43 protein-coding genes and 1 pseudogene are annotated in these 49,374 nt (G+C 69.2%); 29 read left to right on the top strand and 15 right to left on the bottom strand.

Annotated features, from left to right (window positions below; translation table 11 throughout):
- Positions 1-149 precede the first annotated feature (149 nt).
- Positions 150-626 (bottom strand): GNAT family N-acetyltransferase, encoded by a 477-nt coding sequence (locus ED92_RS18695; RefSeq protein ID WP_037340370.1) that lies wholly within the window; start codon positions 624-626, stop codon positions 150-152.
- 100 nt (positions 627-726) lie between these two features.
- Here ED92_RS18695 and ED92_RS18690 point away from each other — a divergent pair, with 100 nt between their 5' ends.
- Complete coding sequence (locus tag ED92_RS18690) at positions 727-1,503, top strand: cyclase family protein (RefSeq protein ID WP_037339697.1); 777 nt, start codon at positions 727-729, stop codon at positions 1,501-1,503.
- Positions 1,500-3,110: a thiamine pyrophosphate-binding protein gene (locus ED92_RS18685; protein ID WP_037339694.1), complete on the top strand. Its 1,611-nt coding sequence runs from the start codon at positions 1,500-1,502 to the stop codon at positions 3,108-3,110. Before ED92_RS18690 ends, ED92_RS18685 begins: the two co-directional genes overlap by 4 nt.
- Positions 3,111-3,115: 5 nt before the next feature.
- Here the strand turns inward: ED92_RS18685 and ED92_RS18680 are convergent, their stop codons facing one another.
- Genes ED92_RS18680 through ED92_RS18670 form a run of 3 tightly spaced genes read right to left on the bottom strand, consistent with a single transcriptional unit; the run spans position 3,116 to position 7,051 of the window.
- Positions 3,116-4,378 (bottom strand): class I SAM-dependent methyltransferase, encoded by a 1,263-nt coding sequence (locus tag ED92_RS18680; protein ID WP_037339692.1) that lies wholly within the window; start codon positions 4,376-4,378, stop codon positions 3,116-3,118.
- A gap of 27 nt (positions 4,379-4,405) precedes the next feature.
- Positions 4,406-5,791, bottom strand: coding sequence for an FAD-binding oxidoreductase (locus ED92_RS18675; RefSeq protein ID WP_037339690.1), 1,386 nt, complete (start codon positions 5,789-5,791; stop codon positions 4,406-4,408).
- A gap of 45 nt (positions 5,792-5,836) precedes the next feature.
- On the bottom strand, positions 5,837-7,051 hold the full coding sequence (locus tag ED92_RS18670; RefSeq protein WP_037339688.1) for an SGNH/GDSL hydrolase family protein: 1,215 nt from the start codon (positions 7,049-7,051) through the stop codon (positions 5,837-5,839).
- Positions 7,052-7,165: 114 nt separating this feature from the next.
- On the opposite strand from ED92_RS18670, the gene ED92_RS18665 reads away from it, so the two are divergent.
- From ED92_RS18665 to ED92_RS18650, 4 genes are all read left to right on the top strand, one after another.
- The gene (locus tag ED92_RS18665) at positions 7,166-7,537 is read left to right on the top strand and encodes an MmcQ/YjbR family DNA-binding protein (protein WP_037339686.1); all 372 of its coding nucleotides are present in this window, start codon (positions 7,166-7,168) and stop codon (positions 7,535-7,537) included.
- 112 nt (positions 7,538-7,649) lie between these two features.
- A complete protein-coding gene (locus ED92_RS18660) occupies positions 7,650-8,816 on the top strand; it encodes a sensor histidine kinase (RefSeq protein WP_037340367.1) in 1,167 nt (388 codons plus the stop codon).
- A complete protein-coding gene (locus ED92_RS18655) occupies positions 8,813-9,475 on the top strand; it encodes a response regulator transcription factor (RefSeq protein WP_037339684.1) in 663 nt (220 codons plus the stop codon). The genes ED92_RS18660 and ED92_RS18655 overlap by 4 nt, the downstream gene beginning before the upstream one ends.
- Positions 9,476-9,495: 20 nt before the next feature.
- Positions 9,496-12,378 carry a BTAD domain-containing putative transcriptional regulator gene (locus tag ED92_RS18650; protein WP_200882714.1) on the top strand — a complete coding sequence of 961 codons (2,883 nt, stop codon included), beginning with the start codon at positions 9,496-9,498 and terminating at the stop codon, positions 12,376-12,378.
- On the opposite strand, the gene ED92_RS18645 is transcribed toward ED92_RS18650, so the two are convergent.
- Positions 12,350-12,790 carry a hypothetical protein gene (locus ED92_RS18645; RefSeq protein ID WP_037339681.1) on the bottom strand — a complete coding sequence of 147 codons (441 nt, stop codon included), beginning with the start codon at positions 12,788-12,790 and terminating at the stop codon, positions 12,350-12,352. The two genes, ED92_RS18650 and ED92_RS18645, sit on opposite strands and share 29 nt — an antisense overlap.
- Before the next feature lie 94 nt (positions 12,791-12,884).
- Positions 12,885-13,622 (bottom strand): carbonic anhydrase family protein, encoded by a 738-nt coding sequence (locus tag ED92_RS41420; protein ID WP_052120678.1) that lies wholly within the window; start codon positions 13,620-13,622, stop codon positions 12,885-12,887.
- 155 nt (positions 13,623-13,777) lie between these two features.
- Here ED92_RS41420 and ED92_RS18635 point away from each other — a divergent pair, with 155 nt between their 5' ends.
- On the top strand, positions 13,778-14,257 hold the full coding sequence (locus ED92_RS18635) for a hypothetical protein (protein WP_037339679.1): 480 nt from the start codon (positions 13,778-13,780) through the stop codon (positions 14,255-14,257).
- A gap of 4 nt (positions 14,258-14,261) precedes the next feature.
- Here ED92_RS18635 and ED92_RS18630 read toward each other — a convergent pair whose 3' ends face one another.
- On the bottom strand, positions 14,262-14,915 hold the full coding sequence (locus ED92_RS18630; RefSeq protein ID WP_037339677.1) for a TetR/AcrR family transcriptional regulator: 654 nt from the start codon (positions 14,913-14,915) through the stop codon (positions 14,262-14,264).
- A 116-nt stretch (positions 14,916-15,031) separates the two neighbouring features.
- On the opposite strand from ED92_RS18630, the gene ED92_RS18625 reads away from it, so the two are divergent.
- The 6 genes from ED92_RS18625 to ED92_RS18600 all read left to right on the top strand — a co-directional run bounded on the left by ED92_RS18625 (position 15,032) and on the right by ED92_RS18600 (position 22,667).
- A complete protein-coding gene (locus ED92_RS18625; protein ID WP_037339675.1) occupies positions 15,032-17,728 on the top strand; it encodes an MMPL family transporter in 2,697 nt (898 codons plus the stop codon).
- The gene (locus tag ED92_RS18620) at positions 17,728-19,800 is read left to right on the top strand and encodes a YhgE/Pip domain-containing protein (protein ID WP_037339673.1); all 2,073 of its coding nucleotides are present in this window, start codon (positions 17,728-17,730) and stop codon (positions 19,798-19,800) included. Before ED92_RS18625 ends, ED92_RS18620 begins: the two co-directional genes overlap by 1 nt.
- Positions 19,801-19,846: 46 nt before the next feature.
- A complete protein-coding gene (locus ED92_RS18615) occupies positions 19,847-20,587 on the top strand; it encodes a DUF748 domain-containing protein (protein WP_235213316.1) in 741 nt (246 codons plus the stop codon).
- Between the two features lie 72 nt (positions 20,588-20,659).
- A complete protein-coding gene (locus tag ED92_RS18610; protein ID WP_037339669.1) occupies positions 20,660-21,493 on the top strand; it encodes a class I SAM-dependent methyltransferase in 834 nt (277 codons plus the stop codon).
- Positions 21,493-22,104: a TetR/AcrR family transcriptional regulator gene (locus ED92_RS18605; protein WP_037339667.1), complete on the top strand. Its 612-nt coding sequence runs from the start codon at positions 21,493-21,495 to the stop codon at positions 22,102-22,104. The genes ED92_RS18610 and ED92_RS18605 overlap by 1 nt, the downstream gene beginning before the upstream one ends.
- Positions 22,105-22,205: 101 nt before the next feature.
- Positions 22,206-22,667, top strand: a complete 462-nt coding sequence (locus ED92_RS18600; protein ID WP_037339664.1) for an ATP-binding protein — start codon at positions 22,206-22,208, stop codon at positions 22,665-22,667.
- Positions 22,668-22,682: 15 nt separating this feature from the next.
- On the opposite strand, the gene ED92_RS18595 is transcribed toward ED92_RS18600, so the two are convergent.
- Positions 22,683-23,285, bottom strand: a complete 603-nt coding sequence (locus ED92_RS18595) for a TetR/AcrR family transcriptional regulator (RefSeq protein ID WP_037339663.1) — start codon at positions 23,283-23,285, stop codon at positions 22,683-22,685.
- A gap of 88 nt (positions 23,286-23,373) precedes the next feature.
- On the opposite strand from ED92_RS18595, the gene ED92_RS18590 reads away from it, so the two are divergent.
- The gene (locus ED92_RS18590) at positions 23,374-24,423 is read left to right on the top strand and encodes an NAD(P)-dependent alcohol dehydrogenase (RefSeq protein WP_037339662.1); all 1,050 of its coding nucleotides are present in this window, start codon (positions 23,374-23,376) and stop codon (positions 24,421-24,423) included.
- A gap of 67 nt (positions 24,424-24,490) precedes the next feature.
- On the opposite strand, the gene ED92_RS18585 is transcribed toward ED92_RS18590, so the two are convergent.
- Positions 24,491-25,372, bottom strand: coding sequence for a CPBP family intramembrane glutamic endopeptidase (locus ED92_RS18585; protein WP_037339660.1), 882 nt, complete (start codon positions 25,370-25,372; stop codon positions 24,491-24,493).
- A 93-nt stretch (positions 25,373-25,465) separates the two neighbouring features.
- Positions 25,466-26,224 (bottom strand): sigma-70 family RNA polymerase sigma factor, encoded by a 759-nt coding sequence (locus tag ED92_RS18580; RefSeq protein WP_037339659.1) that lies wholly within the window; start codon positions 26,222-26,224, stop codon positions 25,466-25,468.
- A 66-nt stretch (positions 26,225-26,290) separates the two neighbouring features.
- Between ED92_RS18580 and ED92_RS18575 the strand changes: the two genes are divergently transcribed.
- From ED92_RS18575 to ED92_RS18550, 6 genes and pseudogenes are all read left to right on the top strand, one after another.
- Entirely contained in the window at positions 26,291-26,974 is a 684-nt protein-coding gene (locus ED92_RS18575) for a TetR/AcrR family transcriptional regulator (RefSeq protein WP_037339657.1), read from the top strand.
- Positions 26,975-27,029: 55 nt separating this feature from the next.
- Entirely contained in the window at positions 27,030-27,710 is a 681-nt protein-coding gene (locus tag ED92_RS18570) for a GNAT family N-acetyltransferase (RefSeq protein ID WP_037339653.1), read from the top strand.
- Positions 27,711-27,780: 70 nt separating this feature from the next.
- Entirely contained in the window at positions 27,781-28,812 is a 1,032-nt protein-coding gene (gene tdh, locus ED92_RS18565) for an L-threonine 3-dehydrogenase (protein WP_037339651.1), read from the top strand.
- Positions 28,812-29,993: a glycine C-acetyltransferase gene (locus tag ED92_RS18560; protein WP_016335261.1), complete on the top strand. Its 1,182-nt coding sequence runs from the start codon at positions 28,812-28,814 to the stop codon at positions 29,991-29,993. The genes tdh and ED92_RS18560 overlap by 1 nt, the downstream gene beginning before the upstream one ends.
- A pseudogene (locus ED92_RS18555) lies at positions 29,990-30,903 on the top strand (LysR family transcriptional regulator). The gene ED92_RS18560 and the pseudogene ED92_RS18555 overlap by 4 nt, the downstream one beginning before the upstream one ends.
- Before the next feature lie 39 nt (positions 30,904-30,942).
- Positions 30,943-31,938 (top strand): TerC/Alx family metal homeostasis membrane protein, encoded by a 996-nt coding sequence (locus ED92_RS18550; protein ID WP_037339647.1) that lies wholly within the window; start codon positions 30,943-30,945, stop codon positions 31,936-31,938.
- On the opposite strand, the gene ED92_RS18545 is transcribed toward ED92_RS18550, so the two are convergent.
- On the bottom strand, positions 31,935-32,498 hold the full coding sequence (locus ED92_RS18545) for a TetR/AcrR family transcriptional regulator (RefSeq protein ID WP_037339645.1): 564 nt from the start codon (positions 32,496-32,498) through the stop codon (positions 31,935-31,937). The two genes, ED92_RS18550 and ED92_RS18545, sit on opposite strands and share 4 nt — an antisense overlap.
- A gap of 81 nt (positions 32,499-32,579) precedes the next feature.
- On the opposite strand from ED92_RS18545, the gene ED92_RS18540 reads away from it, so the two are divergent.
- Together ED92_RS18540 and ED92_RS18535 are read left to right on the top strand one after the other, a co-directional pair.
- Entirely contained in the window at positions 32,580-33,632 is a 1,053-nt protein-coding gene (locus tag ED92_RS18540; protein ID WP_037339644.1) for an NAD(P)/FAD-dependent oxidoreductase, read from the top strand.
- Positions 33,633-33,686: 54 nt separating this feature from the next.
- Positions 33,687-34,922 carry a DUF222 domain-containing protein gene (locus ED92_RS18535; RefSeq protein ID WP_369797414.1) on the top strand — a complete coding sequence of 412 codons (1,236 nt, stop codon included), beginning with the start codon at positions 33,687-33,689 and terminating at the stop codon, positions 34,920-34,922.
- A 532-nt stretch (positions 34,923-35,454) separates the two neighbouring features.
- Here ED92_RS18535 and ED92_RS18530 read toward each other — a convergent pair.
- Complete coding sequence (locus ED92_RS18530) at positions 35,455-36,237, bottom strand: alpha/beta fold hydrolase (RefSeq protein ID WP_037339642.1); 783 nt, start codon at positions 36,235-36,237, stop codon at positions 35,455-35,457.
- A 313-nt stretch (positions 36,238-36,550) separates the two neighbouring features.
- On the opposite strand from ED92_RS18530, the gene ED92_RS18525 reads away from it, so the two are divergent.
- Positions 36,551-37,495 carry an AraC family transcriptional regulator gene (locus tag ED92_RS18525; protein ID WP_037340360.1) on the top strand — a complete coding sequence of 315 codons (945 nt, stop codon included), beginning with the start codon at positions 36,551-36,553 and terminating at the stop codon, positions 37,493-37,495.
- Between the two features lie 99 nt (positions 37,496-37,594).
- On the opposite strand, the gene ED92_RS18520 is transcribed toward ED92_RS18525, so the two are convergent.
- Positions 37,595-38,227: a TetR/AcrR family transcriptional regulator gene (locus ED92_RS18520; RefSeq protein ID WP_037339640.1), complete on the bottom strand. Its 633-nt coding sequence runs from the start codon at positions 38,225-38,227 to the stop codon at positions 37,595-37,597.
- Positions 38,228-38,275: 48 nt separating this feature from the next.
- Between ED92_RS18520 and ED92_RS18515 the strand changes: the two genes are divergently transcribed.
- From ED92_RS18515 to ED92_RS18505, 3 genes are read left to right on the top strand one after another with little or no spacing between them, the layout of a single operon-like run.
- Positions 38,276-39,223: a patatin-like phospholipase family protein gene (locus tag ED92_RS18515; RefSeq protein WP_235213315.1), complete on the top strand. Its 948-nt coding sequence runs from the start codon at positions 38,276-38,278 to the stop codon at positions 39,221-39,223.
- Positions 39,220-40,068: an SDR family oxidoreductase gene (locus ED92_RS18510; protein WP_037339634.1), complete on the top strand. Its 849-nt coding sequence runs from the start codon at positions 39,220-39,222 to the stop codon at positions 40,066-40,068. Before ED92_RS18515 ends, ED92_RS18510 begins: the two co-directional genes overlap by 4 nt.
- On the top strand, positions 40,065-41,546 hold the full coding sequence (locus tag ED92_RS18505) for an NAD(P)/FAD-dependent oxidoreductase (RefSeq protein ID WP_037339631.1): 1,482 nt from the start codon (positions 40,065-40,067) through the stop codon (positions 41,544-41,546). The genes ED92_RS18510 and ED92_RS18505 overlap by 4 nt, the downstream gene beginning before the upstream one ends.
- A 38-nt stretch (positions 41,547-41,584) precedes the next feature.
- Here the strand turns inward: ED92_RS18505 and ED92_RS18500 are convergent, their stop codons facing one another.
- Both ED92_RS18500 and ED92_RS18495 read right to left on the bottom strand, forming a co-directional pair.
- The gene (locus ED92_RS18500; RefSeq protein ID WP_037339628.1) at positions 41,585-42,337 is read right to left on the bottom strand and encodes a hypothetical protein; all 753 of its coding nucleotides are present in this window, start codon (positions 42,335-42,337) and stop codon (positions 41,585-41,587) included.
- A gap of 4 nt (positions 42,338-42,341) precedes the next feature.
- Complete coding sequence (locus ED92_RS18495; RefSeq protein WP_037339625.1) at positions 42,342-42,932, bottom strand: papain-like cysteine protease family protein; 591 nt, start codon at positions 42,930-42,932, stop codon at positions 42,342-42,344.
- 384 nt (positions 42,933-43,316) lie between these two features.
- On the opposite strand from ED92_RS18495, the gene ED92_RS18490 reads away from it, so the two are divergent.
- From ED92_RS18490 to ED92_RS18480, 3 genes are all read left to right on the top strand, one after another.
- A complete protein-coding gene (locus ED92_RS18490) occupies positions 43,317-46,130 on the top strand; it encodes a LuxR C-terminal-related transcriptional regulator (RefSeq protein ID WP_235213314.1) in 2,814 nt (937 codons plus the stop codon).
- A 160-nt stretch (positions 46,131-46,290) separates the two neighbouring features.
- Complete coding sequence (locus ED92_RS18485) at positions 46,291-47,748, top strand: serine protease (protein ID WP_037339619.1); 1,458 nt, start codon at positions 46,291-46,293, stop codon at positions 47,746-47,748.
- A 27-nt stretch (positions 47,749-47,775) separates the two neighbouring features.
- Positions 47,776-49,314 (top strand): S8 family serine peptidase, encoded by a 1,539-nt coding sequence (locus ED92_RS18480; protein ID WP_037339616.1) that lies wholly within the window; start codon positions 47,776-47,778, stop codon positions 49,312-49,314.
- Positions 49,315-49,374: the final 60 nt, after the last annotated feature.

The following is a 49,374-nucleotide window of genomic DNA, read 5'->3' as shown; positions in this document are numbered from 1 at the left end:
CCTGCGGCGGTTCGAGGATACGTTGTCCGGACACCCCACAAGAATACCGCAGATCGAACAAGTGTGCGAATGTGAAAACTTTTATCGAAATCTAATTCAAGAAGTGTTCGTGGGGCAGGTTGCGAAAGCCTCGTCAGACCGTTGACCCCTCAAAGATCAAGGCGCAGAATGGTTTCCTCGATCTCGCCACCCCGAGCGGCCGCGTAGGCGACTTCGGTCCCAACGACAATGAAGCCAGCCTTCTCCAGCACCCGAAGCGACCCGAGATTGTCGCTGGCGGCGCGGGCATACAAAGGCCGGACCTCGATCGTCTCCAGGAACAGAGCGAGGGCTCGGCTCGCGATTCCTTGCCCCCAAACGGCACGGTCGATCCAGTAGGTGATTTCGGCGTCGCCTTCCACGAAGAATCTGCCGATGGTGCCGAGGAAGCGGCCATCACCGGTCACCGCACGCACGATGAGATCCGGAGAAGTCCTCAACTTCGCCATGTGGCGGTCGAACGCTTCGCGATCGTCGGGGTCCCTCGCGACGAACGCGGCCATTCTGACCGATTCGGGGTCACGCATCAGCTCGTACAAGGTGTCCAGGTCGCGGTCCTCGACCGACCGCAGTGCCACCTCGACCATCGATCTCCTCCTCAGCGTATCGGCGACGTCCCAGCCAACCATCAAACCCGAAATCCGCCTAAGGTGGCCGAGACGCCGCAGTCATCCCCGGGAGGCACGCATGTCGTTGTTGGCCCAGCTGAACTCCGCGATCACCACGGGCGCGATCGAGGTCGTCGACCTCACCGCCCCGCTGAGCGCGAGCACCCCGATCCTCCAGTTGCCGGAGCCGTTCGCGAACACGATCCCGTTCGGCCTGGAGGAGATCAGCCGGTACGACGAACGCGGGCCGCGCTGGTACTGGAACAACATCCACACCGGCGAGCACACCGGGACCCACCTCGACGTCCCCGTGCACTGGGTGTCGGGAAAGGACGGCCACGACGTCTCCGAGGTGCCGTTGCGCACGCTGGTCGCCCCGGCCGTGGTGCTCGACGCGTCCGCCCGCGCGGCCGAAGACCCGGACTACCTGCTGTCCATAGAAGACATCCGTGAGTGGGAGCGCGTGAACGGGCCACTGCCCGATGGCGGCTGGCTGCTCTACCGCACGGGCTGGGACGCTCGCTCGCACGATCAGGAAGCCTTCCTCAACAACGACGAGAACGGTCCGCACACCCCGGGTGTTTCGGGGGAGTGCGCTCGCTGGCTCGCGGAGGAGGCGCCGATCACCGGGTTCGGGGTGGAGACAGTCGGCACCGACGCGGGACAGGCTCTCGCGCTCGAACCGGCCTTCCCATGCCATGAACTCCTTCTGGGCGCCGGAAAACACGGCTTGACCCAGTTGCGGAACCTGGCGAGTCTGCCGGCCACCGGCTCGCTGCTGATCGTCAGCCCGCTCCCGATCGTCGGCGGTTCCGGCAGTCCCGCCAGGGTCTACGCGCTGGTCGAGCGGGTATGAACGTCGCCGAGCTGGTCGGCCGCACACTCGCGGAACTCGGTGTGGGTGCCGCGTTCGGGGTGGTGGGCAGCGGCAATTTCGAGGCGACCAACGGATTGCGGGCCGGTGGGGTGCGGTTCGTCGCCGCGCGGCACGAGGGCGGCGCGGCGAGTATGGCCGACGCGTTCGCCCGGATGAGTGGCCAGGTCTCGGTACTGAGTCTCCATCAGGGCTGCGGGCTGACCAACGCGCTCACCGGAATCACCGAGGCTGCCAAGAGCCGGACCCCGATGATCGTCCTGGCTGGGGATACCGCGGCGTCCGCGGTGCTGTCGAACTTCCGGGTCGATCAGGACGCGCTCGCGGCCGCCGTCGGCGCGGTGTCCGAACGTGTACACGGCGCGCGGACCGCGGTCGCCGACACCGTCCGTGCCTATCGGACGGCGGTGCAGCAGCGAAGGACCGTCCTGCTCAACCTTCCGCTCGACGTCCAAGCGCAGGAAGCGCCCGAAGCGGTCACGGTTCCGGAAATCCCCGGCCCGGCGTCGATCCGCCCGAGTGCCGACGCGATCGCCAAACTGGCCGATCTCCTCGTCGAAGCGCGGCGGCCGGTGTTCATCGCCGGCCGCGGCGCACGGGGGAGCGCCACACCTCTGAAAGAGCTCGCAGAGGTCTCCGGCGCGTTGCTGGCGACTTCGGCGGTGGCGCACGGCCTCTTCCGCGACGATCCCTTCTCGATCGGGATCTCGGGCGGCTTTTCGTCGCCGCGCGCGGCGGATCTCATCAGGGACGCCGACCTCGTGATCGGCTGGGGGTGCGCGCTGAACATGTGGACCACCCGGCACGGCACGCTACTCGGTCCGGCCGCCCGGCGGGTCCAGGTCGACGTCGACCAAGCGGCGCTCGGGGCGCACCGGCCGATCGACCTGGGCGTCGTCGGCGACGTCGCCGGCACGGCCGCGGACGTGCACGCCGAACTCGTGAGGCGTGGCCACCACAGGAGCCGCGAAGTTCCCGAAACCACCCGATGGAACGACGTCCCGTATAACGACCTATCCGGCGGCGGGAGGATCGATCCGCGCACGCTCAGCCGCCGTCTCGACGAGATACTGCCCGCCGAACGGGTGGTCTCGATCGACTCCGGCAACTTCATGGGCTACCCGAGCGCGTATCTGTCCGTCCCCGACGAGAACGGCTTCTGCTTCACCCAGGCGTTCCAAAGCATCGGGCTCGGCCTCGGGACGGCGATCGGCGCGGCGCTGGCCAAGCCGGAGCGCCTGCCGGTGCTCGGGGTCGGCGACGGCGGGTTCCACATGGCCCTCTCCGAGCTGGAAACCGCCGTACGACTACGGATCCCGCTCGTCGTCATCGTCTACAACGACGCGGCGTACGGCGCCGAGATCCACCATTTCGGCACCGCGGACATGACGACGGTCCGGTTCCCCGACACCGACATCGCGGCGATCGGACGCGGTTTCGGCTGCACCGGGGTCACCGTGCGGTCGGTCGAGGATCTCGCCGCCGTCGAGGACTGGCTCGACGGCCCACGGGACGCGCCGCTCGTCGTCGACGCCAAGATCTCCGACGACGGCGGCTCGTGGTGGCTCGCCGAAGCCTTCCGGCATTGAGTCCTCTAAACGCCCCAGTCCGGCCGCAGCGGCATGCCCGCGTCGCCGTCCGGGCCGACCTTCACCCCGAGCACTTGGTGCAGTTCGATTTCCCGGCGTTCGAAGGCGAGGCGGCACGCGGCCATGTACAGCGCCCAGACGCGGCTCCGGCCGGCGCCCGCTTCGGCGACGGCCTCGTCCCAGTTCGCGTCGAGGTTGGCGCACCAGGCGCCGAGGGTGGTGGCGTAATGCTCACGGAGATTCTCCGAATGCCGCACCTCCAGCCCGCTGTCGTGCATCGCGGTGGCGATCTCCCCGACGGATTCCAGTTCGCCGTCGGGGAAGACGTACCGGTCGATGAACCCGCGTGACCGGTGCGGGACGGAGGTGTCCGGGTTGGTGATGCAGTGGTTCAGCAGTCGCCCGTGCGGCTTCAGTTTCCCCGCGAGGAAACGGAAGTACGACGGCAGGTTGCGCGCGCCGATGTGTTCGGTGAGCCCGATCGACGACACCGCGTCGAAGCCCGTTTCTGTGACGTCCCGATAGTCGAGATGCCGCACCTCGGCGCGGTCCGCGAGCCCCTTGGTCACGATGTCCTTCTGCGCCCATTGCGCCTGTTCGCGCGAAAGGGTGACGCCCAGCGCCTCGACGCCGTAGTTCGCGACCGCGTGCTCGACCATCCCGCCCCAGCCGCAGCCGACGTCCAGCAGCCGCATGCCGGGCCGGAGCCCGAGTTTCCGGCACACCAGGTCGAATTTGTGCGCCTGCGCCTCTTCCAGCGACGCGCCTTCGGACGGATACGCGGCGCAGGTGTAGGCCATCGACGGGCCGAGTACCAGTTCGTAGAACCGGTTCGAGACGTCGTAGTGGTTCGAGATCGCGTTGCTGTCGCGCGCTTTCGAATGCCGTAGCCCGTCGAAGACGCGCTTGGCGCGGCTCGGCAGTTCTTCGGCGGGCGGGGCGACTCGGCGCAGATGCCTCGGTCCGAGTTCGCGCAGCAGCCACAACCGGTCCGCGGCGCTGAGCTGATCGACCTGGGCCACGAGCGCGCGCAACGCCGAGTAGAGATCGCCGTCCACGTCGAGCGCGCCGGCGACGTAGGCACGGGCGAGCCCGAGATCGCCAGGGGACGACATCAGGTACGTCAGCGCCAACGGCGACCGCACCTGGATCGACACCGGCGCGTCCGCCGGGCCGCTCGTGCTGCCGTCGTAGGCGGTGATGGACACTTCGGCGCTCGGGCCGAGCAACCGCTCGAAGATCTTCCCGACGGTGGTCGTCTCAGCCATGATCGTCTCTCTTCTTCCCTGGCCCGATCACCGCCGCCGCACGCATTTCGCGTACAGGTCGAGCAGGCGGCCGTCGGGGTCGTAGGCCGTCTTCAGTTTCCGGTAGGCGTCGCCGTTGTACAGCCGCCAGAACTCCTCTTCGGCATAGAAACTGTCGGAGTACAGCGATTTCCGCCCGCCGAGCCGGGTCACTTCGGCCTCGATCAGCCGATTGTGCGTATCCGGCGCCTCGCCGGGGTCCAGCGGCACGGCGGACCAGAACCCGAAGTTGACGTACAGCGTCCCGGGGTCCATTTCGTACAGCGGCGAGTTCACGCCGCCCGGCCGCTGCTTCAGCGGGCAGATCCACACCGGGCTGATCGGGATCTCGCGGCGGAAGAAGTCCAGGAACTCCGCGGCCCGCGAGAGCGGTACTTCGATGTCCTGGACGATGGTCTCTTCCGGGGGAAGACGACGGAGCTTGAGCAGTTTCGCGGCGATCCCGAACCGGCGGTCGAGCGCCACGACCTTCCAGTAGACCGACGACCGCAGCAACCGCCTGCCCAGCAACAACCGGGGGAGCCGGTGCTGCACGCCGAACGCCCGCGAGCACCAGAACCAGTCCGTGTCCCAGCGCCACAGGTAGTCCCGGACGCTCAGATGGTCGGTCTCGCGGGAGCGGATCGACTTGTAGTAGATGTCGAGCCAGGTGTAATCGCTGGTCACCGGTGCCGAGGAGGTGAAAGTGCCCAGCGTCAGATACTGCTCGCCCGGCCCGAAGACCGTTCCGTCCACGAAGTCCGCCGACCCGCTCCGGCATGCTTCTCCGAGGGCCGCGAAGTACTCCTCGGTGTCTTCGTACCGCACATGGTCGAGCCGGACGTACGGCTTGACCGGCTCCAGCTCGATCTTCAACCGCAACGCGTAGCCGAGCGTCCCGTACGAGTTCGGGAAGCCGTGGAACAGATCGCTGTGCTCGTTGTCCGGCCTGGCGACGACGATCCTGCCGTCGCCGGTGAGGATCTCCATCTCCAGTATCGACTCGTGCACGAGCCCGTTGCGGAACGAGGACGACTCGATGCCGAGGCCGGTGACCGCGCCACCGAGCGTGATGGTCTTGAGCTGCGGCACGACCAACGGCATCAGCCCGTGCGGCAGGGTCGCGTCCACCAGTTGCTCGTAGGTGACCATGCCTTCGACGTCGGCCGTGCGCGCCAAGGGATCGACGTCGAGCACGTGCGTGAATCCCGAGACGTCCAGCCCCGGTGTGCTGGTCGCCTTCCGTGCCCGGAACAGGTTCGACGTCCGCTTCGCCAGCCGGATGGTCCCGTGGAGATCGGCGAGCCGTGCCCGGAGGATTTCGGCACGTGCCTCGTGTTCGGCGAACCGGACCAGCCGCGCCGTCTCCCGGATCCCGCTGTCGCTGCTCGCCATCAGTTCATCGTGCCCCACCGAACCGCCTGGCGCAGCCCTTGACCGTCAGCGGAGCCCGGGCAGCGGGACCGCATCCGCCATGGCGGTGAAGCCCTTGTCTCCGGGGTGGAGGTGATCACCGGAGTCGTACTCGGGTTTCATCCGCTGCGGGTCGGCGGGATCGCGGATCACCGCGTCGAAGTCGATGTAGCCGTCGAAAAGCCGGCTCGTCCGGATGAACCGGTTCACCGCCTGCCGGGTCTCCTCGAGTTGCGGCGTGTACGAACCCCAGCCCTTCCACGGCGTGATCGTCGCGCCCAGTACGCGCAGACCGCGGTCGTGCGCCCGGCCCGCGATCTGCTTCAACGCCGAGATGATCTTGTTCGGGTCGGCCTGGTGCGGGGTCTGCTGGATGTCGTTGATGCCCTCGAACACGATCGCCGTCCGCACGCCGGACTGGCCGAGCACGTCCCGGTCCAGCCGGGCCAGTGCGTTGACGCCGTAGTTGCCGCCGTCGAGCAGCAGCCGGTTCCCGCTGATCCCGGCGTTGAGCACACCCGTCCGCGCGCTGATCTTGTCGGCGAGCTGATCGGGCCAGCGCAGGTTCGCGCCCCAGGTCGAGTTCGCCCCGTCGGTGATCGAATCGCCGATCGCCACGACACTGCCCCGCAGGCCGCGGCCCCGGACATCCACACCGGACACGTAGTGCCAGACCGCGGTCTTCTCCGGGAACGACGCCGCCGACTCGTCGGCCGCCTTGTCGCCGTTCCGGGTGAAGTACGAGTTCTGCATCGCCAACGGGTGGTAGGTGACCGGACCCGACGGCGTCGGCGTGTACGTGGTGACCAGGAGATCGCCGTCCCTCGGCACCGTCAGCGCCGTACCGTCGCTGAGGACGTCGGCGCCCGGCGGCACGGTGACCTCGCGGTCCCCGCCGAAGGTCAGCGTGCGCATCGTGCCCGGTACGGCCTGCGGGGTGTCCGGGCCGGCGGCGACCGCGACGGTCACCCGGCCGAACAGCACCGGAGTCCGGCCGAAGGCGTTGGACAGCCGCACACGCACCTCGTGCCCGCCGACGCTGGTGTGCACGACGTTGCGGATCGAGAAGTTCGGATAGCCGTTGTCGGTCCCGGCCACCCCGGCCGCGGGAGCCGCCGCCCAGGTGCCCACCCAGCCGCTCGAGGCGGCGCTTTCCACTCCGGACGGCGGGGCCGCCGCTGCGACCCCGGGCACCACACCCAGCACCAGGATTCCCGCTACGGCGAGCTGTTTCACGCGCATGTCGGTTTCGCCTCCACCCAGTCGGCTCCACCCATCGTCAGTGAATCACCGACAGGCGGTCAACGGCCCGGACGGGACAGGTTTCTGTCGGTGGTCGCGATTAGCCTGAACGCCATGAAGTCAGCCGCCCTCCGGAAGATCTGCCTCGGCTTCCCCGGCGCCCGGGAGGAGTTCCCGTTCGGCGAGGACATCAACGTGTTCAAGGTCGTGGGCAAGGTGTTCGCGCTCGGTCCGCTCAAGGCGGAACCGCTGCGGATCAGCCTCAAATGCGAGCCCGACCTCGCCGTCCGGTTGCGTGCCGAGCATCCGGCGATCATCCCCGGCTACCACCTGAACAAACGACACTGGAACACCGTCGAACTGGACGGTTCGCTGACCGACGACTTCGTCCGGGAGCTGATCGAGGACTCGTACGACCTCGTCGTCGCGGGCCTGCCGAAACGAGAACAGGAGAAACTGAACTGGGTCGCGCTCAGCCGGGAATGAGCATCGGAGGTTTCATCGGGATTTCATCGGTCTCTGCCTCCTACCGTGGGCGGAGATGGGTGCCGACCGCCGCACGATGACTCGCCCACCGGGACTTCCTAGGCTGATGTCCGTGCTGGAGATCTTGCGGGACCGGTTGCGGGCACGGGTGCAGGTCAGCCTCGCCCGGGCCGGGCTGACCCTGCCGTGGTGGGTGCCGGTGAGTTCCACCCTGGTGAGCGCGGTGTTCGCGGTGGTCGCCCTGGTTCAGCGAGACGCCCTGCTGCCGCCGGGCCCGGTGGCGCTGGCAGGGCTGGTCGTGATCGTCAGACCGCTGATCTGGGCCACCACCGATTGGGTCGTGCCGTGGGTGCGGATGGCCGCGCTGATCGTCGCGGCCGCGATCCTGCTCATCGAGCCGGTGCTTCCGGATTTCGCGCCGTTGCTGCTTCTGATGGCGGCCACCGAGGCGGGCAGTATCCTGCGGACGCCGCTGGGGATCGCCCTCGTGACCGCCGCGGGTGAACTGGTCCTGGTCGTGGCGGGGATCTGGGGCGGCCTGATCGGCGGGCCCGTGTACATGGTCGCGGTCCTGCTCGGCCTCTGTGGTGGGCTCGTGGTCCGCTGGTACACCCGGGCACTCGACGCCGAACGCGGCGCACGCGACGTCTCCCGCGACAAGGCGCTGCTCGCCGAACGCCAGCGGATCGCGCGTGAGGTGCACGACGTCGTCGGTCATTCGCTCAGCATCACCCTGCTGCACCTGACCGGTGCCCGGCACGCGCTCCAACAGGACCGCGACGTCGACGAGGCGATCGAAGCGCTGACCGAAGCCGAGCAGGTGGGACGGGCGGCGATGGCCGACATCCGCCGTACGGTCGGCCTGCTGGCCGACTCCCCGTCGGGCAGCGCCCCGCTACCGGGCGTGGAAGACATCGCGACGCTGGTGGAACGCACCCGCAGCGCCGGACTGGCGGTGCGCTATACACAGGAAGGCGACCTCGGCCGGGTAGGCGCCTCGGAAGGATTGGGCCTCTACCGGATCGTGCAGGAATCACTTGTCAACGTCGTCAAGCACGCCCCCGGCGCGACCGCGGAGGTCCGGCTGGACGCCGGCCGTTCCGGGCTGAACCTCGTCGTCAGCAACACCCTCCCCGCGACCGTCCGCCGCGCGGCCGAGGACGGTTCGGGGCTGGCCGGGATGGCCGTCCGGGCGGCGCAGCTCGGTGCAGATCTCAGCGCCGGGCCCAGCGGCAGGCAGTGGATCGTGCGCGTCACCGTGCCGGGGGTCAAGCCGTGAGCGCCGCCGAGATCCAGGTGCTGCTGGTCGACGACCAGGAGCTGGTCCGGTCCGGGCTGCGGCGCATCCTGCGCCGGCGCGACGGGTTCGTCATCGCGGGGGAATGCGGTGACGGCGCGGAGGTGCCCGCGGCGCTGGCCGCGCACGAGGTCGACGTCATCGTGATGGACCTGCGGATGAAGAACGTCGGCGGCGTCGAGGCCACGAGGCGGCTGCGGCGGACCGGCGGGCATCCGCCGGTGCTGGCGCTGACCACCTTCGACGACGACAACCTGTTGGCCGACGCGCTGAGGGCGGGCGCGGCGGGTTATGTGCTCAAGGATTCCCCCGCCGAAGACCTGATCCGGGCCGTGCGGGCGGTCGCCGCGGGCGACGCCTGGCTGGACCCCGGCGTCACCGGGCGGGTGCTCGCCGCCTATCGGCAGGCCGCCGGGAACGGCAGCGGCGGGCGTTCGCCGGAACTGCTGACACCGAGGGAACAGGACGTGCTCAGGGCGATCGGCCGGGGGCTGACCAACGCGGAGATCGCCGCGGCTCTCGTGATTTCGGAGGTGACCGTGAAAAGCCATATCGGCCGGATCTTCACCAAACTCGAGTTGCGGGACCGGGCGGCGGCGATCGTGTACGCGTTCGATCACGGGATCGTGGTGCCGGGCTAGTGCGGGACGAAGGGGGGATCATGTCGGAATCGAAACTGCGGTTCGAAGTGCTCGGCCCGTTGCGGGCCTGGCACGGCGAGACCCGGCTGGACCTCGGGCCGGTCCGCCAGCAGGCCGTCCTCGCCGCGCTGCTGCTGCGCCCGGACGTGACCGTCAGCCATTACGAACTCACCGACGGGCTCTGGGAGAAACCGCCGGAGTCGAACGTGCTGCCGGTGTACGTCCGGCGGCTGCGGCAATGCCTGGACACCTCGGGGACGAAGCCGCGGGACTCGGTGATCGTGTCCGACCGCGGTGGCTACCGGTTCGCCGGCAATGGGGTGCGCCTCGACGTGATCCGGCTGGAAGAGGTCGCCGCCGTCGCGGCCGCCGCCGAGGAAGCGGGCGACCTCGTCGCCGCGGTGGACACCTTCGCCGACGCGCTCCGGCTGTTCCACGGCGAGCCGCTGACGGGACTGCCCGGTGCGTTCGTCCAGGGTGAGCGGCGACGGCTGGAGGAACGCAAACTGCTGTTGCTGCGCCGGAAACTGAAGGCCCAGCTGAAACTCGGACGGTTCGACGAGGTGATCGGCGAGCTTTCGGCGCTGGTGTCCGCCGATCCGCCGAGCGAGCCGCTGGCCGCGTTGCTGATGCGGGCGCTCTACGGCGGCGGGCGGCAGGCGGAGGCGCTGGAGGTGTTCACCGACGTCCGCGAGCGGCTGGTGGAGCAGCTCGGTGTCGAGCCGGGTGAGGAGCTGCGGCAGGTACAGGAGGCGGTGCTGCGCGGGGACGAAGCGCTGCTCGGTGTCGCCCCGCGCCGGGAGCCTACTCGCCGGATCCGCAACGAACTGCCCGCCACCAACGGCGAACTCGTAGGCAGGGACCGGGAACTCGCGCTGCTCGTGGCGGACGGCGATCCGGAGTCGGTTTCGGTCGACACCGTCGACGGCGTCCCGGGCGCGGGGAAGACCACGCTCGCGGTGCGCGCGGCCCACGGGCTCCGCGAGTCCTATCCGGACGGTGCGTTGTTCGTGGATCTCCACGGCTACACCGAAGGTCGTGAGCCGGTGACGCCGGAGCGCGCGCTGCGTCGGCTGCTGCGCGCGGTCGGGGTAGACGACGGGCTCATGCCCGACGATCTCGACGAACTCTCCGCGTCGTGGCGGGCGGCGACCGCGCAACTGCGGTTGTTGCTGGTGCTCGACAACGCCGAGTCCGCCGGGCAGGTGCGGCCCTTGCTGCCGTCCGGGCCGGGCAGCCGGGTGCTGGTGACCAGCCGTCGCCGTCTGTCCGGTTTGGACGCCGATCGCCGCGTTTCCCTCGGCGCGCTGGGTATCGAAGCGGCGGAACGGCTGCTCGGCCGGATCGTCGGGGCACCGAGGGCAGAGGGTGAGCGGTTCGCCGTGCGTGCGCTCGCCGGGCTGTGCGGTCGTTTGCCGCTCGCGCTGCGGATCGCGGGCGCCCGCCTGCAGAACCGTCCGATGTGGACGTTCAAGGATCTGGTGGACCGGATGTCGGACGACGAGCGCAGGCTCGGCGAACTGACCGCCGAGGACCGCAGTGTCGAGGTGGCGCTGCGGCTGTCGTACGAACAGCTGCGCCCCGCCGAGCAGGACGCGTTCAGCGTGCTCGGCCTGTCGCCGACCGCCGAGTTCGACCGGCTCTCGGTCTCCGCGCTGCTGGACTGCTCGCCCGCCGAAGCCGAGCGGCGGCTGGAAAGCCTGGTCGACGCGAGCCTCGTGCAGGAGCCGGCGAGCGGCCGTTACCGGCTGCACGATCTGGTGGCGGTCTACGCCCGGCGGCTAGCGGGCGAGATGCCCGAAGAGGCCGCCGAAGCGGCACGAAAACGCGTGTACGGCTTGTATCTCGGCGCCGCTCGACGGGCGAGCGAATGGGGTGTCGCGCGGTTCCCGCTGGAGACGGGTGGTCCTTTCACCGGCCAGCGTGACGCTTCCGCCTGGCTCGACGCCGTCGGCGAACTGCCGGAGGTGGTGTCGCAAGCGGCCGAAGCCGGGCTGGACGACCTCGCGTGCGCGGTCGCCGAGGGACTGGTCGACTATCTCGCGCGCCAGCAGCGGTACCACGAATGCCGGACGGCGTTGCAGATCGCACTCCCGCTGGCGGAACGGGCCGAAGACGAACGCCTCGTCTCGTCGCTGCGGTTCTGCCTCGGCTACGCCTACGCCATGCAAGGGCAGCTGGACCGGGCGCGCGGCTGGTTCGACGACGCACTGCGGGCGGGCCAGGCCTCCGGGGACCGCGGTGTGGAGGCGCGGGCACTGGGCGGGCTGACCATGGTGGATCTGATCGCCGGACGGCACGATCTGGCGATCCCCGGCATGCGGCGGGTGATGGTCCTCGCCGACGAGGTGGGGGACAGGTGGCTCGCCGAGAGATCGCTGTCCGCGCTCGGTTATCTCGCGTACATGCGAGGGGAGCACGAAGAGGCGCTCGGCCACCTCGGCCGCGCCCAGGCGCTGGGGGAGGAGATCGGCAGTCCCGGGATGGTGGCCAGGGTGCTGTGCCACAGCGGCACCGTCCGCCTCGAAATCGGCCGGTTCGCCGAAGCGGCGCTGGACCTCCGACGCTCCGTCGAACTCGCCGAAGAGACCACGGACGGCCTACTGATCGCGTCCAGCCTGGCTCGGCTGGGCGCCGCGGAACTGGAACTGGGGAACCTCGACGCGGCCTTCGAACTCCAGCGGCGCGCGCTGACCGCGGTCACCGAAGAGACCATCGTCGGGATGGAGTCCGAGATCCGTAACCGGCTCGGCCGTACCCACCTCGCGGCGGGTGACCCGGTGGCGGCGAGGGAGCATTTCGAGTGGGTGCTCACCACCATCGGACCCGACGGCGATCCCGCTCAGCGCACTCTCGCGCTGGAGGGGCTGGAGCTCACCAAACAGTCGGTACTCCGGCGTTGACGATCGTGAACCGGTGCCCCGTCATGCTCGTCCGCCAGCGCGCGAAGTAGGTGTCGGCGGCGTCGGCCAGGTGCACGCCGGCGCGGACCTCGTGGACGGCGTAAGCCCACTCCGCGGCGTCGCACAGCACCAATTCCCTTGGTGCGCCGCGTTTGCGGAGCACGGAGGAGCAGAGGGCGCCGCGCCGGCCGACGGCGCCGTCGTCGAGACAACGACGGAGGTCTTCGACGGCGTCGGCGGCGGTGTCGAACAGTGTCCACCGGTATCTCGGCGACGGGCGGCCGTCGGCCCACGGGGTGAAGAACGCCGCCCAGCTCCAGCCCGGTCCGGCGACCCCGTCCCGTTGCCCGGGGCTCGGCGCGTCGTCCCGGGGCGTCACCATGTTGTACGGGGTCCGGCTCGCCGGGCTCATGCACGTCTCCTCGTGGACCACCGGTCCGCGGTCGCGGATCCGTGCCCGGAACCGTAGGGCGGAGCCATGAAATCCCGATGAAACGCCGGTGGCACTAGAACTGCGGCACCACGGTCAGCCGCCGTCCGTTGAGCGGCTGCGGCGCGCGGGCGTTGCCCGCACCGAACAGGCCCTGGAACCGCGCGATCGTCGACGGCGAAACGGTCTGCTCGGACATCAGGAACCACTGCACCCCTTCGGTGAACGGGGCCGTCGTGAGCGAGCCGTCGTACCGCAGCGTGCTCCGGTCGCGGGGCAGGAGCGTGGCGAGGTCGAAGTCCTCCAATGCCACCGTTTCGCCGCATTCCGGGGCGAGCTTCGCCAGGACGCGATCCACCGGCGAGGCGGCGCCCGAGCGCAGCGGCACGCCGATCACCAGCAGTTTCCCGGCGGCACTACGGTGCACGAAATGCATTTCCAGCGGATCGGTGCGGCCGAGGAAACGGTGTTCGGACGGGGTGTGGAAATGGAACTGTTCGAGTTCGTAGCGGACCCCGGCGAGTGTGACGTGCCCGGTGCCCGGCCTGACGATGGCCTCTTCGGTTTCTTCGTGATTCCTCGTACCGCATCCGTTGGCGTCCGACGCGTCCTTTCGGATGTATTCGAGGTCCAGGTGCGAGTGGCCGTAGGAGATGTCCGGTTTCGGCAGGGCCGGGTCGAACCTGATCGCGCCGGGGGAAATGTCGACCGGGCTCTGTGACGGCTGCCGTGAGTGGGCGGTGCCGCCCGCGGTGAGCAGGAATCCGGTGAGGGCGAGGGGAACGACGAATGCGACAAGGCGCCTGCGCGTCACGCTCTGAACCTTTCGAAGAGCCGCACCCGATGGAGTGGTGCGCGCGAGAAGAACACATCTTTTTCCTGTGCCGAAGAATGTGCAAGCGTGGCTCGCGTCTATATCTCGTAAAGATTCACTGTGCGCATCCGGGTGGACACCCTTAGTATTCGAAGATGTCGATCTTGACCGCGCTCCTCAGCTTGGTGGCCCTCTTTCCCGTCGTGGACCCCGTCGCGCGAACGGGTGCCTGCGAGGGAACGGACGGGGTGACCGTCGCGGTCGGCGTGCTCGTGCGGTGCGTGCCCGGCTCGCCCGGTGACGCGCGGACCGCGCTCGAACGCTCCGGGCTCGCGATTCGGCTGGGTGACGGATCGGGGCCATACGGCGATTCCCGCTACGTCTGCCGCGTCGAAGGCCTGCCGGATGGCGATCCGTGCACCGGTCATCGGGACGGAACGTCGTTCTGGAAGGTGTGGCGGGTCGGGCTGGATCCGGTGGCCTGGCGCGAATCCGGGACCCAGGACGGGCCCGGCGCGGTGCGTGTCTGTCCCGGCGGGCTCGTCGGCTTCGTCTTCGGGCCGAAGACCGCGCAGATGCCCGTGGCTCCCGAGCGCGTCGTGACCACGCCCGGATGGCTTCCGCCCCGGTGCTGACGGGTCAGTGCGCCGGGACGATGAGCGACGCCATCACCTTCGGGATCAGTTCGCTGACGAACCGGCCGTCGGCGGGGAGTTCGCCGCCTGCCAGCAGATAGTTCTGCAGTCCTTGTTCGTACAGGGCGACGAGGACGAGCACCGCGTCGTCCGCCGAGATCGTCAGCTTCCGGCCGATCCGGTCCAGGGTGCCGACCAGGATCGCGCCCAGTTCGGTGTGGAAATGCCGGAACGCGGCGCCGATCCGGTCGCGGAGCTCCGGCTGCCGCAGGCCCTGCGTGCGGAATTCCGCGCACAGCAGGTACCAGTCCTTGTCCGCGTTGAGCGCGACCATGAACAGTTCGGCGATCCGCCCGAGCGTGGGGGAGAGGTCTTCGTGCGCGCCGACGACGGTGTCGCCGAGCACGCTCTCGGTGGCCTCGCGGAACCGCTCGAGCCGGATCGCGTTCTCCTCCTGGAACAGGGCGAGGAAGAGGTCTTCCTTCGAGCTGAAGTTCGAGTAGAAGGCGCCGCGGGTGAAGCCGGCGCGTTCGCAGATCAGCTCGACCGGGGTGTCCCGGATGCCGCGTTCGGAGAAGGCCTCGTACGCCGCGTCGATCAGCCGTCGGCGGGTGTCCGCCCGGCGCCTGGTCATGGTGGCGCCCCGCTCCTCGGTCATCTCGCCATTCTTTCGCATCGGCCCGGTTCACCCGGCTGTGGGACAGGATACATCGTGAATCGGATACAGCGTGTATTACGATACGCCATGTATCCAACGAGCGCCGGGAGCCGATCGTGTCGTCATTCCTCTACCGCCTCGGCAGGCTGGCCGCCCGCGGACGCGTACTGGTCACCGCGTTGTGGCTGGTCGTGCTGTGCGTCTCCGGCGGCGCGGCGCTGCTGTTCGGCCAGGGCACCGACGACACGTTCGCGATCCCCGGCTCGGAGTCCCAGGAGGCGCTCGATCACCTCGGGCGCGTCTTCCCGCAAGTGAGCGGGACGTCGGCGCAGCTGGTGGTGCTCGTCCCCGAAGGGCAGAGGGCCGATTCCGCCGCTGTACGCGACTCCGTCTCCGCCGTGGTCCCGGAGCTGACCGGTGCCCCGCAGGTCTCGACGGTGGTCAATCCCTTCGATCCGGCCGTGCACGACGCGGTGTCCAAGGACGGTCGCGCGGCGCTGGTCACCGTCCAGCTCGACGTCGGACTGGCCGACATCCAGCCGTCGACCCGGACCGCGCTCGCCGGGATCGCGCAGGACCTGGAGAACCGGATCGGCCACGGCACCGAGGTGCTCACCGGCGGCGACGCGTTCTCGGACAAGGTGCCGAAGCTCAGCCCCACCGAGGGGATCGGCCTCGTCATCGCGCTCGTCGTGCTGCTGATGGTGTTCGGTTCGTTCATCGCGGCCGGAATGCCTTTGCTGACGGCGATCCTCGGGGTCGGCGTCTCGGTGGCGCTGGTCTACGCGGCGACGTCGGTGGCGACGGTGTCCTCCACGGCGCCGATGCTCGCGGTCATGCTCGGGCTGGCCGTCGGCATCGACTACGCGCTCTTCCTCCTTTCCCGCCACCGGGATCAGCTCGCCGAAGGACTCGAGGTCGAGGAGTCCATCGCCAGGGCGACCGCCACCGCCGGATCCGCGGTCATCTTCGCCGGGCTCACCGTGGTGATCGCGCTGCTGGGCCTGTTCGTCGCCGGGATCCCGTTCCTGACGACGATGGGTATCGCGGCGGCGGGCGGCGTCGCGGTCGCGGTGATCGTGGCCATCACCCTCATCCCCGCACTGCTGGCGTTCGCCGGCGAACGGCTGCGGCCCAAGAAGCCGCGAAAGGCACGGAAGACCAAGAAGAAGACGCGGTTCAGCCTTCGCTGGGTCCGGCTCGCCACGAAGTCCCCGTGGGTCACGATCGCGCTGATCGTCGGGGTGCTCGCGATCGCGTCGGTGCCCGCGCTGGATCTCCGGCTCGCCTTGCCGGACAACGGAACCGACGAGGACGGCACTCCGGCCAGGGTCGCTTACGACGCCGTCGCCGAGCATTTCGGGCCAGGCTTCAACGGCCCGCTCGTCGTCACCGCGGACATCCTGTCGACCACCGACCCGGTCGGGATCACCAACGGCATCGCCGACGACATCCGTAAGGTGCCCGGCGTCGCCGTCGTCCCACTCGCGACGCCGAACCCCAAGGGCGACACCGCGATCATCCAGGTCGTGCCGACGACCGGCGCCTTCGACGAAGCGACCGACGACCTCGTCGAACGGCTGCGGGCCATGGAAGGACAGTTCAAGGACCGGTACGGCGTGCAGACCGCGGTCACCGGGTTCACCGCCGTCGGCATCGACGTGTCCACGCAACTCGGCGACGCGCTGCTGCCGTTCGGCATCCTGGTCGTCGGGCTCTCGCTGGTGCTGCTGGCGATGGTGTTCCGCTCGATCCTCGTGCCGCTCAAAGCCACCTTCGGCTACCTGCTTTCGATCGGTGCGGCGTTCGGCGCGACGTCGTTCGTGTTCGGGCAGGGACATCTGGCGGACGCGCTGGGCGTCACCCGCACCGGCAGCGTGATCAGCTTCCTGCCGATCATCCTGATGGGTGTCCTTTTCGGACTGGCCATGGATTACGAGGTGTTCCTCGTGTCCCGGATCAGGGAGGACTACGTCCATCACGGCGACGCGCACAAGGCGATCGAGACGGGCTTCGTGTCCGCGTCGAGGGTCGTGACTGCGGCGGCGGTGATCATGCTGGGCGTGTTCGCCGCCTTCGTGCCCGACGGCAGCGCCACGATCAAACCGATCGCGTTCAGTCTCGCGGTCGGGGTGTTCGTGGACGCCTTCCTGGTGCGGATGACGCTCGTCCCGGCGATCCTCGCGCTGCTGGGCCCGCGCGCCTGGGGCCTGCCGCCGTGGCTGGACCGCAAACTCCCGGTGTTCGACGCCGAGGGCGACGGCCTCGTCCACGAACTCCGGCTCGCCGACTGGCCCGCGCCGGGTTCGCCCGAGGTGATCAGTGCCGCCGGTCTCCGGGTCGACGACGACCGGGGCCGCACCATCTTCCGCGACGTCGAACTGCATCTCGGCCCGGGGGAGATCCTCGCCGTGCACGGTTCCGGCCCGGCGGGCAAGAGCGCGCTGCTCTACGCGCTCGCCGGCCGGGTGCCGAACGTCCGCGGTGATCTGAAGGTCCTCGGCCGGGTGCTGCCGCAGCATGCGCACGCCGTCCGGCGGAACGTGGCCTTCGTCGCCTGCAAGGAGACCGACGACCCGGCCGGCGAGGTCCGCCGCGCGCTCGACGACGGTGTCGCGCTCGTCTTCCTCGACGACCTGGACACCGTCGTCAACACCGCCCAGCGCGCGGGGTTGCGAGCCTCGTTCGCGAGCAGGGAAGCGACCTTCGCCGTGTCCTGCCAGAGCCTCGCCATCGTGCGGGATCTGCTGCCCACCACCGCCGTCGCGGGTCTCGCCATGACACCCGCCCCCGTCCCCGCCGAGGTCCGCTGATGTCCCGCTTCTTCACCGGTTCCGCCCGCGCGACCGCCATCGGACCGCTGACCTGGAAGACCTGGCTCGGGATCGTGCTCGTGCCGGTGATCGTCGCGCTCGGGCTGGCGTGGGCGTTCTGGTCGCCCGAGGCCAACCACGGCGCGGCCAAGGCCGCCGTGGTCAACGACGACGAGCCGGTGACGGTGAACGGGCAGCTGATCCCGCTCGGCCGGGAACTGGCCGGAAACCTCGTGCACGGCGAGGATTCCGCGTACACGTGGGTGCTCACCGACGCCGAGGACGCGAAGGAGGGCATCTCCGACGGCACGTATTCGGCCGTCGTGACGATTCCGCGGGATTTCTCCGCGCAGGCCACGTCGACGTCGGGTAAGCCGCTCGACGCGAAGCAGGCGATCATGCGCGTCGAGACGTCACAGCGCACCGGTCTGGTCGATCCGGTGGCGAGCCGCGAGGTCGCGAACGCGACGCTCACCGCGCTGAACCGGCAGATCGTCGAGACCTATGTGGACAATCTGTACGTCGGGTTCTCCTCGATCCACCAGCAGCTGGTGCAGGCGGCCGACGGCAGCGACCAGCTCGTGGTCGGACTGCGGCAGTTGTCCGACGGGACCGGGAAACTGGCCGCGGGCGCGGGAGAACTCGCCGGTGGGGCGGGAAAACTCAGCGGCGCCGCCGGGCAGCTGGCGGACGGCGCGCGCAAACTCGCGAACGGCACCGGGCAGCTCGCCACCGGTTCCGGTCAGTTGTCGTCGGGGCTGACGCAGGCGGAGAAGGACACCGCGCAGCTGCCCCGGCTGACCAGGGAACTGGCCGACGGGGCACAGCAGGTCGCGAACGGCAACAAGCAGCTGTCCGACAAGATCTCGCCGCTGGCGGACAAGGTCGTGCGGATCATCGACGCCCTGCCGTCGGCTGGCGACTCGGCGCGCAAATTCGCGGAACTGGCCCGGAAATGCGATCAGGACACGAAATTCTGCGCCGATCTCAAGGCCGCTTCGGAGAAGCTCACGGCCGACGCCGCGATCCTCGACGGCAAACGCGCCGAAATCCGCGACGCCGTCGTCCAGACGAAGAAGGCGGTGCAAGACCTTTCGGCGGGCTCGCAGAAGGTCGCCGACGGGAACAAGCAGCTCGCGGACAAGTCGAAGGAACTCGCGGGCGGCATCGGCACGGCGGCCGACGGCGCGCGGAAACTCGACGCCGGGGTCAAGGCCGCCGACTCGGGGGCACGGCAGCTCGCCGACGGCTCCGGGCAACTCGCCGGCGGCGCGACGACGCTGTCCACCGGTGCGGGTGAACTCGCCACCGGCGCCCGTTCCGCCGCCGATGGCGCCGAGCGCGCCGAATCCGGGGCCTCGGAACTGGCCAAGGGCCTCAACGAGGGCCGGGGCAAGGTGCCCGACTACACCCAGGCCGAACGCGACCACCTCAAACAGGTCGCCGCCACCCCCGCGATCGCCGACACGGCGGGCTCGGGATCGTTCGGCGAAGGCGCGGTGGCGCTGATCCTGGTGCTGGCGCTGTGGGGCTGCGCGCTGGCGACGTACCAGGTGATCCGGGCGGTGCCGCCGAGCGTGCTCACCACCCGCGAACCGAGCTGGCGGATCATCCTCGCCGCGGCCGTCCCCGGCGCGACGCTGGCGGTGCTGACCGCCCTGATCCTGACCGGCGTGTTCTGGGCGTTCCTCGGCCTGAGCTTCGGCAAGGCGGTGACGCTGCTGGTGGTGCTCGTGCTCGCGGCGGGGACGTTCACCGTCGTCAACCAGGCGCTGGTGGCGATCTTCAAACGTCCCGGCCGCTTCGCCGCCCTGGCGATCCTCGTGCTCACAGTCGGCGCTTCGCTGGTCTCGACCGTGCCTGGCTTTTTCGGGACCGTGCTGGGGATCCTGCCTACCAACGGCGCCTTGGTGGCGCTGCGGTCGCTCCTGACCGGGACAGACGGACTGACGTCGGGGATCGTGCAGCTCGTGGTGTGGCTGGGAATCGGGACCCTGGCGATGATCCTGGTGACGGACCGGCGGCGGTCCTTGCCCGGACGAGAATTGCGCCTACCCCTCAGGGGTATGTGACGAGCATCGCTGCCTAGTACCCCTAGGGGGTATGTATGGTGAGCTCATGAACATGACGATGCACCACGGAACGCATGGCCACGAACCCGCCGGTCTCGCGTCGACCCAAGGTGGCTACACCCCGGCGCCCACCACCACAAAGCTCATCCCTGGAACGACGGCGCCCTTCACCTTCCGAATCCTTGGCGCCGACGGCAAGCCGGTTACCGCCTACGACGTCGAGCACGAAAAGCGGCTGCACCTCATCGTCGTCCGCCGTGACACCGCGGGCTTCCAGCACATCCATCCCGAACTCGGCGACGACGGCACTTGGTCGGTTCCGCTGACCATCGCCGACGCCGGGGTCTACCGCGTGTTCGCCGACTTCAAGCCTAGCGGCGGCGAGGGGATCACCTTGGGGGTCGATCTCTTTGCCGGCGGGGACTTCCGCCCTGTCGAATACCGGACTTCGCGCGTCGCGGAGGTCGATGGCTACCGGGTCCACCTCGACGGCGAACTCACGCCGGGAATGCCGTCGAAGGTGACCCTCACCGTCACCAAGGACGGCCGTGCGGTCACCGATCTCCAGCCGTACCTGGGTGCGTATGGGCACTTGGTCGCGCTGCGCGGTGGCGACCTCGCGTACCTGCACGTCCACCCCGACGGCGAATCCGGCGACGGCCGGACCGCGGCGGGTCCCGAGGTGACGTTCTTCGCCGGGTTCCCGACGGCGGGGACTTACCGGCTGTTCCTCGACTTCCAGCACGAGGGCAAGGTCCGCACCGCCGAGTTCACCGTCACCGCTTGACGGCGAGACCGGGCCTCGATCAATATGAACACGTGTTCATGAACGTGTGTTCATGACGGAGGAGGTTCTGCGATGTCCGGCATCGTCAACACCGCGCAGTCCAAGGCGTGGAACGGCTACGAGGGACGGCACTGGGCCGAGCACGACGGGCGCTACGACGCGGTGAACAGCGGGTTCAACGACTTCCTGTTCGACGCCGCCGGAATCGGCGAACGGGACCGGGTGCTCGACATCGGCTGTGGAAACGGGCAGGTCACCCGGCTCGCCGCCGTTCGGGCTCCGCTCGGGGAGGCGACCGGGATCGACCTGTCCGCGCCGATGCTCGCCACGGCGCGGGCCCGCGCGGAGGCCGAGGGTGTGGCGAACGTGCGGTTCGAGCAGGGCGACGTTCAGGTCTTTCCGCTGGGGGAAGGGGTTTTCGACGTCGCGCTCAGCCGGTTCGCGGTGACGTTCTTCGCGGATCCGGTCGCCGCCTTCGCGCATGTGCGCAGGGCGCTGAAGCCGGGCGGCAGGCTCGCGTTCCTGTGCATGACCGCACTCGCCGGAACCGATCTCGGCACCGTTTTCGGCGCGCTGTCACCGTTCCTGCCGACCCCGACCGGCGAGGACGGTACCGGCCCGACGGCGTTCGCCGACCCCGAACGGGCTCGCTCGGTGCTGACGGACGCCGGATTCCGCGAGGTCACGGCCACTCGCGTCGAGGCCGATCAGGTCTGGGGGAGCGACGTGGCCGACGCCGCCGGGTTCATCGCGGACTGGGGTCCGGTCAGGTACCACCTCGGTCTGGCCGGCGAAGAAGCGGCGAACGGCGCGCGAGAAGCGCTTTCGGCCGCGCTGCGGCCCTTCGCCGGGCCGGGCGGTGTGCGGCTGCGCGGTGCCGCGTGGCTGGTCAAGGCGAAATCCTGATGGCACCGAGGAAAGCGGCGGCACTGCGCGACACCGAAGACGGCCGGAGCCTGCGCGAGCATCTGATCGGCACGGCCGCGGACCTGATCTCCGCCAACGGCACCGCGGAACTCACGGTCCGGGCCATCGCGCGGGCGGCTGGGGTCGCCGACGGCGTGCTGTACAACCACTTCACCGACAAGGAGGAGTTGCTGGCCGACGCGCTGGCGGAACACGTGCGGCGGGTCGAAGCGGGGCTCGGCGAGCTGCTGGCGCCCGGTTCGGCCACGGTCGAAGCCAATCTCCGCGCCCAGTTGGCGTACGGGTTGGCTCTGCACAAGGAGATCCTGCCAGCGTTCGCCGGACTGCTCGCCCGCCCCGCCGTGCTCGCGCGGTTCGGCGAACTGGCCGGAGACGGGGAGACCTGGCGCGATCGCCTCGCCGGATATCTGCGCGCGGAGAAGGAACTCGGCAGGCTGGACGGCGATGTCGACGCGGCTGCGTCGATGCTGGTCGGCGTCTGTCACGAATCGGTGCTCACCGCGCTGCTCCCGCACGGCCCGCGGGTGGCCACGTCGCCCGCGGTGAAAGCAGTGGTCAAGACGGTGCTGGAGGGTATCGCGGTGCGCTGACGCCCGTGTCGCGTTCGACACGGGTTGATCAGTGGGTGTTCTGGGTAACCCGGTTGTGCGACTTCAGCAAGGAGGTCGCGCGCGAGGGGAAGGGTGGCTCCATGATCAACATCGCGGAGCATCCGGTGCCGGGAACCTGGGTGCTCGACCTGCGGGCCACGACGCCACGGGCGTTGCCGGACATGCGCGCTTGGGTGGTCAGATGCCTTCCCGATCTCGGCGAGGGACATCGCGACGACGTCCTGCTGGCGGCGACGGAGCTCGTCGCCAACGCTTATGTGCACGGGGGTGGCGCGCGCCACATCCAGTTGTGGCGTGGCGTGTCGCCTTGTGCTGTCCGCATCGAGGTCGCGGATGTCAGCGTCGAACAGCCGCGGGCGCGGTGCTCGCAGTTCGAGGATCCCCGCGGGCGCGGCCTTCTCGTCGTCGACGGGGTGGCCGTGCAATGGGGTGTCCGGCGCGAGCCGGTGCGCGGCGGGAAGATCGTCTGGGCGCACATCCGGTGCGACGGCGGTTGTCCGGAAGCACTCCCGCGCGTGCGCGTGAAGCGCTCCCGGAACTGATCACCGCGGTTCACCTCATCTTTTCGTGCGGCCTTCGATCGCGGCGCGGGCGGCCTCGACCGATTTGCGGACGACGACTTCCGTGGAGTAGCCCTGTTTCGTGAACACTCCGTCGAGGTAGAACGTGCCGTAGCCGTGCGCCTGGGTGAACAGCTGCTCCATCAGTTCGAGCCCGTCCTCCGGCCGGTCGGCGACGGTGAGGCAGAGCATGACGAACTGGTCGGTCAGGCGCCGGGTCTGCTCGTGCAGCGCGGCGTGCTCGGGGCCCTGCAGGCCGTCGGAGTAGATGATGTTCATCCCGGCCCGGCGTTCGATCAGGTACTCCGTGTACGCGCCGGCGGCCGCGGCGAGCGCGGCGACCGGTTCGGTCTCGGCCTCGATGGCGTCGTGCACCCTGTCCGCCAGCTGACAGGCGACCTTGGCGGCGATCGCGGCCAGCAGGCTTTCCTTGTCCGGGAAGTGCCGATAGGGCGCGCCGGGACTGACCTTCGCGCGCCTGGCGACCTCGGCGACGGAGAACGCGCCGAGCCCTTGTTCGGCGATCAGGTCGAGGGAGACCCGGACGAGTTCGGCGCGAAGGTCGCCGTGATGGTACTTGCCGCCCATGTCGTGAATCACACCGTCCCGGTCGCGGAATATGTAAGAGCCCTCTTACGCTGGTTGTAAGTGACCTCTTACATGGTCTCACTGTTTCTCGGAGGGTTTCATGACGACGACCACGCACGCCATCGCCGCGCCGTCCCCGGGCGCCGCCCTGTCGCCGACGACGATCGAGCGTCGCGACCTGCGTCCGGACGACGTGCTGATCGACATCGCGTACGCGGGGATCTGCCACAGCGACATCCACCAGGTGAAGGAGGACTGGGGCAGCGCGATCTTCCCGATGGTGCCCGGGCACGAGATCGCCGGCGTCGTCGCCGCGGTCGGCTCCGACGTGACGAAGTACCAGGTCGGCGACCGGGTCGGGGTCGGCTGCATGGTCGATTCCTGTGGTGAGTGCGAGTACTGCCTCGCGGGCACCGAGCAGTTCTGCGTCAAGGGCAACATCCAGACCTACAACGGAGTCGGTTTCGACGGCGAGAACACCTACGGCGGGTACAGCCGCCAGATCGTCGTGAAGGACGCTTTCGTCTGCCGCATCCCGGAAGGCATCGGCCTCGACGTCGCCGCCCCGCTGCTGTGCGCGGGCATCACCACCTACTCCCCGCTGAACCGCTGGGGAGCGGGGCCGGGCAAGAAGGTCGCCGTCGTCGGACTCGGCGGGCTCGGGCATATGGCGGTCAAGATCGCGGTCGCGATGGGCGCTGAGGTCACCGTGCTCAGCCAGAGCCTGAAGAAGCAGGAAGACGGCCTGAAGCTGGGCGCGAAGGACTACTTCGCGACCGGTGACGCGTCGACGTTCAAGGCGCTGCGCGGCCGCTTCGACCTGATCCTCAACACCGTTTCGGCGACGTTGCCCGTCGACTCCTACCTCGGCATGCTGCGGGTCGGCGGCGCGATGGTGAACGTCGGCGCGCCCGGCGAACCGCTGTCCTACAACGCCTTCTCGCTGCTGGGTGGGAACAAGGTGCTCGCCGGCTCGATGATCGGCGGGATCGCCGAGACGCAGGAGATGCTCGACTTCTGCGCCGAGCACGGGATCGGCGCGGAGATCGAGACGATCTCGGCCGACCAGGTGAACGTGGCCTACGACCGGGTCGAGAACAGCGACGTCCGCTACCGGTTCGTCATCGACGCGGCGACCATCGGCGCCTGACGTCAAGCGGGTCGTGAGTGGCGATTCGGGTTAGAACCCGAATCGCCACTCACGACCCGCCGGCGCGTCACATCAGCAGCAGCGGCAGCGTGTTCATCGCGGTGTGCGCGGCGATCGGTGCCCACAGGTTGCGGTAGCGCGACCACAGGTAACCGGTGAACAGGCCGAAGAACCCTTGGAAGGCGATGATCGCGCCCAGGGTGAGCGGCAGTGATCCCTGTCCGTGCGTCGGCAGATGCAGCCACGCGAACAGCAGTGCCGACAGCAGGATTCCGGGCCACCGCCCGAAAAGCGCCTCCAGCCGGGTCTGCAGCATGCCACGGAAGAACACCTCTTCGAGGACGTTCGCGGTGAAGAAGGTCAGCGTCGCGCCGACCGCCAGGTACACCGGGTCCGGGTAGTCCTCCGAAGTGGGCAGCGGCGGCGCGAGCGGGCCGAGGACGTAGAGCCAGCCGAACACGAGCACCGCCGGGATCGGCGCGAGCCATTGCCAGGTCTCCCGGGGCCGCCACGTGAGCCGGAAGGAATCCCGCGCGGGCAGCGCCCGAAGCAGAATTACCGGCAGCGCCAGGAAAACCAGCGGTTTGGCGAGCGCCCAGATGTCGCGGACCAGCGCTTGCTGTCCCGCCGCCGACAACAGGTACAACGCCAGCGGCCACAGGAACGCGACGAGCGCCAAGGCCGTCGCCTGTCTGCCCAGCCCGCGCCGGTCGGTCACCTCGGGGAGCAGTTTCGGCGCGTGGAGCGGGATCCCGTGGATCAGCAGGATCCCGGCCAGTGCGGGGAACAGGGTGCCCGCGAGGGAAAGTTCCTTGGCCGAATCCGCGGACGGTGTGATCGCGTCGTGCCCGGTGGCCAGCAGCAGCGCGGGGGCGGCCGCGAACACCGCGAGCCCGCCGAAGAGGATTCCCCAGGCGGCACCCGGGCGGGTGCCGGTTTTTTCTGTCACCGGGTCAGGATCTTGGAAGTGGCGAGAGTCCGCGTCATCACTTCGGAGGACTTCAGCCGACCGCGCGGGAGGCCGCTCCGGTACCCGGCCGACTCAGGCGGGGACGGCGCGGACGCCCGGCGGCATCTCGCGGTTGACCTCGTCGAGCCGGGTGGCGACGGTCCGGCAGGGTTCGCAGCCCGCCAGATGCTCGGCGATCAGATCCGCGCGGCGGCCCGGCACGCCGCCGCGCAGCCACGCGCCCATCCGGCGCCGCGCTTCCTGGCAGCACGGCGTTCCCGTCTCGGGGACCTGCGCCTGGAGGAATGCCTGGCGCAGCCCTTCGCGGGCCCGCAAGGCGAGGACGGAGGCGCCGTTGGGCGACACGCCCAGCAGCGGCGCCACCACCTTCGGGGAATCGCCCTCGGCTTCGGTCCGCCACAGCACGGTCCGCCAGCGGCCGGGCAGCGCGCAGTACGCGGTCCACGCCAGCCGGGCGTTCGACCGGAGGATGACGAGTTCCTCCGCGCCCACGACGCCGGTGGCCTCTTCGACCGCCGGGGTCGTGCCGTACAGCTCGACCCGTTTGTGGTGACGGCTCCACTTGGCGGCGAGATTCCGGATGGTGACCGCGAGGTAGGGGCGGAGGTTTTCGCGCGGCCCGCCGCCGTCGCGGATGACGCTCAGAACCCGCACGAAGGCTTCGGCCACGAGGTCGTCCCGTTCGGCGGGGTCGGCGACCCAGCCGGCGGCGATACGGCGGAGCGGCTCGGAGTGGCGCCGGAAAAGTGTCTCGCCGGCGGCGATGTCACCCGCGCGGAAGGCGTCGAGCAGCGTGGCGTCCGCTGTGGTCTCGTCGACGTCATTCCTCATCGCGGTCTCCCGAAGTAACGGGTACGGCAGTGTACCGGTAACCCGGCCACCGATAAACTCCGGGGGATGACGCCTGAAGCCGACGCGCCGCGGCCGGACGGCCGGGCGGCGCGCTGGGCGGGACAGCGGGAGCGCCGTCGACGGGAATTCGTCGACGCGGCGCTGCGCGCCATCGCCGAGCACGGTCCGGAGGTCTCCACCGAACAGATCGCCGACGAGGCGGGGGTGGCCAGAACCCGTGTGTACAAACACTTCGACGACGCCGCCGACCTGCAGCGTTCGATCGCCGACCGCGCCGTCCGCCTCATCACCGCCGAACTGGCCCCGCTGTGGGACCCGAGCGGGACGCCGATGCAGCTGATCACCATCGCGGTGGGCGCGCACACCGGCTGGCTCGCCGAACACGGGAACCTCTACCGCTATCTCGCCAGGCACTCCCAAGCCGGGCGGCGCGGCGGCGACGCCATCACCGACGTCAGAACGGCGATCGCCCGGCAGCTCTCCATCCTGTTCGAGCACTACCTCGACACCTTCGATCTCGACGGCCGGATCGCCGAACCGCTCGCCTTCGGGCTGGTCGGCCTCGTCGACACGAGTGCCGCGCGCTGGCTGGAGAATCCGGGCGGCCTCGAGCTCCCGGAGCTCGCGAGCCAGCTGGTGCGGTGGATCTGGCGGGTCATCGACGACACGCTCCGGGAACGCGGGGTCGAACTCGACCCGCATTCGCCGCTGCTCGTGCCGGGCGGCTGAGCGCTCAGGATGTGGGAGCGGGAATGAAAGCCGGTCCGCCGGTGTCGGAGCGGTCATGGTCACCCCTTTCGACGACCCGGCCTGGGCCTCGCTGACCGGCCCGCACGCCCATTTCGCGGAGCGTTCCGGCCAGGTCCTGCGCTACCAGGTCGACGTCGCGCCGTTCTTCGCCCTGCCCCCTGAGCCGGACGACGGCGTGTGGGCCGACGTCGCCGCGCTGGCGGGCCCCGGCCAGACGGTCACGGTCCACAACGCGCTGCCCGTCCCGGCCGACTGGGAAGTCCTCGGCAGGATCGCCGGAGTCCGGCTGGTCGACGTCGCGCTCGAAGCCGCCGAAGATCCCGAAGCGGTCGTGCTGGGGCCCGACGACGTCCCGGAGATGCTCGACCTCGTCGAGCGGACCAAACCGGGGCCGTTCCGGAAGCGGACCATCGAATTGGGGACATATCTGGGAATCCGGCGCGACGGCGAGCTGATCGCGATGGCGGGGGAGCGGATGCACCCGCCCGGCTGGACCGAGATCAGTGCCGTCTGCACCGACCCGGCGTATCGCGGCCAGGGATTGGCGACCCGCCTCATCCGCGCGGTGGCGGCGGGGATCCGCGCCCGCGGCGAACACCCGATGATGCACGCGGCGGCGACGAACACCTCGGCCATCCGGCTCTACGAATCGATCGGTTTCGAGGTGGTGCCGCGGCCGGACTTCGTGTCGGTCCGGGTCCCGGGCTCCTTGTGAAGACACGCTAACGAGGGATTTCAGAAACTCGCGATGGACTGAACAGCACGGGCGGGCCAGACTTCGCGCCATGAAGGCATTGGTCAAAGCCGACCGAGCACCCGGGCTGGAACTCACCGACGTTCCGGACCCCGCGGTCGGCCCCGGCGACGTCGCCGTCCGCGTGCTGCGCGCCGGGATCTGCGGTACCGATCTGCACATCGACTCCTGGGACGACTGGGCGTCGCGCACCATCGCCGCGCCGCTGGTCATCGGGCACGAGTTCGTCGGCGAGGTGGTCGAGATCGGCCGGTCGGTGACCACGGTCAAGGTGGGCGACCTGGTCAGCGGCGAGGGACATCTCGTCTGCGGAAGCTGCCGCAACTGCAAGGCCGGGCGGCGTCACCTGTGCGCCAGGACCAAGGGCCTCGGCGTGCACACCGACGGTGCCTTCGCGCAGTACGCCGTGCTGCCCGAGATGAACGCCTGGGTGCACCGGACCAAGGTCGACCTCGACATCGCCGCGATCTTCGACCCGCTCGGCAACGCCGTGCACACCGCGCTGTCCTTCCCCGTCATCGGCGAGGACGTGCTGGTCACCGGCGCCGGCCCGATCGGCATCATGGCCGCCGCCATCGCGCGCCACGCGGGCGCGCGCAACGTCGTCGTCACCGACGTCAGCGAGCACCGCCTCGAACTGGCCCGCAAGGTCGGCGTCGACCTCGCGCTGGACGTCTCTTCCGCGACCATCGCCGACGCGCAGCAGAAGCTCGGCATGGCCGAGGGCTTCGACGTCGGCATGGAGATGAGCGGGCGGCCCGAGGCGCTGCGCGACATGATCGCGAACATGTCCCACGGTGGGCGCGTCGCGCTGCTCGGCCTTCCCGCTTCCGACGTGTCGGTCGACATCGCGTCCGTGGTGCTGAAGATGATCCAGCTCAAGGGGATCTACGGGCGCGAGATGTTCGAGACCTGGTACTCGATGTCCGTCCTGCTGCAGGCCGGGCTGGACATCTCGCCGGTGATCACCCACCGGTTCGGCTACACCGAATACGAGAAGGCGTTCGCGACGGCCAGGGAAGGCCGCTGCGGCAAGGTCATTCTGGACTGGACGGAGAACTGATGTACGGCGCGATGCGCGACGACCTCAAGGCCGGGCTCGCCGAGATCCGGGAAGCCGGGCTGTACAAGGGCGAGCGGGTGATCCAGGGACCGCAACGGGCTTCGGTCAGCGTCGGCGACGGCGACGTCCTCAACTTCTGCGCCAACAACTACCTCGGCCTCGCCGACCACCCCAAGCTGATCAAGGCCGCGCAAGAGGCGCTGGACCGCTGGGGCTTCGGTATGGCGTCGGTGCGGTTCATCTGCGGGACCCAGCAGCCGCACAAGGAACTCGAGGCGAAGCTGTCGGAGTTCCTCGGCACCGAGGACACGATCCTCTACAGCTCCTGTTTCGACGCCAACGCCGGGCTGTTCGAGACGCTGCTGACCGATCAGGACGTCATCATCTCCGACGAGCTCAACCACGCGTCGATCATCGACGGCGTCCGGCTCTGCAAGGCGAAGCGGATGCGCTACCGTAACCGTGACGTCGCGGATCTGGAGGCCAGGCTGAAGGAGGCGTCCGGCGCGCGGTACCGGATGATCGCCACCGACGGCGTCTTTTCGATGGACGGCTACCTCGCCCCGCTCGACGAGATCTGCGAGCTGGCCGAGCGCTACGACGCGCTGGTGATGGTGGACGACTCGCACGCCGTCGGCTTCACCGGTCCGACCGGTCGCGGTACGCCCGAGCTGTTCGGCGTGCAGGACAAGGTCGACGTGCTGACCGGCACGCTCGGCAAGGCGCTCGGCGGCGCGAGCGGCGGCTACACCTCGGGCCGCGCGGAGATCGTCGAGATGCTGCGCCAGCGCTCGCGGCCGTACCTGTTCTCGAACTCGCTGGCGCCGTCGATCACCGCGGCCGCGCTCGCCACGCTGGAGCTGCTGGACTCCTCCAGCGACCTGCTGGGCAAGCTGCGCGCCAACACCGAGCTGTTCCGGCGCCGGATGACCGAGGCGGGTTTCGATCTGCTCCCGGGTGAGCACCCCATCATCCCGGTGATGATCGGTGACGCCGCCAAGGCGGGCAAGATGGCGGATCTGCTGCTCGACCAGGGCATCTACGTGATCGGCTTCTCGTACCCGGTGGTGCCGCACGGCAAGGCGCGGATCCGCACGCAGATGTCGGCCGCGCATTCGACCGACGACGTCAACCGGGCCGTCGACGCGTTCGTGACGGCAAGGTCCATGATGGACGAATGATCGATCCGCGACGGCTGCGCGTGCTGCGGGCCCTCGCCGACCACGGCACCGTGACGGCGGCGGGCCAGGCGCTGCACCTGACGCCGTCCGCGGTCTCCCAGCAGCTGGCCGCCCTCGAAGCCGAGTGCGGCCAGCAGCTGCTCCGCCGCCGGGGCAGGCGGGTCTCGCTGACCCCGGCGGGTGAATTGATGGTGGTGCACGCCAACGCCGTCGCGGCCGAACTGGAACGGGCGCAGGCGACCCTCGCCGCGCTCGATTCCGGTGTCCAGGGCATGGTGCGGCTGGCGAGTTTCGCCTCCGCGATCACGATGGTCGTGGCGCCCGCGATCGCTTCGCTGCGTGCCGGTTCGCCCGGGGTCACCATGCAGGTGCAGGACGTCGAAGGGCACGCGAGCATCCCGCTCCTGCTCGACGGCGAGGTCGATCTGGCGATCACCGAGGAGTACCGGCTCTCGCCACGGACGGATGAAAGCAGGCTCACCCGGTTCCCGTTGTACGTGGAGCCCTTCGACGTCGTGCTGCCCACCGCGCACCGGCTCGCCGGGGCGTCCGAAGTGGACATCGACGATCTCGCCGACGACGAGTGGATCGCGCCGAAACCCGGGAATCCCTGCCGCGACGTGCTGATGATCGTCTGCGCCAACCCGGAGATCCGGCACGTCTCCGACGATTTCCACGCGATCACCACCCTGGTCGCCGCCGGCGAGGGGGTGGCCTTGGTGCCGCGTAACGCTTTCACGGCGGTTCCCGGTGCGGTGGCCGCCCGTTGCGCGGCGAACCGCCGCTGCGCCGGGTGTTCGCCGCCGTCCGGCGGGGGAGCGCGGACCATCCGTTGCTCAAGACCGTGCTCGCCGCGTTGCTGGACGCGGCGCCGGGTCATGCGAATGCGGAGCGGGGGAGTCGCACATAAGATCTGGGCACCTGCCGTCGAAGGAAAGACAGGGTCCGGATGCTCCAGATCGATGCCCTCACCTGGATCGTCACGATCGGGCTGGTGCTCGGGCTCCTGGCGCTCGATCTCATCCTCGCGGCCGTGCGGCCGCACAAGGTCGGCTTCGGCGAGGCGGTGGCCTGGTCGATCGGCTACATCCTGGTCGCGGTGGCGTTCGGTGTCTGGCTGACGCTGGCGCACGGCGGTGACTTCGGTCAGCAGTACTTCGCGGGTTACATCGTGGAGAAGAGTCTGTCGGTCGACAACCTCTTCGTCTTCGTGATCATCATGAGCACCTTCGCGGTACCCGAGGAACACCAGCACAAGGTGCTCACGTTCGGCATCGTCGTCGCCCTGATCATGCGCGCGATCTTCATCGCCCTCGGCGCGACGCTGCTTTCCTTGTTCTCCTTCATGTTCCTGCTGTTCGGGCTGCTGCTGATCTACACCGGTGTCCAGCTGTTCCGGCATCGCGACGAGGATCCGGACGTCGAGAACAACGTGGTGGTGCGGACCGCGCGCCGCCTGCTGCCGCTGTCGACCGAGTACGACGGCGGCAAGCTGTTCACCCGGGTCGAGGGAAAGCGCGTTGGCACGCCGCTGGTCGTGGTGCTGCTCGCGATCGGCGGGATCGACCTGCTGTTCGCGCTGGACTCGATCCCCGCGGTCTTCGGTGTCACCGACGAGCCGTATCTGGTCTTCGCGGCCAACGCGTTCGCCCTGCTGGGCCTGCGGGCGCTGTACTTCCTTGTGAAGGGCCTGCTCGATCGCCTGGTGTACCTGTCCGCCGGGCTCGCGGTGATCCTCGGGTTCATCGGGATCAAGCTGATCCTGCACTGGGCACATGTGGACATCGACGAAAGCGTTCCGGAGATCTCGACGCCGGTCAGCCTCGCGGTGATCATCGGCATCCTCGTGGTGGTGACGGTGGCGAGCCTGCTCAAGACCCGCAACGATCCTTCCGCCAAAGCGCACCCGGGCTCGCTGCGCGGCTCCCGTCCCGAAGAGGACTAGCGCCAGCCCGCTTCGAGGAGATCGAAGATCCTCTCGACGTCCTCTCGCGGATCCTTTCGGCCTCGGGTGAGGGCCGGGATGTCCAGTACGAAGCGGGCGAGCGCGCGGCAAGCGATGTCTTCGGAGCTCACGCCGGTCTCCTCGGCGATGGCGGCGCCGAGGGCCGCGGCATGCCGGGTCCACATGCGCTCGCCGTACTCCTGTAAAGCCGGGGTGTTGCTCACCAGCGCGGTGAACTCGGCGTACTGGGGATGCGTCGTGAGCGGAAGCCAGGTGGCGAGCACGTAGGCGCGCAACGCCTCGACGATGCTCTGGCCCTCTTCGCGCTCCCGGACGGCGGCGACAAGGCGTGCCTCACGGTCTGCCGATTCGTCGAACACCAGCGCTTCCTTGCCGGGGAAGTGCTTGAACAGCGTCGTCGTCGAGACGTCGGCCGCCTCGGCGATGTCGCGGATGCTGACTTGATCGTAGCCGCGCTCCAGGAACAGGCTCAGCGCGGCGTCCGCCAATGCCTGGCGGGTGGCCGCCTTCTTGCGTTCACGCCGTCCCGGTGTCTCCATGGACGCACTCTATCGCATGGGTTGTCGCAGTCACTAAGTTGACTCGTTGCACTTTTTAACTCGTTCTGCTTTTCTGGACGCATGACGATCAGCATCATCGGAGCGGGTCCCGGCGGCCTGACCTGCGCCCGCATCCTTCAACAGCACGGCATTCCCGTGACGGTCTACGACCGGGACCCCCATCCCGCGGCTCGCAACCAGGGCGGCACTCTCGACCTGCACGCGGACGACGGGCAGCTGGCCCTGCGCGAAGCTGGCCTCCTCGACGAGTTCTTCGCGCTCGCCCGCCCGGAAGGGCAGGAGATGCGCAAACTGGATCCCGCCGGACGGCTCTTGGCGCACCATGTCCCGGCCGAGGGGGAGCTGTTCAAACCGGAGATCGACCGTGGTCAGTTGCGTGGTCTGCTTCTCGACTCGCTGAAGCCGGACACTGTCCAGTGGGGACGGACCCTGGACCGGGTCGAGGCTCCTGGGCTTCTTCGATTCACGGATGGGGAGACGGTCGAGACGGACCTGATCATCGGCGCCGACGGCGCGTGGTCGCGGGTCCGCCCGGCGGTTTCGGCGGCCGTGCCCGAGTATGTCGGGGTCACCTTCCTGGAGGCGTGGTTCGACGATGTCCGGAACGCGCATCCCGAACTCGCCGAACTCGTCGGCCAGGGCAGCGCGATGGCGGCCGACGGCGAGCGGTGTCTGTTCGCGCAGCGCAACAGTGGCGACCACATCCGGGTCTACATCGTCCAGCGGATGCCCGCGGACTGGGCCGGGTCGGGTGGTGACGTCCGCGGTCGGCTACTCGAAGCGTTCTCCGGCTGGTCGCCGTCGTTGCTGCGGATGATCACCGACAACGACGGGCCGTATGTCGATCGGCCGTTGTTCGCGCTGCCTGTCCCGCATACGTGGGAGCACAAGCCTTGGGTGACCCTGCTCGGCGATGCCGCTCACCTGATGCCGCCGCTGGGTGTCGGGGTCAACCTGGCGATGCTCGACGCTTGCGAACTCGCTCTGGCGTTGGCCGGCTCGGCCAGTTTGGGTGAGGCTGTCGGGGTTTATGAGGCGACGATGCTGCCGCGATCGGCTGAGTTCGCTCGGCGGCTGGAGAATGGTGCCCAGGGGTTGCTTGATGTCGATTAGTGTTGCTGTGTAACGGTTTCGGAAACTGTCGGTGGTCGGTTGTACGTTCTGTGTGTGGACACACTCAACGCCACTGTGGCGCGTTTGAAGGAAATCACCTCGTCGGAAGTTTTGCGGGAGGTTAATGCTTCGCTGGATTCGTTGGGGGATCAGGATGCCGTGGATGCCGCCATCGCTGCGTCGGAGGGCATCGCCCGGCTGGAGGCTGTCCGGTTCCGTGCTTTGGGTCGTTTAAGCCGTCACCGTGATGGTGCGTCGAGTGTGGTGCAGGAGGTTGCGTTTGCTCTGTCCGTTGTGGACGGGCATGCTGTCGGGCTGGTCTCGACGGCTGAGGCGTTGACGACTCGGCTGCCGCGCACGTTGGGGTTGCTCGATCAGGGGAAGGTGGGCGGCTATGGGGCGATGAAAGTCGCCACGGCCACCGCCTGGCTCTCGGACGAGGACGCCCGCGCGGTGGACGCGGTCCTGGAGGATCGGATCCCGGACCGCAACTCCGATCAGATCCGGAAAGCGGCTAACCACGCGGCGATGATGGCCGACCGCGACGGCGCCTCCCGCCGGGCCGAACGCAACCGCGGCGGACGTCGTTTGACGGTGCGGCAGGGTGATACCGGGGTGGCGTCCATTGAAGTCGAGGACGGCCCGGTCGAGAAGGTGGCTGCCGCCTACACCCGCATCGATCGTGAGGCCCGTGCCCTGCGCGCCGGTGGGGAAACGCGCACTCTGGATCAGTTGCGTGCTGACGTCGCCCTTGACCTTCTGTTGGGTGGTCAGGATGGGAAGAGTGAACGGTCGGAGGTGTTCCTCTACATGGATTTGAACACCTATCTCGGGTTGAACGACGATCCTGCCGAGATGGCCGGGCACGGCCACATCCCGGCGTCGTTGGCGCGGGAGATCGCTGGTGGGTCGAATACGGTGCTGCGGCGGATCATCACCGACCCGCTCTCAGGACAGGTCCTCGACCTCGGCCGGAACCGCTACCGACCCACCGCCGGGCTCGACGAGTTCGTGCGGGTGCGAGACAGAGAATGCCGAAGACCCGGCTGCCACCGTGCGGCCCAGGCTTGCGACCTCGACCATTCCCTGCCCTGGCAACACGGCGGCCACACGTCGGATACCGAGCTGATCGATCTGTGCCGCCGCGACCACCGACTGAAAGACGAACCCGGCTGGAACTACCAGCTCGCTTCCGATGGGACTCTCACGATCACCACACCCACCGGGCAGCGCTACGACAGCACACCACCCCCGCTGCACGAACCCCGCGACGAAGCACCACCGTTCTGAGCCGTGGTCGGAAAACGACCACGATGTTGTATTCCCAACGGTTGTGTTGCCGGGAGTCGGCGATGGTTCACGAGTAGCCGACCTCGTCATGTGTCGCTATGCCGTCGCCGGAAAACGACCACGGCTCAACTCCGAGGAGGTCCTCACGCAGCTTCCTTCGGCCGGGACCGCTGTCGCCGAAATCCGGCTACAGCTCAGCACGCGGTCGCACATCTCGTGAGGGCGCCGTTGGGTCGCCGTCGCCGGAATTCGGCAACACTTGCCAGAGCGGACAGGACTCCAAGCATCGCCACTGCCGCCTGCCCGTTACCGAAATATGGCAACTCCCCAAGGCTCCGCGCCACCGGTCTGTCCTTGCCGGAATTCGGCTACCGCAACGGCGACCACCATCACCCAGGCCTTGCCAAAGCCCTCGGAAAGGTGTGCCGCCCGGCGGCCGAATCTGTCCGCGTAGAAGCCCAGGAGCCAGCCGCCAGAAACCCACCGCGAAGACGAGAAACCCGCGAAAGGCACATACCCCGCAGGCGATGCTCTACCCGAGGAAGTCGCTCACCAGGTCGCTCGATACAGGGCGGCATTCGTCGAAGTACGCGTGTCGCGCGCCGGCGAAGAGATGCATCCGCGCGTCGGGAATCCGGTCCGTCAGCAACGGCGCGTTCGCCACGGGCGCGAGCAGGTCGTCGTCGCCGTGCAGGACCAGCGTGGGCGCGCTGATCTTCGGAAGTACGTCCCAGGCGTCGTGGCTGTTGCTCGCGACGAGATGCCCGCGCACCGCGTGCGGCGGCATACCGTGCGCGCCCAGCACCCGGTACGGACCGGGATTCGCCGCGCGCCAGACGGGCGTGTACATCAAGTCCGTCAGCGTCTCGCGAGCTTCCACCGAGGATCGTCGCGCCAGGGCCAGCCGCACGTCGTTCGATCGCTCGACGCCGTGCTTGCCGCCCGGCGTGGTGCAGCCGAGCACCAGCCGCCGCACCCGATCGGGATACCGCGCGGCGACCCATTGCGCGACCCGCCCGCCCATCGAGGTGCCGTAGACGTCGGCCTCGCCGACCCCGAGCTCGTCGAGCACCGCGATCACGTCGTCCGCGAAACCCGTTGTGGAGTAAGCGGAATCGGGTGCGTCACTGGCGCCGGTGCCGCGATAGTCCATGGTGATCGTGCTCGGGAAATCCCCGCGCGTGCGGTCCCACCAGGTGTGGTCGTTCGCCTGCCCGGCCAGCAGCACGAGCGGCCGGCCCGTGCCGTGCCACTGGTAGGCCAGCCGGGTGCCGTCGGCGGCGACGGCGTGGCCGGTGCGGGGGAGCGAGCTCATTCTTCTCCTGTTCGGTCTTCCCAGAGCCGCCCGGAGCCGTTCGCGGACCAGCGGACGGACGCCGTTCGGCGGCGCTTTCCAGCAGGTCGACCGTGACGATCCCGGTGACCAACCCGGGTTTTCGAGGCGAGCGCGGCGACCGCTCATGATAGCCACATGACCGAGGCTTCCCAGGGCGATCCTCCATCGCGCGAGTGAGCCATTCCGACCAACCGGACGACGCCGACGGCCCTGGTAGCGCCCGCCGGGTGGCGGTAGCGTTCCGGCGGGCGGACTTTTCGTTACGGGCGAACGGAAAGGAGGCGTGGTCGGCGTGCACGAACCGAAGGTGACGGAATTCGCGACCACCGATCCGGAACAGGCGTGTGCCCTGCTCGCCGAGGCGTACCGGGACAATCGTTTGCGGGTCCGCGGCAGCGTCGAGAGCTACCGTTTCGAGCACAACCGCTGTGATCTCGGGGATGTGCATTTCGACTTCCTGCACAACACGCTGACCACGGAGGTCGTCGTCCAGCCGTTGGGCAGGGTGGTGCTGTTGCGGGTGCTGGGCGGTGAACAGGAGCTCGACGACGGGGTCAGCGACCGCAGGCTCGGCCCGGGAGACGTGTTCGTCGGCCCGCATCCCGGCCATGAGTACCGGACGGGGCTGCACGGCACGCGGCTGCAGATCACCGGGATCGACCTCTCGCTGTTCGGCGGAATCGACCCGGATCCCGTGGTGGAGCGGTTGTGCTACGAGCCGGTGTGCCCGGAGAAGGCTCGGCGATGGAGCCGGACGGTCGACTACATGACCGCTTTGTTCACCGATCCGGATGTGGAGAACGGCCCGCTGGTACTCGGCGCGGCAGGCAGGCTGATGGCCGCCATGGCACTGGACACCTTCACCACGGGCAGGGGCGAAGAGCGCCCGAGCGACCGCCGCGACGCCGTCCCGGACACGGTGCGCCGCGCGGTCGCGTTCCTGGAGGCGAATCCGGACCTCGACCTCGGTGTCGCCGACATCGCCCGCGCCTGCCGGGTCTCGGTGCGGGCCCTGCAACTGGCGTTCCGGCGGCATCTGGACACCACGCCCATGGCCTACCTGCGCCGGATCCGGCTCGACCTGGCCAGGGCGGACCTCCGTGCCGCCGCACCCGGCGACGGCACGACGGTGACGGGTGTCGCGGCGAAGTGGGGTTTCCTGGGCGGAAGCCGGTTCAGCGCGCAGTACCGCGCGGCGTTCGGCGAACCGCCCAGCCACACCCTGCGGAATCCGTGAAGGTTCGTTTTCGTCGGTGCCGGTATGCGTTTCAGGCGCTAGACCCGGCTGTCCGGACCCTGTTCCATAAGCGTGGCACCAGTATCGCCCAGACCCCGCTTACTGGTGTGTCGCGATCCCGTCGTACATCACCCGGCGGACCGCCCGGCTCATCGCGGCCTGCCGCTCCGGTGAAGGATCGCGCAGTTCGGACAGCACCGACGCGAGGATCATCCCGTTGATCGCGCGGGCGGTGGAGTCCACGTCCAGGTCCTCGTGCAGATACCCGAGGCGGACGCCGTGGTGCAGATAGCCCGCGGTCAGCTCGGCGGCGGTCTCGTAGAAGTCCAGCACCCGTTCCCGCATCTCGGCGTCGATACCCGCCGCCTCGAGCAGCAGGAACCGGGCCATGCGCGGGTCGCTGCCGAAGATCCGGGCGAGCGCGTCGCCGATCCGCGCGCTCTGCTTGCGGTACTCGGCCAGGCTGTTGACCGCGTCCGGCGCGTTGTCCGCGGCCAGTGCGCCGACCACCTTCTCGACCAGGTCCGTGATGACGTGGTCGACGATGTCCCGCTTGTTCTGGAAGTACCGGTAGAAGGTGCCGTGCCCGATGCCCAGCCGGGCGGCGATGTCGGCGATGCCGGTCGCGTGGTAGCCCCGTTCGGCGAAGCAGTCGAACGCGGTCTCCACGATCTCGCGCCGTAGTTCCTGCTTCTTCCGTGCGGCCCTGCTGACCGGGATCTCCGTCGTCATTCCGCCAGCTTATTGCCTGACGCGTTCAAATGACATACCGTTCCGGAAATGACACGTCATTCCGCGAGAGCGCTGGTGCTCGGTTGCGGCGGGACCTTGGGGTTCGCTTGGACGGCCGCGGTCCTCGACGCGCTGCACGCCGAGGCCGGCTGGGATCCGAGAGAGGCGGACGTCCTGATCGGGACGTCGGCGGGGGCCGAAGCGGTGGCCATGCTCGGAGCGGGCATCCCGGCGAAGGCGATCCTCGACGCGGTGGCGGGCGCGCCCGGTGGCGACGCCGTCGTCGCCGCGCACGTCCGGCGGGCACCGGGCAGGCTTCCGCCGGTCCCGTCCCCGCGCTGGCCGGCGGCCGGATTGGTGCGGGCAGCATTGCGCCGGGACGTCGACACGCTCGCCGGTCTCGCGGGCCTTCTGCCCCGGGGCCGGGGCGACGCGACTTGGCTTCGCGAGCTCGGGGACGCGCTGGCGCCCGGTGGCTGGGTCCCGCATCCCGCGACCTGGCTGATGGCCGCGGACCTGACGGGGAAGCGGATCGCGCTCGGCTCCCCGGACGCGCCGCCCGCCGGGCTCGGTGAGGCGATCGCCGCGTCGTGGGCGATCCCCGGCTGGTTCCCGCCGTCCGTTGTGGACGGACGGCCGCTGCTCGACGGCGGCACGGTCTCTCCGACCTCGGCCGATCTCCTGATCGGTCACGACGTCGGCGAGGTCGTGCTGATCGCGCCGATGAGCAGCGAGGGCGGCGCACCGGCCCGCGGTGCGGCCCGGCTGGAACGGCTGCTGCGGACGGCGATGACCAGGCGGGTCGACGACGAGGTGCGACGACTGCGCGCGGCCGGTGTCCGAGTGGTGCGGATCGAGCCGGGGCCCGCCGATCTCGCCGCCATGGGCGCGAACTTCATGGACGGACGGCGCCGGGAGCACGTGCTCGCCACGGCGTCGAGGACGGCGCCCGGCCTGGTCGCCGAAGCCTTCGAACGAGAAGGAGTACGCGCATGACCAAGTACCCGCGGCTCGACCTCGCTCGCGCGCACGTGGCGATCACCGGCGCGGGGCAGGGCATCGGCCGCGTGACCGCCGAACGCATGGCCGCCCTCGGCGCGCGCGTCTCGATCGGTGACCTCGACCTCGAAGCCGCGAAACGGACCGCTGGAGACATCGGCGGTACCGCGCATCATCTGGACGTCGCCGATCCGGCGTCGTTCGCCACGTTCCTCGGCGAGGCGGAACAGGCGAACGGACCGCTCGCGGTGCTCGTCAACAACGCCGGGATCATGCCGAACGGCGGCTTCCTCGATCTCTCCGACGCGCTGAACCGGGCGACCATGGAGGTCAACGTCTTCGGCGTCGTCCACGGCATGCGGCTTGCCCTGCCCGGCATGCTGGAACGCGGGCGCGGGCACATCGTCAACGTCGCTTCGCTGGCCGGGAAGTTCCCGGTGAAGGGGCTGGCGATCTACAACGCCAGCAAGTTCGCCGTCGTCGGGCTGACCGCGGCGACGCGGCTGGAGTACGCGCCGCACGGCGTGAGCGTCTCGGCCGTGCTGCCGTCGGCGGTCGACACCGCGCTCGCGTCCGGGCTCGACATGCGGCCGATCCCGAAGGTGAAACCGGGCCGGATCGCCGACGCCGTGGTGGATTCCGTCCGCACCCGGGCCGCGGAGATCGCCGTGCCCGGTTACGTCGGCGCGCTCGCCACCCTCGCGAACGTGACCCCCGAACCGGCGCTCAACGCGTTCCGGCGGCTGATACGGGACGACCGGGCCCTGCGCCCCGATTCACCCGAGCGGGACGGCTACCGCGCCCGCCTCGACCAGGACACCCACCGGGAGGAAAACGCATGACCACGCAGTACGACGCCGTCGTCGTGGGGGCCGGGTTCGGCGGGATGGGCGCGGCGATCCAGCTCAACCGGCTCGGCTACGACAACCTGCTCATCCTCGAACGCGAGTCCGACCTCGGCGGCACCTGGCATGTGAACCGCTATCCCGGGCTGGCCGTCGACATCCCGTCGGCCACCTACTCGTACTCGTTCGAACCGAATCCACACTGGTCGCGGCTCTTCGCGCCGGGCGCGGAGCTCAAGCGGTACGCCGAGCACGTCGCGGACAAGTACCGGCTGCGGCGCTACATGCGGTTCGGCTCGGTGGTCACCGGCGCGGTCTGGGACGAGGCGGACGCGCACTGGAAGGTCTCGCTCGCCGACGGCGAACCGGTCACCGCCAAGTACCTCCTCACCGCCACGGGATTCCTTTCCCAGCCGAAGAAACCCGACATCGCCGGAATCGACACCTTCGGCGGCAAGGTCATCCACACCACCGCCTGGGACGACGAGTACGACCTCGCGGGTAAACGGGTCGCGGTGATCGGCACCGGCGCGACCGCGGTCCAGCTGATCCCCGAAATCGCGAAGGTCGCGCGGGACCTCACCGTGTACCAGCGGACGCCGATCTGGGTGAGCCCCAAACTGGACTTCCCGGTGCCGAAGGCGGTCCGGCGCGCGTTCGCCGCGCTCCCGTTCACCCAGCGGGCCGCCCGGCTAACTGGGACCGCGTTGCTGGAGCTGATGATGGTCTCCGGTGTACTGCACTACAAGCAGCTGCCGATGGCCAACCGGCTCGGCAAGCTGTGGTGCCAGGCGCATCTGCGCCGTCAGGTGCGGGATCCGGGGCTGCGCGCGGAACTGACGCCGCGTTATTCGTTCGGCTGCAAGCGCCCGACGTTCTCCAACGAGTACTACCCGGCCTTCACCAAGGACCACGTGCACCTGGAGACGACGTCGATCGCGAAGATCGACGAGAGCGGCATCGAGACCGCGGACGGGCGGAGGCGGGACATCGACGTCCTGGTGCTGGCGACCGGATTCGACCTCTGGGAGGCGAACTTCCCGGCGATCGAGATCATCGGACGCGGCGGCCGGGATCTCGGGAAGTGGTGGCGGGAGAACCGTTTCCAGGCCTACGAGGGTGTCGCGATCCCGAAGTTCCCCAACTTCATCTCGCTCAACAGCCCGTATTCCTACTCGGGACTGTCCTATTTCACCACCATCGAGACGCAGATGCGGCATATGGACCGGCTCTTCGGCGCGATGCGGCGGCGTGGTGCGACGGAGTTCGAGGTGACGCAGGAGGCGAACGACGCGTTCCTCGACCGGATGACCGAACGCCTCGGCGACTCGATCTTCACGCTCGGGAACTGCGCCCCGGCGAACAGCTACTACTTCAACCCGCATGGGGAGGCGACCCTGCTGCGGCCGTCGTCCACGCTGAACGCGATCAAGGAGGCGCAGAGCTTCCCCATCGAGGACTACACGTTCGCGTAGGGTGCCGGGACCCCGCGCGGTCCCGGCACCCCTGGCGCTTACTGCTTGCGGAGCCGCAGCGTGACGGCCGTGCCCGCGGCGGCGAGGAAGACCGCGCCGAGCGCGTACGGCCACCACGGCACCTCGGTGTCGCCCACCGGGGCGGCACCGTAACCACCGGCGGCACCGGTGCGGTCGTACGTCGAGCCGGGCAGCTTGTCGCCGTAGCGGCTCTGCAGGGCTTCGCGGTAGGCGGCGAGCGACATCTTCTCGCCGGTCTTCGCCACCGACGAGCCGTCGAGGACGGTCACGGTGTCCCCGTCGACGGCGTACCAGGCACCCGCCTGAGGTTCGCTCAGGAGGTAGCCCTTGCCGACCTGCGCCGCGAGGCGCTTTTCGACGTCACCCGAGGCGACGTTGTAGACCGACCAGCCCGAGCCCTCACGCTGCGACCACACGGTCGCGGCGTCACCGTTGCCCAGGGTCGCCGGGGTGGCGACATAGGCGAGCTCGGCCGGGACGGTGGAGGTGCCGGCGATGAAGGCGGCTGTCGGCTGGTACACCGCCACCGGTGTGCGCGGATCGGCCTTGGCGGTCTTGGCCGCGAGGGCCGTGTCCGCCTTGACGGCGCCGGGGAACTGCGCCTTGGCGAGCCGCTGGGTGGTCGCGTCACTGGTGACCACTGTGGACACCGCGGCGAGGTCGGCGGCGGTGGGCGCGCCGCTGGGTGCGTCGGCCGCGGAGGACTGGCCGCCGAGCGCCAGCGACAGTCCGAGGGCGAGGATCGTGGCGCCGAGGAAGGTTCGCTTCATGGTTTCAGTCCTTGATCCCGTAGACGGTGTGGGTCCAGGTGAACGAGTTGTTGGACCGGTAGGCGTTGTAGCTCATCTGGTTGTAACGGGGGCTGGAGCCCCACGGGTCGCCGTAGTACACCGTCGTCGCGCCATTGGTGTTGTCGTAGCCGTAGAGCACGTGCATGTGGCCGCCGCCGTTGCGCCAGCCGATCCGCGTGCCGATCGGCTGCCGCGCGTCGACCTGGCTCTTGATCGACGCGAAGCTCAGCGTCTGCCCCGAGGAGCTGTAGGTGCCGACGTTGCTGAACCCGAGCCAGCGGAACACACGCTGCTGATCGCTCAGATATCCCTGGTTGTTCGCGCAGTCCGAACCGGACTCGTTGTGCGCGACCTGACAGAACTTCGTCTGGGTGAGGGAGTGACCCCACCAGGCGGCGATCGTGTTGCCACTGGCGTCCCAGCACCAGTTGCTCTTCTCCTGCGCCTGCATGGTGATCGGGATCGTGGTGGCCGCCGTGATGGCGGGTGCCGCGGTGGCGGGCGCCTGCAGGGCGACCAGCGCGGCGACACCGGCGCAGGCCGTGGCCAGCCCGCGCCTGAACGAGGTTTTCACCGTCGGAACACTCCTAACTGGATGGTCGAACGCGAAGCAAGCGCGGCGGCCACCCGTAAGGGACAGGTGGGGACTTCGGCTACCCGACTGGGTGGCAGACCGGCGCGTGCGGGGGAGTTGCGCTGTGGCGAGGTAACAGAGGGGCACTGCGAACAGTCTGAGATTCACCCTCTGGTGGTCACATGGCAAGGTTCGCGGCAATACCTAAGGGTCCGTATTGCCGATGCGGGGGTCGGTGTCACCGCAGGTCGTCGTCGCCCGATCGAGTTAACAGTGCGGTGAAGTCGTGACTCCGGTGGTGTGGACCAGCGGAAAGCGTGCGGCTCGTGGTCACTGTTCGTGTTCCCGCCTTTCGGCGGGTGTCCGCTCGGTATGGTCCCGAGCATGCCGACGATCGGTACGGCACCGGTGTTCGTGGCCCGCGACACCGAATTGGCCGAACTGGTGCGCGTCGCCTCGCGCCCGCCGTCGGTCGCCGTCGTCGAGGGCGAACCGGGGGTGGGCCGGAGCCGGCTGCTCGAAGAACTGGCCGCCCATCCCGTGCTCGCCTCGCGTGTGGTGTGGTCCGCCCGCTGCGGTTCGTTCTCCCGGCCTTGCCGCCTGGCGCCGTTGGTCGACGCGCTGCTCGAGAAGAGCGCCGTGGCCGCCGCTCACGCGGCCGGCTTCTCCCCGGTGACCGGTGTCCTGCGGCGGCTCGTTCCCGAATGGTCGCCGTGGCTGCCGCCGTTCCCGGAGAACTCGGACGCGGAGACCGTCCGGCAGCAGGAGTTCCGGGCCGTACGGGAGGTGCTGACCGGCTGCGGCCCGGCGGTACTGATACTCGACGACGTCCACTGCGCGGACGACGACACCTGGGAGTTCCTGCGCGGGCTCGCGGCTTCCCCGGCGGCGGCGCTGAGCGTGGTGGTCAGCGCGACGGCGGGCGGGCCGCGGCGATTCCCGCCGTTGCGCGAGACGGCCGCGCATCTCTCGCTCGCGGCGTTCACCGCCGTCCAGGTGCGGACGTTGCTGGACGCCTCCTTCGGCCGCTGCGCGCCGGATTTCGCCGAAGCGGCGCACCGGCGGACGTCCGGGATCGCCGTCGACCTGACGGCGTTGGTCCAGAGCGTCGGCGACACGGCCGAAGCGCTTTCGGCGGACCGGCTGGCGTCGGCGACCGTGCCGCCGATCGTGCGAAGCCGGGTTTCCGGGCTGATGGCGGCCATCGGGCCGGCCGCCCGGGATGTCGTCCGCGCGGCCGCGGTGCTGGGCGCGCCCGCCGGGGAGCCGGATCTGGGCGCGGTCGCGGCGTGCGCGGACATCGAGGGCGCGGTCACCGAAGCCGTGGAAGCGGGCCTGCTGCGGGATCTCGGCCGAGGCCGCTATGTCTCGGGGAGCCCGCTGATCGCCGAAGCCGTCTACGCGTTGCTCCCCGGGCCTCAGCGCTGCGCGATGCACGCACGCGCCGCAGCCCGGCTCTCCGCGGACGCCGAACCCTTCGCGTCGCTCATCGCCCGTCACGCGCGGCTGGCGGGCGACATCGCCGCGTGGACACAGTGGACCGGCGTCGCGGTCGACAACGCCATCGAGGACGGACGGACCGAAGAAGCGAGCCGCCTGCTCGAAACGGCGCTGCGGGACGCGGACCTGCCGCGCAACGCGCGCGAATCGTTCGCCGTCCGGCTCGGCAGGGAACTGCCGCGCAGTATCGCGCACGCCGGCACGGTGCGGCTGCTGCGGGAGATCCTGCGCGAATGGCCGCTGAGCAAGGCCGCGCGGGGCGAGATCCGGGTCCACCTCGGACAGGTGCTGATCAACCAGGTGGGCAAGGTCGAAGCGGGCAGGCTCGAGATCGAACTGGGCGCGGCCGACCTCGGCAGACGCCAGGCGCTGCTCGCCAGGGGCCTGGTGACGTTGGCGCTGCCGCATATCGGGACCGTCCCGGTCGAAGAGAACCTCCGCTGGCTCGACGAGGCCGAGCAGGTCAGCAAGGGGGAACACGACGCCGGGCTGCTCGCCGCGATCGCCGCCAACCGGCTTTCGGCACGGATGCAGGTCGCCGATCCCGAAGCCTGGGAGGACATCGCGGATCTGCCGCGGGCCCCGGAGTCGGCCGAGGTCTGCCGTCAAGTGGCCCGCACCTACATCAACCTGGCCGACGCGGTGGCGTGGAACGGGCACTATCCGGTCGCGCGGGCCTACCTCGCGACCGCGCGGCGGCTGATCCGCGACGACCACCAGCCCTATCTCGACGCGCTCGCCGACGGCACGGAGCTGCGGTTGGATCTGGCGATGGGGGAGTGGGCGAGCGTCGCGGAGAAGGCGCGCGCGATGCTGACGCGGGTCGACAAGGACAGTTCGCTGGCGGCCGAGCCGCTGCTGGTGCTCGGCTGGTACGAGTACGGGCAGCACCGGCCGACCGCGGCCCTGCGCAATTTCGACGCGGCGTTCGCGCTGTCCGCGGGCAGTGTCCCGGTGCAGGCTTCGGCGTACGCGGGGCGGGTGGCCGTCCATCAGGCGGGCAAGGATCTGCAAGCCGCCCGGCGCCTGGCCGAATTCGGCCTGGAAACCGTGCGCCGCAAGAACAACTGGGTCTGGGCGGCCGAGTTGATGCCGTTCGCCGTGCGCACCATGCTCGGGCTGGGACAGCACGTAGAGGCGCGAGAGCTGCTGGCGGAGTACCGGCAAGGCATCGACGGCAAGGACGCGCCGGTCGCCAACGCGTCGGCGCTGCTGTGCCGGGGCATGCTCACGCAGGCGCGTGGCGAGACATTGGCCGCCGGTGAACTGCTACTGGGCGCCGCGCAGGCCTACAGCGCCTTGCCACTCCCGTATTTCGCCGCCTACGCCGACGAACTCGCCGCCGGATGTTTTTCCGAAGCCGGGGTGCGGGAGCGTGCCGTCGCTTCCTTCACCACCGCGGAGACGACGTACGCGAGCCTCGGTGCCGCCGTGGACGCGCTGCGCTGCCGTCGTTCGTTGCGCCGCTGCGATCCGGAGATGCCCCGGCGCGGGCGCAAGGGTTACGGCGAAGCGTTGTCCCCGAGAGAGCTCGAAGTCGCCCGGCTCGCCGCCCAGAACCTGACGAACCGGGAGATCGGGGAGCGGCTGTTCCTCTCACCGAGGACGGTCGAGATCCACGTCGGACGAGCACTGCGCAAATTGGGATTGCCTTCGCGTACCGTCCTGACCGCTGATCTGCTCAGCGACATTCCCTAAGGGCACGTACTCGTCGATTCGCTGGGTACAAGGTGAGAAACCGCAGGTCAGGGGTGGTTTCTTTAAATAGTGGGGCGCGGTCCGTATTCCACTATTGTTCCGCTTCCGCCGTCGATCGATGGTTGTCGGGCAGTTCGCGATTTCCCGGAAAGGAAGCACCGTGAGCAGAAAACGGATCTTAGGCGTGGTCGCCCTGACCCTGGCCGCGCTGGCACCGGCGGCGGGTCTCGCCGGTGCGGAACCGGCCGACACCCTTCGCGCCATTTCCCCGACCGACGCCGCGCCCTTGCCGACGGGAGGCGTCCACGGCCAGAGCATCGGCGGCTCGCCCGCGTCGGTCAAGGACTACCCGTATGTCATCGCCGCCCTGCGGGAAGGCGGTTCGAGGCCGAAGGGCCAGAGCTGTTCCGGTTCCGTCATCGCGCCGCGGAAGGTCCTCGTCGCGGCCCACTGCAAGGAACTGGCAGGCGAGAAGAGTGTCCTTTATGGACTCGACGACCTGAAGAGCGCGGGCGGCACCCAGCTGAAGGCCGTCGACTACAAGACACATCCCAAATTCACCCAGCCCTGGTACGGCTACGACGTCGCGGTGATCACCGTCGACGGTGACATCCCGGTGCCGCCCGGCGGCTACGCGAAGGTCGCCACCTCCGCCGACACCGGTCTGGAGACACCAGGCAAGGACGGGTTCAGCCTCGGCTACGGCAAGAAGGACATCAACGACTCCACCCAGGACGTCACACTGCACAAGCTGACCCTGCCGATCGTGAACGCGAGCCAGTGCACCGGCGTGGAGAACGGCGTCGACCCGAAGACGATGATCTGCGCGGGCTACTCCGACGGCCGCAAGACCATCCTCCCCGGCGACAGCGGTGGCCCGTTCGTCGTCAACGGGAAGGTCACCGGCCTCGCTTCCTGGAGCCGCAGCGATTTCCGCTGGTACAGCGTCTACAGCAGGCTCAACAACGACATGGGGGACTGGGTCGCCGAACAGATCGGCGGCGAGCAGCCCGGTGACGCCTTCACGCTCGCGGCTTCGCCGTCGTCGGTGAAGGTCCTGCCGGGCAAGTACGTGTCGGCGAGCGTCACGAGCAAACCGGGCAAGAACGGCGCCGAGGACATCACGCTTTCCGCGTCCGGATTGCCCGAGGGCGCCAAGGCCACCTTCCAGCCCGCGACGATCAAGGCGGGCGAGGTCGCCAAGCTGACCATCGAGACCGCCGCCGGAACCCCGGAAAAGGCCTACCAGGTCACGATTTCCGGCAAGGGGACCACCGACACGGCCACCGCGGGGCTCTCGCTCACCGTCGGCGCGGGCGAACCTCCCGCCGGTGATTTGAAGGTGACCGTGAACCCGCCCTCCGGGTCGGGCCGCGTGGGCACGCTCGTCAGCGCCACCGTCACCGCGACCGGCGGCACCGGTTCGATCACGTTCTCCGCCAGTGGTCCCGGGCTGCCGCTCAGCCCCATGTTCTGGCCGCAGAGCGTTTCGAGCGGCGGCAGTTCGACCATGCAGGTCTTCGCGCCGTACAGCGCCGGCACGTACCCGGTCACGGTGACCGCGAAGGACAGCGGCGGCAAGACCGCGACCACCACGTACACCCTCACCGTCCAGTGACCTTCGCCGAAACAGAGGTGATTTCCCATGCGTGACAAGACGAAAACGCTACTGGCGCTCGGGCTGCTGAGCCCGCTGCTCGCACTCGGCGCCGGATCGGCCGTCGCCGCCGAAGCCGAAGGCACAGTGATCCCGGCCAAGGATCACTACGGCGACCAGTACATCGTCGTCCTCCACGACGTCGCGGCTGCCGGACAGACGGCGTCCGCCGATCTCGTGAAACGATACGGCGGGGAGGTCCGTTCGGTCTGGACGGCGGCTCTCCGCGGGTTCTCGGCCAAGGGCATGACCGCGGCCGAGGCGCGCAAACTGGCCGCGGACCCGTCGGTCAAGGCGGTGTACGAAGACGGCACCGCCCGCGGCACCGGCACCCAGCAGAACCCGACCTGGGGACTGGACCGGGTCGACCAGAAGAGCCTTCCGCTCGACAAGGCCTACAACTACCCCAACGACGGAGCGGGTGTCACCGCGTACGACCTCGACAGCGGCATCAACCCGTCGAACCCGGAGTACGAAGGCCGCGCCAGCCTCGGCAAGGACTTCATGGGCGGAGACGGCTCCGACTGCCACGGGCACGGCAGCCACACCGCGGGCACGATCGGCAGCAAGACCTACGGCGTCGCGAAGAAGGTCAAGATCGTCGGGCTGAAGGTGCTGGGCTGCAACAACTCCGGACCGGACTCGGGCATCATCGACGCCGTCGACTGGGTGACGGCCAACGCGAAGAAGCCCGCCGTGGCGAACATGAGCTTGACCATGGACGCCCCTGGTGTCGGGGACGACGCGGTGAAGCGGTCGATCGCGTCGGGTGTCGTGTACGGGGTGGCGGCGGGCAACGCCTCCACCGACGCGTGCAACACGAGCCCGGCACGGGTGCCCGAGGCGATCACGGTCAACGCCTCGGACTCCGCCGACAACCGGTCTTCGTTCTCCAACTACGGAAGCTGCACGGACATCTTCGCGCCCGGCACGAACATCACGTCGCTGAGCCCGAGCAGCGGCGGTTCCGCGGGGATGAGCGGGACGTCCATGGCGACGCCGCACGTCGTCGGCGCGGCCGCGCTCTACCTGTCGGCCAACCCGGGAGCCACGCCGCAACAGGTGCGGGACGCGCTGGTGAACGGCGCGACCGCGGGGGTCATCAAGAACGCGGGCAGTGGATCGCCGAACAAGCTGCTGAACGTGTCGTTCATCGGCAGTGGCGGCCCCGGCCCGAACTGCGGGGCCAAGTCGAACACCACGCCGGTGTCCATTCCGGACGCCGGGGCGGCCGTGACCAGTTCCGTGACCCAGGAAGGCTGTGACGGCAAGGCTTCCGCGTCGTTGTCGGTCAAGGTGGACGTTTCGCACACTTACAGCGCCGACCTCGTGCTCGACCTGATCGGGCCGAGCGGCAAGGCCTACCGCCTCAAGAACCCGGGCGGTGTCGGCTCGGCCGGGGGTGTGCACCAGACCTTCACCGTCGACGCCTCCGGTGAAACGGCCAACGGCACCTGGAAGCTGAGCGCTCAGGACGTCTACCGGTTCGACACCGGCAGCATCGACGGGTTCACCGTCACGTTCTGAAATCACTGAGACTCGCCGGCAGGGGCGGGGAGGGAACCATCGGCGGGGTCGCTTTCGGCC

The sequence above is a fragment of the Amycolatopsis sp. MJM2582 genome (genome assembly GCF_000754115.1).
Classification (GTDB): Bacteria; Actinomycetota; Actinomycetes; order Mycobacteriales; family Pseudonocardiaceae; genus Amycolatopsis; species Amycolatopsis japonica.
Note: the sequence above shows the minus strand (reverse complement) of the source record. Positions and strands in the feature narration are given on the sequence as shown.

Bases quoted from the DNA above. Each gene is read 5' to 3' on its own strand.
- ED92_RS18695 (WP_037340370.1), bottom strand. From the start codon at position 626: ATGGTCGAGGTGGCACTGCGGTCGGTCGAGGACCGCGACCTGGACACC.
- ED92_RS18690 (WP_037339697.1), top strand. From the start codon at position 727: ATGTCGTTGTTGGCCCAGCTGAACTCCGCGATCACCACGGGCGCGATC.
- ED92_RS18685 (WP_037339694.1), top strand. From the start codon at position 1,500: ATGAACGTCGCCGAGCTGGTCGGCCGCACACTCGCGGAACTCGGTGTG.
- ED92_RS18680 (WP_037339692.1), bottom strand. From the start codon at position 4,378: ATGGCTGAGACGACCACCGTCGGGAAGATCTTCGAGCGGTTGCTCGGC.
- ED92_RS18675 (WP_037339690.1), bottom strand. From the start codon at position 5,791: ATGGCGAGCAGCGACAGCGGGATCCGGGAGACGGCGCGGCTGGTCCGG.
- ED92_RS18670 (WP_037339688.1), bottom strand. From the start codon at position 7,051: ATGCGCGTGAAACAGCTCGCCGTAGCGGGAATCCTGGTGCTGGGTGTG.
- ED92_RS18665 (WP_037339686.1), top strand. From the start codon at position 7,166: ATGAAGTCAGCCGCCCTCCGGAAGATCTGCCTCGGCTTCCCCGGCGCC.
- ED92_RS18650 (WP_200882714.1), top strand. From the start codon at position 9,496: ATGTCGGAATCGAAACTGCGGTTCGAAGTGCTCGGCCCGTTGCGGGCC.
- ED92_RS18645 (WP_037339681.1), bottom strand. From the start codon at position 12,790: ATGAGCCCGGCGAGCCGGACCCCGTACAACATGGTGACGCCCCGGGAC.
- ED92_RS18635 (WP_037339679.1), top strand. From the start codon at position 13,778: ATGTCGATCTTGACCGCGCTCCTCAGCTTGGTGGCCCTCTTTCCCGTC.
- ED92_RS18630 (WP_037339677.1), bottom strand. From the start codon at position 14,915: ATGACCGAGGAGCGGGGCGCCACCATGACCAGGCGCCGGGCGGACACC.
- ED92_RS18620 (WP_037339673.1), top strand. From the start codon at position 17,728: ATGTCCCGCTTCTTCACCGGTTCCGCCCGCGCGACCGCCATCGGACCG.
- ED92_RS18615 (WP_235213316.1), top strand. From the start codon at position 19,847: ATGAACATGACGATGCACCACGGAACGCATGGCCACGAACCCGCCGGT.
- ED92_RS18610 (WP_037339669.1), top strand. From the start codon at position 20,660: ATGTCCGGCATCGTCAACACCGCGCAGTCCAAGGCGTGGAACGGCTAC.
- ED92_RS18605 (WP_037339667.1), top strand. From the start codon at position 21,493: ATGGCACCGAGGAAAGCGGCGGCACTGCGCGACACCGAAGACGGCCGG.
- ED92_RS18600 (WP_037339664.1), top strand. From the start codon at position 22,206: ATGATCAACATCGCGGAGCATCCGGTGCCGGGAACCTGGGTGCTCGAC.
- ED92_RS18590 (WP_037339662.1), top strand. From the start codon at position 23,374: ATGACGACGACCACGCACGCCATCGCCGCGCCGTCCCCGGGCGCCGCC.
- ED92_RS18580 (WP_037339659.1), bottom strand. From the start codon at position 26,224: ATGAGGAATGACGTCGACGAGACCACAGCGGACGCCACGCTGCTCGAC.
- ED92_RS18575 (WP_037339657.1), top strand. From the start codon at position 26,291: ATGACGCCTGAAGCCGACGCGCCGCGGCCGGACGGCCGGGCGGCGCGC.
- ED92_RS18570 (WP_037339653.1), top strand. From the start codon at position 27,030: ATGGTCACCCCTTTCGACGACCCGGCCTGGGCCTCGCTGACCGGCCCG.
- tdh (WP_037339651.1), top strand. From the start codon at position 27,781: ATGAAGGCATTGGTCAAAGCCGACCGAGCACCCGGGCTGGAACTCACC.
- ED92_RS18560 (WP_016335261.1), top strand. From the start codon at position 28,812: ATGTACGGCGCGATGCGCGACGACCTCAAGGCCGGGCTCGCCGAGATC.
- ED92_RS18550 (WP_037339647.1), top strand. From the start codon at position 30,943: ATGCTCCAGATCGATGCCCTCACCTGGATCGTCACGATCGGGCTGGTG.
- ED92_RS18545 (WP_037339645.1), bottom strand. From the start codon at position 32,498: ATGGAGACACCGGGACGGCGTGAACGCAAGAAGGCGGCCACCCGCCAG.
- ED92_RS18540 (WP_037339644.1), top strand. From the start codon at position 32,580: ATGACGATCAGCATCATCGGAGCGGGTCCCGGCGGCCTGACCTGCGCC.
- ED92_RS18530 (WP_037339642.1), bottom strand. From the start codon at position 36,237: ATGAGCTCGCTCCCCCGCACCGGCCACGCCGTCGCCGCCGACGGCACC.
- ED92_RS18520 (WP_037339640.1), bottom strand. From the start codon at position 38,227: ATGACGACGGAGATCCCGGTCAGCAGGGCCGCACGGAAGAAGCAGGAA.
- ED92_RS18515 (WP_235213315.1), top strand. From the start codon at position 38,276: ATGACACGTCATTCCGCGAGAGCGCTGGTGCTCGGTTGCGGCGGGACC.
- ED92_RS18510 (WP_037339634.1), top strand. From the start codon at position 39,220: ATGACCAAGTACCCGCGGCTCGACCTCGCTCGCGCGCACGTGGCGATC.
- ED92_RS18505 (WP_037339631.1), top strand. From the start codon at position 40,065: ATGACCACGCAGTACGACGCCGTCGTCGTGGGGGCCGGGTTCGGCGGG.
- ED92_RS18500 (WP_037339628.1), bottom strand. From the start codon at position 42,337: ATGAAGCGAACCTTCCTCGGCGCCACGATCCTCGCCCTCGGACTGTCG.
- ED92_RS18490 (WP_235213314.1), top strand. From the start codon at position 43,317: ATGCCGACGATCGGTACGGCACCGGTGTTCGTGGCCCGCGACACCGAA.
- ED92_RS18480 (WP_037339616.1), top strand. From the start codon at position 47,776: ATGCGTGACAAGACGAAAACGCTACTGGCGCTCGGGCTGCTGAGCCCG.